Here is a 53783-nt window from a genome sequence, read left to right on the forward strand (position 1 = left end):
TGGGCCTGTTCTACGTCGGCGCGCTCGTGATCCTCATGGCCGTCACCCCGTGGACGGAGTTCAAGGCCGGCCACTCGCCGTTCATCGGCATGTTCTCCCTCGCCGGGCTCGGTGCCGCGGCGACCCTGGTCAACCTCGTGGTCCTCACCTCGGCCATGTCGAGCGCCAACTCCGGCATCTACTCGACCTCGCGCATGGTGTTCGGCCTCGCGGTCGAGGGCGACGCCCCGAAGGCCTTCGGCAAGCTCTCCTCGCGCAAGGTCCCGCAGAACGCGCTGTTCCTCTCGTGCGTGCTGCTGCTCTCCGGCGTGGTGCTGCTCTACTCGGGCAAAAGCATCGGCGCAGCCTTCGACATGGTCACGACCGTCTCCGCCGTGTGCTTCATGTTCGTGTGGTCGATCATCCTGGCCAGCTACCTCGTCTTCCTCAAGCGCCGCCCCGAGCTCCACGCGGCCTCGACGTACAAGATGCCCGGTGGCCGCGCGATGATCTGGGTCGTCTACGCCTTCTTCGCCTTCCTCGTCTGGGCGCTGACCACCCAGCTGGACACGCTCATGGCCCTGCTCGTGACGCCCATCTGGTTCGTGGTCCTGTTCGCCGCCTGGCAGTTCGTGAAGAAGTCCCCGGTCCACCAGGCCCGGATCGCGAACCACCAGGAGACCCTGCGCGAAGAGGCCAGGGTCACGGCCTAACCCCCACCCCGTTTCGGGTACACATCTCGTCGCGTTATCACGCTTCCGGGTACGCATCTCGTCGCGGTTTCCCGGTTGCGGGTACGCACGACGGCGGGTGGCCGGCTCACGCGAGCCGGCCACCCGCCGTCGTGGTTAAGGCCGCCCGACCCCCGCTACGCTGGGCGCATGAGCCGCTATGCCCCACACACCACGCCCGCACTCGAGCCGGCCGAAGCGGAGGCGCTCGGCAGGGCGCTCGCGGCGAAGGACGTCTCGCTGTTCGTCGACGGGACCGCGCACCGGCTCACCGGCCCCGTGGACGAGGCGGTGCGCGACCTGCTCGCGCGGATGGCCCGCGGCGAGGCCGTCACGGTCAGCAGCGCGGAGGAGGTGCTGACCGTCGCCCAGGCCGCCGAGCTCGCGGGCATCAGCCACTCGTACGTGCGCAAGCTGACCGATGCGGGGACCTGGCCCGTGCAGTACCGAGGAACGCACCGGCGCATCCGCCGTGAGGACGTGCTCGCCTGGGTCTCGGCGCAGAAGAAGGGCGCAGGGATCTGACCCCGCATCCCCCAAGACCTGACCCCGCATCCCCCAAGACCTGACCCCGCATCCCCCAAGACCTGGCCCCGCGTCGGGAGGGGGCCGCCTCAGATGCGCGGGCGCCCCGCCCACCGCCTGGCCTTGATCGCCAGGTGCAGCTCCTGGCGCACCCGGCCCGACAGCGGCTCGGCCCGGATCACCTTCCGCACCCGGGCGAGCCGGTGGTACACGGTGGAGCGGTGCACATGGAGCCGGTCGGCCACGGCCTGGACCGCGCCGTCGGAGTCGTAGAGCATCTCGAGCACGGGCAGGAGCTCTCCGTTGCGGTCCTCTGCCTCGAGTGCGGCGAAGAACACACTCGTCGGCTCCGCCGCGAGGGCCCCCATGAGCTGGTATGCGCCGACGGAGCGCACGTCGACGAGCTCGCCCAGCTCGGGGTCCACCGCGGCGGCCTGCGCCGCCACCTTCGCCTGCGTGTACGCGGCGCCGAGGTCCCGCAGCGCGGTGAAGGGCTCGGAGATGCCCACGAGCACGCGGCCGGCGGGGCGCCCCGAGCGCTTGGCGAGCTCGCGCTCGTAGTGGGTGAGGACGGCGGCGTGGCTCGCCCGCGCAGTGGTGCCCGCGAAGAGCGCCACGGCGTGCGTCTCGGTCCCGGCGGTGAAGAGGGCCGGGTCGATGCCGGCCGTGGCCTGCATCGCGGCGGTGCTGGTGGCGACGACGGCGGCCTGCGGGTCCCGCGGGGTGACGCCGTCGGGATCCAGCAGCACCACGACCTGCCAAGGGGCGTGCCCGTGCACCTCGCGCCACCCGGCGATCGCGGCGAGCGCGGACTTGTCCCCGGCGGCCGCGGCGAGGAACTCGGCCTCGCGGCGGCGGCGGTGCTCGGACTCGGCGGTGTTGGACTCGAGGAGGAGCTGGCCGATGAGGTCGAGCTCGAGCCGGATGCCGGGCAGGGCGGCGAGGACGTCGGCGGAGCTCTCCTCGTCCGCCCCCTGCTGCACCCACAGGTACCCGACCCGGAACCCGCGCACGAGCAGGGGGACGCACACGCGCCCGTACATGCCGAGCTCGGCGTTGGCGGGGACGGTGACGGGGCGGACGGCGGTGGCGATCCCGTGCGAGAGCTGCCAGGCCTGCACGTCGGGCGGGAGCCGCTTGGAGAGCAGGAAGTTCACCCGCACAGGGTCCGCCTGTGCCTGGTTGGACGAGTATGCGATCAGCAGCCCGTCGAGGTCCTCCACGCTGAGCCCCCGGCCCAGCTTGGCCGCCGCCGCTTCCACCAGATCTTCGACGCCGTGCCGCATACGCCACAGCTTACGTCCATCCGCTAGCCACGCGGAGACAAGTGACGCCCCATCGTACGACAGCTGTCGCATCCCGAGCGGCGAGATCCGCGGAATGACGCGGATCTCCGAGGAGGCGGCCTTCCGGCCCATGTAACGCGGTTCACAACCGGACCTACGCTGGAGACACCACCGAAAGCTCCCCGCCACCGGGGAACCCCCAGGGCCCACCGGCCCCGCCGAACACAATGGAGACGAAAGTGATCATCGGAGTCCCCAAGGAGATCAAGAACAACGAGTTCCGCGTGGCCATCACGGCAGCGGGCGTGCACGAGTTCGCGTCGCACGGCCACACGGTACTCATCGAGCGCGGCGCCGGCGTGGCCTCCGGCATCACCGACGACGAGTACCACGTGGCCGGCGCCGAGCTCGTCACGGACGCCGCGGACGTCTGGGCCCGCGCCGACATGGTCATGAAGGTCAAGGAGCCGATCGCCTCGGAGTACCGGCACTTCCGCAAGGGCCTGATCCTGTTCACGTACCTCCACCTCGCCGCCGAGCCGGAGCTCACCCGCGCCCTGCTCGACGCCGGCGTCACCGCGATCGCCTACGAGACGGTGCAGGACGGCCGCAGCCTGCCGCTGCTGGCCCCGATGTCCGAGGTGGCCGGGCGCCTCTCCGTCCAGGTGGGCGCGCAGGCCCTCACGGCTCCGACCGGCGGGAAGGGCATCCTGCTCGGCGGCGTCCCGGGGGTGCGCCCGGCGAAGGTCGTGGTGCTGGGCGCCGGCGTGGCCGGCACCAACGCCGCGGTCGTCGCGATGGGCCTCGGCGCGGACGTGACCATCCTCGACATCAACATCGCGCGCCTCACCGAGTTGGACGCCCTCTACGGCGGCCGCCTGAAGACGGTCGCGTCGAACAAGTACGAGATCGAGAAGTCCCTCGTCGAGGCGGACCTCGTGGTCGGCTCGGTCCTGATCCCGGGGGCGAAGGCCCCCAAGCTGGTGCCCAACGAGCTGGTGGCCCGGATGAAGCCCGGCAGCGTGCTCGTGGACATCGCGATCGACCAGGGCGGCTGCTTCGAGGACTCGCACCCGACCACGCACCAGGACCCGACGTTCCGTGTGCACAACTCGATCTTCTACTGCGTGGCCAACATGCCGGGCGCCGTGCCGAACACCTCGACCTACGCGCTCACCAACGTGACGCTGCGGTACGGGATCCTGCTCGCCGACCTCGGCGTGAGGGCCGCCCTCGAGAAGGACGCGGTCCTCGCCGGGGGCCTGAATGTGGCCGCGGGCCAGGTCACGCACCGCTCGGTGTCCGAGGCCCTCGGCCTGCCGCTGGTCGCCGACTGGCGCGAGGCCGTCGCCGCCTAGCGGTCCGCTGCGCCGCCCGGAAGCCGGGCGGAACCGACGCACGACGCCGGGCCGGTCACCTGGGGGGACCGGCCCGGCGTCGTGCGTCTGCGCGTCAGCGCCGGGTCAGGGCGTCAGCCCAGCTGGCGCAGCCATGCCCCGCGCTGCGCGGCGAGCGCGTCCCACGGGCGGCCGAAGCCCCAGGTGTCCCCGGCGCGGGTCGTGGCGAACACCCACAGCAGCAGGGCGAAGACCACGTGCTCGTCGACGAAGGGGTTGTTCTGGGTGGGCATCGCCGAGACCCAGAGGAGCGCGAAGAGGAGCGTCCCGGCGGCGGCCGCGGCGCGGAGCCCGATGCCCAGCATGAGCGCCGCGCCGATGAGGAGCATGCCGCCCATGAAGGCCCAGTCCACCCAGGCCTGCCCGGCCAGCGGCGCCAGGATCCCGGCGGGGCCGTGGAGGCTCGCGAGGTAGCCGGCCGTCGGGGAGACACCGGCGAGCCAGGACTTGGCGGCCGGGGTCGAGATGCCCAGGCCGAACACCTTGTCGACCACGTCCCACACGAGCATGAAGCCGAGGAGGATGCGCAGGACGGCGAGGAGGCGGGCCGCCGAGGCGGGTGCGGCCGGGGCCGCGGGGGCCGGGGCCGCCTCGGGGCGGACGGGGGCGATCGGGGAAGTGGTGGTGGTCATGGTTCTTTCCTTGGGGTTGGGGTGGTGCTGGGCTTGCTGGGGTGGCTTCAGGGACCTCAGGCGAGGGAGGCGGAGGCGCCCGCCTCGGCGTAGGTGCTGTGGCGGAGGGCGTCCGCGAGTTCGTCGACGCCGTGCTCGCGCAGGACCTCGTAGTGGTCGCCGGCGAGGGGGACGATCACCGGCTCGCGCAGCGCGAAGTCGGGCGCCGACTCGATGAAGGAGTAGTCGTCTCCGGCGGCCTTGAAGATCGTGATCTCGGCAGCGAGGCGGCGCGAGGCAAGCTCGTCGAACGTGTAGTCGAACTGGTAGGTCTTCACGACGATGTCGACGATCCTGCCGATCGTGGCGGCGTCGAGCGCCCGCAGGCGGCCGCCGATGAACGCCGTGAAGGACTCGCGGGAGTGCGTCGCGGCGAGGCATTCGTCGATGTCGGGGCCGCTGCTGGTGCCCATGAACACCGAGCACAGGACCGTGACGAACGCCGGGTCGTCGAACGCGGCGCTCCGCCCGCTGCCCTCGCCGTGGGCCGCGCGGAGGCCCGGGTTCCCGGGGCAGATGAGCATGAGGCGGTCGACCGTCTCGCCGGCCTGTTCGAGCTGCCACGCGGCCTCGAACGCCACCCGGGCGCCGAAGGAGTATCCCCACAGCGTGTAGGGCCCCTCGGGCTGGAGCGCACGCATCTCGGCGATGTCGGCCGCGGCCATTTCGGCGATGGTGCCGAGCGGGCGTTCGCCGGCGTTGATGCCCTGGCTCTGGATTCCGTAGACGGGGCGCATGGGGACTGCCGTGGCCGCGAGGGCGCGGAGGTTCATGGGGTAGCCGCCGAGGCCGGGCCAGCAGTAGATGGGCCGCTGGGACGTCGCGTTGCCCAGCGAGATGAAGCGCGAGGTCGACCCGACGGGGCCGTGGCCCTCCTCGATCCTCAGCGCGAGGTCGGCGAAGCGCGGTGTGTCGATGAGGGTCCGCAGCGGCAGCTGGACGCCGAAGACCTTCGCGATCCGCGCGATGAGCGTCACCGACATGAGGGAGTTGCCGCCCACGGCGAAGAACTCGTCCTCGGTGGAGACGTCGTCGTACCTGAGCAGCTCGCCCCACTCGCTCGCGAGCCGCTTCTCGGTGGGAGTGGCCGGCGGCACGAAGCGCGCCTGGGAGTGGGCGGCGGCGACCTTCTCGGACGCGGCGAGGGCCTTGGCATCGATCTTGCCGTTCGGGGTGAGCGGCAGCTCGTCGAAGACGACCGTCTTGTGCGGCACCATGTAGTCGGGCAGGATCTGCGAGAGCTCCTCCTTGATCAGCTCCGCGGGGCCCTGCATGTGCACCGAGTCCTCGTACATCCCCTCGGTCTCGATCTGCCATGGGGAGACCTTCCCGCCGAGGAAGAAGTAGGACGGACCCGACTCGAGGCCCGCGCCCGTGAGGATGTCGGTGATGCGGCGGGAGGTCGGCAGCGGGTTGCCGGACTTCGAGCTGTAGCCGGAGGACATGAAGCCGAGGCCTGCCCCCACCCCGTTGCGCTGGGCCCGGTGCAGGGCGCATCCCATGGCGATGTAGTCGAGCCAGGTCTCCCGGGCCCGGCTGAGGATGCTGATGCCGAAGCTGGAACGGCCGAACGTGCGCTGGTTGATGGCGATCACATGCTTGGGCTGGATGACCTCGTCCGCGACCCGCTCGAGGCCGCCGTCGCGCCAGGCGTAGGTTCCGGCGCGCAGGCCGGCGATCTTCGGACCCGGGACATTGACCACGAGCTCTGCGTCCGTGAGGTGGTTCTCGGTCCCCTCGATGATGGCGAAGGTGCCGAGGTAGTGGTCTTCCTCGGCGACCCGGCAGCGGCTGCGATGGGCGCTCTCGAAGGCGTAGGGCGCCACGGTCTGCCCCGATGCGGCCAGGGCGTCCTGGAGCGCGCCGAGGAGGTGGCCGGCCTCGAACTCGAGCACCTCGAGGATGTTGTTCCTGTAGACCGACTCGATGGCACCGTGGCGTCCGATCAGGTGGATCTGCACCGCGGGGCCACCCGCGGGCCGGCCGGGACCGATGAGGCGCAGGGCGTGCTCGAGGGGGTGGTAGTAGTACAGCCCGTCGGGGACGCCGGCCGTGCCCGCGAGGTCGAGGTAGGCCTGGACGGCATAGAGGGCCCCCGGGGAGGCGTACGAGTACTTCGGCAGCAGCCGCTCCTCGCTCGTGAACTGGCCGATCCAGGCGAGGGCCCGGCCCAGCTGCTCGAGCGGGGCGCCGATGCGGGCAGCCTGTTCCCCAGAGTCCGCCTTCGCCGGAATGGCCAGCATGGTGCGGAGGAATTCCTCGAGTTCGGCCCGCGAGGTCTGGCCGCCATCGAAGAAACGGTAGGACTTCCGGGCGAAGACTTCCGCCCGGATCTGGGCCGGCACGTCCTTTCCGGGAAGGGGAAAGAATGCCCCGGAATTCCCCGCGGCGCATTCCCCCTCATGGCCTCCGGGGAATTCAGTGCGGATTCCCGGGTCGGAGAGCTGGGCCTTGACCTGAAGCTTGTTCGTCTTCGACTGGTGGTGGCCCCCATGGTTTCCCTGGTCCATGAGCGTGGCCTCATGCGGGTTCATTTCCACACAGGCCACCAATTCCGGGTTCGATGTGCGCTCATTCTGGGAGACGATGACTCCGGCACGGCGCACCCACGGGTGCTGCTCGATAGTCAGGGCGATTTCCTCGAGCTCCACCCGGTACCCGCGGAGCTTGATCTGGTTGTCGATGCGGCCCATGAACTGGAAGGTCCCGTCGGCATTCCGCCGGGCCAGGTCGCCGGTGCGATAGAGGACGGCGCCGCCGTCGGACGCGGCCCGGAACCGTTCCGCCGTCTGGTCTGGGTTGCCGATGTATCCGCGCGCCACCTGGACACCGCTGAGGTAGAGCTCGCCGACCTCGCCCTCGGCGACGGGCGCCATGGCGCTGTCCAGGAGATGGCAGTCGGCCCCCGCGACCGGCCGGCCGATGGGGATGACGGTCTCGCCGCGCCGCAGGTCCTCGGGCCCCACGGCGTGGCTGAGTGCGTTGATGGTGCATTCGCTGGGGCCGTAGAGGTTGGTCAGCCGGCACCAGGGCAGCGCCTCGAGGAACTGGCCGGCGAGCTGGGCCGAGAGCGCCTCGCCGCCCGAGTAGACGTGGGTGAGGGAGGAGCACACCTCGAATCCCTCGGCGTCCAGGAGGGCCTGGAGGAGGGTGGGCACGCACTGGAGGGCCGTGACGGAATGCCTGCCGATCAGCTCGACGATGGCATACGGGTTCCGGTGGATCTCGGGCACGCCCATCACCACGGTGGCGCCCACGGCGGGGGCGAGGATCTCCCATTGGGCCGCGTCGAAGCTGGTCGGGGTCTTCTGGAGGATGCGGACGCCGGGGCGCAGGTGGCCCTCGAGTGCGAGCCAGTCCAGCTGGGCCACGATGCTGCGGTGCTCGATCATGACGCCCTTGGGGCGCCCGGTGCTCCCGGAGGTGTAGATCACGTAGGCCAGGGCGGCGGCGTCCCCGCCGTCGTGCGGCGCGGGGGCGTCATGACGGCCAGCCAGATCGGGACCAGGGGTGATGACCCGGACCTCGTGGGGTGCGATGTCCCTGATCCGGGAGGCGAGATGGGCCTCGGCCAGGATGGCCTTCGCCCCACTGTGCTCGAGCATGTAGCGCAGCCGTTCGTCGGGGTAGTCGGCTGCGAGGGGAAGGTAGGCGGCGGACGCGTGCAGGGCCCCCCAGATGAACAGGGGGAGGTCCACGCCCGGTTCGGCGAAGATGCCCACGATGTCCCCGGCTTCGACCCCGGATTCTGCCAGGAGCCCGGCGAGGCGCCGTGAGCGGTTCCCGAGCTGGTCGAAGGTGAGGGACTCATCGCCGGCGATCACGGCCTCGGCCTCGGGATGTGCACGCGTGGCCGCGTGGAGCATCTCGGGGAGGGTGGCGGGGCGGCGGGCCGAGGAGGGGCGGGAAGGAGCTGGGGTGGACGCGGCAGGCATGGGGGGACTCCCGTCGAGAGGGTTCGCAGAGGACTACGGACTTCGGTGGGCGGGGCTCGGAAGTGCCCGGGGCAGTCGGGGTGACCGCGGCTGGACCGAGACGATCGAGCCGACGATCACGAGAGCGCCCAGGGCTTGGATCGGGGTGAAGGCCTCACCCCTGAAGAGGAAACCGAGAACCGCGGCGGTCAGCGGACTGGCAAAAGCGAGAAATGACACCGCAATGGTCGGGAGCGCTTCTATGCTCTTGAACCAGATCCAATATGTGAGGGCGGCACCGACAATTCCCAGGTAGGAGAATCCGAGGAGATTCTCCGCGGTGAAAGTCTGCGGCAGGCCTTCGCCCACCACGAGCATCGGCGCCAAGAAGAGTCCACCGAAGGTAAGTTGCCAGCCGGTGAACGCGAGATTTCCCATGGTGGGCGGTTTTCCCCATTTCTTGGTCAGGACAATTCCCGCAGCCATGCAGGCCGCGGCCCCCAGTCCTGCAACGACACCCACTGCGTCCAGCTGCGCACTGGAGGTGAGGACCAGCAGGGAAATTCCGACCGCCACGGAACCGCACGCCGCCGCATGGCCCGCCCTGATGCCCTGCTTCAGGACCACGCCGTTGAGCAGCAGGACGAGCATCGGCTGCGCGCAGAGCACCAGCGCGGCCACGCCACCCGGGAGACGGTAGGCGGCGACGAAGAGGAGGTAGAAGAACGCGCCGACGTTGAGCACCCCGAGGGCCGCGGTCTTCGCCCGGAACCCTCGCGGCAGCCGTGCCCGCGTCAGGGCGACGAGCATCAGGCCGGCCGGCAGCGCGCGCATCACGGAGGCGAGGAGCGGCCGGTCGGGCGGCAGCAGCTCCGCGGTGACGAGGTAGGTGCTGCCCCATACGGCCGGGGCGAGTGCGGCGGTGGCCGGAGCGAGAGCAGGGGACTTCATGACGGCACCCAGGCGAGACGGCACGGCGCATCCTTAAACTGTTCGATATCGAACTATTTGACACAGAAACCCTATGGTAGACTCGCTGATCCACCAAACTGGGCACCTCCGCACCCGGTGCCAGGACGGTGGCAGCGACAGGGGAGGGACCATGGAGGATGCGGTCGAGGCCTACATGCGCCAGTGGCAGCGCGAACGGCCGGACCTCGACACCGGAGCGATGGGTGTCATCGCGCGGCTGAGCCGGGCCGGCAAGCTCATCACCGCCAGCATCCGCGGCAACTTCGCCGGAAGCGATCTGGAGCCGTGGGAGTTCGATGTCCTGGCCACGCTGCGGCGCGCGGGCGCCCCCTACACGCTCACGCCCAAGAGCCTCGCGGGCACGAGCATGGTGGGGGGCGCGGCGATGACGCACCGGGTCGACAAGCTCCTCCGGCGCGGCCTCGTCAGCCGGGAAGTCGATCCCGCGAACCGCCGCCAGCTCCTGGTGACCCTGACGCCGGAGGGCCTCGCGCTGGTGGATCGGCTGATCGTGGACCACATCGAGGGCGCCGAGCGGTTCCTCCACGGCCTCGACCCGTCGGAGGTCCTCGCGCTGGACACGATCCTGCAGAAGCTCCTGCTCGCACGCGGCGACACCGCACCCCTGGACCAGGACTGACACGATGGGCGGACCGGGGAACCCGCTCGCGCCAGTCGTGCGGGCCGCACTGCCCGCCGGCATCGCCGTCGGCGCCTCCACAGTCCGCCCCGCCTCACCGTCCGAGCCGCCGCAGCGGGGACAGCACCGCGCCGGGCGCGAGGCCGCGGCCGCAGCGCTCTGCGCGGCGGGAGTCCCGACTGAGCAGCCACTCCCCCGCACGGCCACGGGATCGGCGGCATGGCCCGCGGGCACCACGGGGAGCATCTCCCACACCGACAGGATCGCGCTGGCCGTCGCCGCCGCCTCGGAGGGCTTCCGGCGCCTCGGCGTCGACCTCGAGGAGGCCGCCGCCCTGCCGGAGGGAGTGCTCGAACTGGTCAGCTCGGACCGCCAGCTCGCAGGCCTGGCCGGGGTGCGCGCGGCGGGCGGCGGGCTGCCGCTGGACCTCGTGGTCTTCTCGGCGAAGGAGGCGGCCGCCAAGGCCCTCGGCGGCCCGGAAGCCGGTCCCCCCAGCCTGCGGGACATCGACGTGACCCTCGTCGCGGAGCACTGGACCGCGGGACGATTCGTGGCCCGCGGCCCGCACGGGCAGGTGCTCGGGGGCCGGTACCTCGAGGCAGCCGGCCACGTCGTCACCGCCTGCTGGCAGGACGCCAGCGGAGAGGGCCCGGCGTGAGGGAGACCACTCCGGATCCGGAAATGGTCAGCCCCTGAAAGTTGTTGACGCATCACAGAAGCCCCGCGGCCCAGCGGGGACCGTCCTATCCCAAGGAGCCCCCATGGCAGAGATCCTCACCCTCGTCGGCAGCCTCCGCACCGAGTCCGTCAACAGCAAGTTCGCCCATGTCGCCGCCGCCTCCGCCCCGGAGGGCACCGCGGTGACCACCTTCGAGGGCCTCGAGGAAATCCCCTTCTACAACGAGGACCTCGACGTCGAGGGCAAGGTTCCCGCCAAGGCGGCCGAGCTCCGCGCCGCCGTCGCCGCCGCAGACGGCCTCCTCCTCGTCACCCCCGAGTACAACGGGACCATGCCCGCGGTCATCAACAACGCGATCGACTGGATCTCCCGGCCCTTCGGCGCCTCCTCTGCGACCGGCACGAAGGCCGCCGTGATCGGCACCTCCGCCGGCCAGTACGGCGGCGTCTGGGCGCATGACGACGTGCGCAAGTCGCTCAAGGTCGCCGGCGCCGAGGTCGTCGAGGACGCCACGCTCGCGATCGGCGCCTCCTACTCGCGCTTCTCCGAGGTCGAGCCTCAGGACGATGCCGAGGTCGTCGAGGGCATCGCCAAGGTCGTCGCTGCCCTTGCCGGGACCACGGGGGCCACCGCCCCGGCCGAGCTCGCCGAGGCCGCCGCCCGCTGATCCCGCCCCGTCTGGGGGTCAGCTTCTGAGGGTCATGTTCTGGAGGTCACATGAGGTGACTCCCAGAACACGACCCTCAGAAGGCTTAAGGGGGCACAAAGCCCGTAGCCCGCCGCGCCCCGGCCCTCCTACGCTTCCGCCATGGGGCACGACGGCGGGACTCACCTGAGCTTCTTCGGCGCCACCGACTCGGTCACGGGCTCCCGCTACCTCCTCGAGCACGGGGGCCGGCGGATCCTCGTGGACTGCGGGCTGTTCCAGGGCTACAAGAAGCTCCGCGAGCGCAACCGCGCCCCGCTACCGGTGCGGCCGGCGTTGGTCGACGCCGTGGTCCTCACCCACGCCCACCTCGACCATTCCGGCTACATCCCGGCCCTGGTCAAGCGCGGGTTCCGCGGCCCCGTCTACGCGACCCCCGGCACCACGGACCTGTGCACGCTCCTGCTGCCGGACAGCGGCCACCTCCAGGAGGAGGAGGCCGAGACCGCGCGGGCCCGCGGGTCGTCGCGGCACAGCACGCCGCAGCCCCTCTACACGGCGCGGGACGCCGTCGAATCGCTCGGCAGCTTCAGCCCCCAGCCGTTCCGCGAGCCCCTCGACCTCGGCGCGGGAATCGAGGCCCGCTTCGTCCCGGCGGGGCACATCCTCGGCGCCGCCCAGGTCCACTTCCGCCTCGAGGACGGCCGCCCGGCCGGGACCACCCTGCATTTCACGGGCGACCTGGGCCGCGACGACGATCCGCTCATGAACCCGCCCGAGCCCCTCGAACCCACCGACGTGCTCGTCACCGAGTCCACGTACGGCGACCGCGCGCACCCCCGCGACGACCCGACCGAGGCACTGGGCGAGGTGGTGCGCCGGGTGGCGAAGCGCAACGGGGTGGTGGTCATCGCCGCCTTCGCCGTGGGCCGCGCCGAGACCCTCATGCTGCACCTGGCCCGCCTGCGCCGACGGGACCGGATCCCGGATATCCCGGTGTACCTCAACAGTCCCATGGCGGTGGACGCCACCGAGCTCTACCGCAAGTACCCCGAGGAGCACCGCATCAGCGAGCGGGAGTTCCGCGAGATGTACGCCCTGCCCCAGCTGATCCGCGACCCGGACGCGTCGCGGGCGCTGAACCTGCGCGGCGGCCCGATGGTGGTCATCTCCGCGTCCGGGATGCTCACCGGCGGCCGGGTCCTGCACCACGTCGAGGCCTACGGGCCGGATCCGCGCAATGCGATCGTGCTCAGCGGCTACCAGGCCGGCGGCACCCGCGGCGCCCTCCTCCTCGACGGAGCCACGAGCCTGCGCATCTACGGCCGCGACGTCCCGATCCGCGCCGAGGTGGTCAGCCTCGACAACCTCTCGGCGCACGCCGACGCCGACGCGATCCTGCGCTGGATGGGCACCTGCCCGAAGCAGCCGCGGATGGTCTACGTGACCCACGGGGAGATCGGGGCCTCGGACACGCTGCGCCGGCGGATCCAGCATGAGCTCGGCTGGCACGCCCGCGTCCCCGAGCACCTCGAGCGGGTGGACCTCGCCGCCGCCCGCTGATCCGCCGAATCCACGAGGAGGATGCCATGAAGCCCATCCGACCGGTCCTGGGCACCGCCGCCCTGGCGGCGCTGCTCACGCTCACCGCCTGCTTCGGCCCTCCGTCCCCGGCGCCGTCCCCCTCGTCGCCGTCCGCGAGCACGACGGCGAGCAGCCCGCCCGCCTCCTCCTCGCCCACCGCCTCGGCGAGCACGACGGCGAGCGGCAGCCCCGCGCCGTCGTCCTCCGCTCCCTCGTCCCCGGCACAGACGACCCCGCCCGCCGCGCCGAGCCAGCCCACGGTGGCCCCGGCCCCGCCCGCCTCCTCGGCGCCGGCCGCGGGCGGCCAGCTCCCCGAGCAGACCGCTCCCCTGACCATCTACTACATCGCCATCGAGGACGGTGGCGTGTCCGGGCCGAGCGTCGGGTGCGGCGACTCCGCCGTGGCCACCTACACGGAGCCCGTGACGTTCCGCGACCAGGTCGGGCCGAGCCTGACACGGCTGTTCGCCAACCGCAGCCGCGAGGTGGGCCAGTCCGGGCTCGTCAACGTGCTCTATCAGTCCACCCTGAAGTACCTGGGTGGATCGTTCGACGGCACGACGATCACCGTCTACCTCTCGGGCTCGTTCTTCCTGGGCGGGGTGTGCGACATCCCGCGGGCCGAGGCGCAGATCAACCTCACCGCAATCGCGGCCGCAGGGGCCAAGCGGGCCGCGGTGTTCGTCAACGGGCGACCGATGGCGGATGTGCTGAGCCTCAAGTAACGGCGGCACACCTGTGCCCGGACACCGTCGCCATCGGCGCGCTGCGGGCCTACGCTGGAGGTGGGGCCGGAAGCGCACCCGCTGCCCGCGGGGCACGGTCCCGTTTCGCGAACCGAGGCGGAAGACATGGCTGGATTCGAGCCTGACGACGACGAGCGCGTGCACACCGAGGCACCGGCCGAGGGCGACACCGAGGTCGACGGCACGGGGATCCGCGCCCATTCCGAGGACGCGGCGGAGGGGCCTGACGAGGACTGAGGGGCCTGAGCGCGTCCAGTACTGTGGGCGCATGGAGTTCGCGTACGAGGTCGAGGTGCTCCACCTCCTCGTCTCGCCCGCGCACGCCTACTTCGGCCGGGCACGTGACGGCGCCGCCGACGTGCCGTCGGAGGATGCCGAGCACATCGAGGTCGTGGCCGGCAAGGGGATTGTGGGCGACCGGTTCTTCGGCAAGGCAGCCCACATGGACGCCGCCCTGACCATCCTGGCCGTCGAGGGACTCGAGGCGATGGCCGCCGAACTGGGCGTGGCGCCCTTCGATCCGCTCCTCACCCGCCGGAATGTGATCCTGCGCGGCGCGGAGCTGCCGCCCCTCCTGGGCGCCGACTTCGCGCTCCGCCAGGGTGGGGCCGCGGTGCAGCTGCACGCCGGCCGGCAGGCGCACCCGTGCGCCTGGATGGACCGCATGCTCGCCCCCGGGGCGCACGCCGCCATGCGGGGACGCGGCGGCATCCGCTGCCGGCCCATCAGCGGCGGGACCCTGCGCCGCGGTCCGGCGACGCTGCTCAGCCCCGTGGAGCTCGTCCCCGCCGCGGCGGGGACGGCGCGGGTCCTGCGCCCGTCACGACTGCCCTAGCCGGGCTCACCGTCCCGCTGCGACCACGCGGGCCAGGTTGGCCAGGCCCTTCTCGAAGTCCTTGCCCACCATGCTGTCGACCTTCATGAGCTTCGCGACCACGCCCGCGACGCCCCTGTTCTCGCCCTTCATCACCCACGTCACCCGGGTGCCCCCGCGGTCCGGCTCGAAGGTGAAGCCGGTGGGGTTGACCGCCTTGAACGGCTTGACGAAGACCAGCCGGAGCCGGATGCTCCGGGGCTCCTCGGCCTCGAGGATCTGCATGGTGCCGGCACCGGCCCTGCGGTTCCCGCGCCAGGAGTACTGTGCCCCCGTCCCGGCGGCGGGTCCGCTGAAGGTCCGCTCCATCGCAGGATCGAGCGCCTCCCACGGCGACCAGTCCGCCCACTTGTGGAAGTCCACGACATGCGGGTAGACGGCCTCGGGCGGGGCGGGGATGAAGGCGCTGCGGGAGATCGTGTAGGCGGCCATGGAGCCATGCTAGGCGGCGCGCCCGCCGTCGCGGCAGAGGTCGCGGCACAGTGTCCCGGCGCGTCCGCGCCGGGGGAATCCGTCTCCGGGCGCCCGTCCGAGGACGGAGCGGCCCGAGGGCGGGGCTAGCGCCTGCCGCTGCGCGAGCGGCCGAGGATGTACCCGATCAGCGCCAGGATGAGCAGGATGATGCCCACCCAGAGCAGGAAGTTCACGGCCTTCACGAACCCGCCGACGAACAGCAGGATGATGGCGATGATGCCCACGATCACCAGAAGAGTGTTCATGCGGCGGAATTTCCCTGAATCACGCTGGATGAAACACTCCGGACAGCCACGGCACCTGCGGCGGCTGCGGCGCACACCGCATCGGCACGGCGTGCCGTGGTCGGGTGGCTGCCCCGCTGTGTGGGGTCCAGCGCTTCCGGCCCGGGTGGGTGTGGGGTTCCGGCGGTGTGGGTTTCTGGTTGGGGTGGTGTCAGGCGGCCATCTTGCGGCGCATGCGGTCCAGGAGCCGGCGCAGCAGGCGCGAGACCTGCATCTGGGACACCCCCAGCTCCGCGGCGATCTCGGACTGGCTCATCTCGTCCACGAACCGCAGCTTCACCAGCAGCCGATCCTGCTCGCTCGCCCCCTCCAGCGCGCACGCGACCATCTGGCGCAGCTCCACCTGCTCGAACCCCGCCTCGACCACCGGCACCAGGTGCGCCGTGCGCTCCCCCTCGCCCTCGCCCGAGGAATCCAGCGGCTCGATCGCCGCCGCGCTCATCGCCGCATCCACCGAGCGGGCCTCCGCGACCTGCTCCGGGCTGGCCCCCGTCGCCTCCCCCAGCTCCGCCAGGGACGGCTCCCGGCCCAGCTCCTGCACCAGCCGGCCACGGGCCTCCTTGACCCCCAGCCGCAGCTCCTGCAGCGACCGCGGCGGACGCACCACCCAGGACTGGTCCCGCAGATAGCGCTTGATCGTCCCGGAAATCGTGGGCACCGCGAACTGCACGAACCCGTGCCCGGCACCCTCCCGGTACCGCTGCGCCGCCATCACCAGCCCCATCCGCGCCACCTGCCGGATGTCCTCGAAGTCATGCCCGGGCACCCGGTGCCGCCGCGCCAGCGCATCCGCCAAACCCAGATGCTCCACCACCAACGCCCCCGCCGCACCGCCGTGGGCCGCGTCCTCGCGGCCCCCGGCCGCATCCTCGCGGGCAGCCCCCTCAGGCGCACGTCCCGCGGCGGGCTCGCCCGCCAGGCCCCCGGCCAGGACCGCCAGGGGACTCCTCGACTCCATCACAGCTGACTCACTCACAGCGACCTACCCTCCTCTGCACCGCCCAGCGGCCGTGCCCGGCATTGATGCTGGCTACCTCGAAGTCTTCAACGAGACAGACCTGTCTGTTCCGCCGAGAAGAGTTATATAGGTAGACAGACCTGTCTGTCCAGCGTGCTACCATCGATGGCATGGACGGTCGAGAAAACGGCCGGGCCCCCGAGGCCGCGGCACGCAAACCTGCCCGCGAGCGGATCCTTGAGACCGCCTACGGGCTCTTCGCCAAGCGCGGCGTCAGAGACGTCGGAATCGACGAGATCATCGCGAGATCGGGTGTCGCCAAGGCGACGTTCTACCGGCACTTCCCCTCGAAGGAAGCCCTCGTGCTCGCCTACATGGACCGCTGGTACCAGGTGCGGCACGACGCCATCGAGGAGGCCATCGCCCACGCGCACAACCCCGACGACGGCCTGCTCGCCGCGTTCACGGTGCTGGACGACTGGTTCAGCCGCGGCGCCGCCGAGGTCAACACGTTCCTCCACGTGATGATCGAATTCGGGGCCGAGCACGCCCTCGGCCGAGCGGCCATGGCCCACCTCGCGGCCATCCGCGAGCCCCTTGCGGCCCTCGCCGAGGCAGCAGGGCTCGAGGACCCCGCAGGGTTCGCCTGGTCGTTCCACATCCTCACCGAGGGCGCCATGGTCGCCTCCATCGAGGGGGACCAGCGCGCGGCGCTCCGGGCCCGCAGCCTGGCGCGTGTGCTCATCGACCTGCACCGGCCGGACCGGCGGCCCACCGCCGCGCGGCCCGTGGCAACGACGGGCCCCGCGGCCGCGCGAAACAAGGCTGGCGGCAGAGACTCCGCGAAAGCGCGCGAGGTCGGGGAGTCCGCACGCGCGCGGGAACTCGACGACGCCCGCCACTAGGCCCCTCAAGCCCCCGGCAGCTCTCATAGTGCAGGCTGCGCCCAGCCCCTCGGGGTCTGGGCGCAGCCTGCTGCTGCGTGGGCCGCGCGTGGCGTGTGCGGGCTACTGAGCGCGCCGCGAGTCCGGGGGCACGGGTCCGCCCGGAGGGAATGGCTGACCCGGGGCTGGCCGCCCCGGGGACGGGAGATCCGGCTCCGGCGCGCCGTCAGGGTCGAACGGCGGGAACGTGTCGGGCCCGGGGTCCGGCGGAATGCTCGGCCCGGGCGGGACACCGGGCTCCGGCGGGCGGTGCGGAGGCGCGGGCTCGGGGGGCATCGTCTCGAGGACGGGGGCGCTGGAGGAGAGCACCGAGCTGTCCGCGACAGCGCTCACCTCTACGGCACAGACGGTGGAATCGATGGTCTTCATCCACACCTCCTTCCCCGTGCGGCCGCCCTCACACAGTCTGGATTCGGAACGCATGCCTCCGGGCGATGTTTGACCGGCGGGGTGCATGGGAAACGGGAGGGCATGCGGCGCGGGGAGCACTCCCCGCAGCCCGCGGCAAGGACCGGAGGGAGGGGGCATCCCAGCCCCTTCTCGCTTCCCAGAAGGAGAAAGCCATGGGTATCGGAGACAAGTTCGAGAACAAGGCCGAAGAGCTCAAGGGCAAGGCCAAGGAAGGCGCCGGCGAGGCCACGGACAACCCGGACCTCGAGGCCGAGGGCAAGGGCGATCAGGCGAAGGCCGGCGTCAAGCAGGCCGGCGAGCACATCAAGGACGCCGCCAAGGACATCACCGGCCACTGAGGCCGCCCCTCGCCGAACGATTCACCCGCGGACCGGTCTGACCTGATCGGTCCCGAGCACCACGAGTCCACCTGAGAAGGAGCTAATCCATGGGCATCATCGCGTTCCTCATCCTCGGCCTGATCGCCGGGGCGATCGCGAAGGCCATCCTCCCCGGCCGCCAGGGCGGGGGCATCCTCATCACCATGCTCTTGGGAGTTGTGGGTGCCCTCCTCGGAGGCTGGATCGGAAGCGCGATCTTCGGCGTCGGGCTCGCGAACTTCTGGAGCCTGCAGACGTGGATCGTTGCGATTATCGGCTCGCTCATCGTCCTCGGCATCTACGGCGCCGTGGTGCGCCGACGTGCCTGAGGCCCAGTAGCCGACCTTCGACGGCGGCGGCTCGCCCACCCGGGCGGGCCGCCGCCGTCGTGCGTGGCGGGCAGTAGCCACGGCCTAACAACATTGGGTGCATATTGGACAACTTTCGGGCTAGGATGTGGGCGTGACGCCCCAAGAGACTGAGCTGACCGCAGAGACCCAGACCGCCCTCGAGCGCGCCGACGCCGCCCACCGCCACGAGGCGCTCTTCTCCGAACGAGCGCACAACATCAGGCAGTCGGCGGTGCGGGACGTGTTCGACATCTCGATCCGCCCGGGCCTCGTCTCCCTCGCGGGCGGCTCCCCCAGCCTGACTCGGCTTCCGCTCGGCCTCGTCGCCGAGACCGCGCAGCGCGTCATCATGGACCACGGCATGGAGGCGCTGCACTACGGCGGCGGCAAGGGCACGCTCGCACTGCGGGAGCTGATCTGCGAGATCATGGCCGAGGAGGGCATCCTCGGCGCCTCGCCCGAGGACGTCGTGGTGACCACGGGCTCCCAGTCGGCGCAGGACATCGCGGCGAAGGTGTTCTGCAATCCCGGCGACGTGGTCCTCGCCGAGGACCCCACGTACGTGGGAGCGCTCAACACCTTCGAGGCGTACCAGGTCCGCGTCGAGCCCGTCGGGATGGACGAGGACGGGCTCGTCCCCGAGCTCCTCGAGGCGCGCATCGCCGAGCTCGAGGCCGCCGGGGCCACCATCAAGCTCCTGTACACGATCCCCAGCTTCAACAACCCCTCGGGCATCACCCTGGCGGCCGAGCGGCGCCAGCAGATCGTGGACATCTGCCGCGAGCACAACATCCTGGTCCTCGAGGACAACCCGTACGGCATGCTCCGCTTCGACGGGAAGCCGCTGGCCCCGCTGCGCGCCGACAACCCGGACGACGTCATCTACTGCGGCTCGTTCTCCAAGATCTTCTCCCCCGGCGTGCGGCTCGGCTGGGCCCTCGTCCCCAAGCACCTCTACCGGCGCTTCTACCTCGCCGCCGAGGCGGTGGTGCTGTGCCCGTCCATGCTCAACCAGATGCTCGTCACCGAGTTCTTCCACTCCTTCGACTGGCGCGCGTACCTCGCCGAGTCGCGCGCCGTCTATGCCGAGCGGTGCGCCGCCATGCTGCACGCGCTCGGAGAGCACTTCCCGGCCGAGGCGACGTGGACGACGCCGAGCGGCGGCTTCTTCGTCTGGGTCACCCTCCCCGACGGGATCGACACGTATCCCCTGCTCCATGAGGCGATCGAGGCGGGAGTGGTCTTCATTCCGGGCGCCGCCTTCACGCCGTCCGATGCGCCGAGCTCGAAGCTGCGCCTCGCCTTCTCCGGCGTGGCGCCCGAGCAGATCCGCGAGGGCGTGCGGCGCCTGGCCCCGGTGGTGCGGGCGGCGGTCGAGGCGAACGCGCGTTATGCCCCGGCCGCCCCGGCCGCTCCGGGACGGGACTAGCCGCCGATCGCCCGGAGGGCGTTCACCTGGCCCTTGCCGTAGAACCCGTTGGCTCCCGCGCCGCCCTGGCACACCTGCGGGGCGCCGCCGTCGATCGCGGGGAACGGCGCGTAGACCGACATGTCCGCCGGACAGGCGATCGGGTCAGCGGAGTTGGCGATCCTCGCCGCGACGGTTCCGGGGTTCGTCACGCCCGAGCTGACAATGAGCGCTGCGAGCCCTGCCACATGAGGCGAGGCCATCGAGGTCCCCTGGAGGTAGCAGTAGGTCGCACCCGAGGCGTCGACCACCGGGCGGAGGCAGCTGCCCATGAGGTCCTTCGGCCACGTCGACAGCACACGGCCGTTCGGAGCGGCGGCCGTGCGCTGCAGGATGGAGTCGCCGCCCGGCGCCGCGACGCCGACGACTCCGACACCGTAGTTCGAGAAGAACGACTTGAGGCCCAGGTTGCCGGTGGCCGAGACCGTCACGACGCCGGGGACCTCGGCGGGCACCACGGCGCAGGCGTTGGTGATGTCCCGCGTCACGGGCGTGGTGTCGTCCGGGCTGGTGGCGTCCTGGGTCGGATGGGCGAGGTCGTCGGACTGGTTGTCCGCGGCTGCGACCACCGTGACCCCCTGCTGCTGGGCGTAGCGGATGGCGCGCCGCTCGGCCTCCCAGATCGCCCTCTGGCCCGGATCGTTCTTGCAGTTGAAGAGCCAGGGGTCGGCGAAGTAGCTGTTGTTCGTGACCTGGATGCCGTGGTCGGCGGCCCACATGAAGGCACAGACGATCGCTTCCGGGTAGAAGAGGCCGGCCGCGTTGCCGGCCTTGATGCCCGCGAGCTTCACGTTCGGGGCCATGCCCACGATCCCGATGCCGTTCTTGGCCGCCGCGAGGGTCCCGGCTGTGTGCGTCCCGTGGCCGTTGTCATCCATCCACGTGCTCGGCGCCGTATCTGCGACCCCGCCCACGCACGAGCGAGCGCGAGAAATCGACATTCGGCGCGAGGTCCGGATGCGACCAGTCGAGCCCGGTGTCGATGTCCCCGACCACCACCGAGGGGCTGCCGCCGTTGACCTCCCGCGCCTCGGGGGCATTGATCTGGTCCATGTCCCACTGCAGGGCCGAGAGGCTGTCCCCGCCCGGCGCCGGGGCCGGAGGAGCAGCGGGGCCTGGCGCAGCGCCGGCGGCGTCGGCCTGGAGCGCCACGCCGAACGCGGACGTTCCGGCCGCCGCGTCGACGCTCGGGTCTGCCGCCCGGAGCCTCGCGGGGAAGTCCGACGCCGCCGAGCTCACCACCGCGACGCCGATGGCAGCGTAGTCCCCCACGAGGGTGCCGCCGACCGACGCGATCGCGCTGAGGGACGTGCCGGCGGCCTTCCCTCCTGATCTGTAGAGCACGAGGTAGTTCTGGACGGCCTGCGCCTGCTGCGCAGCGGAAGCCGTGGTCGCCGCGCTCGCGGCGGCTGCGGCGGGGGAAGTGCCCGCGGCGAGGGCGGCGGGGACAGCTCCCGCCACCGAGAGCCCCACCGCGAGGCCCGCGCAGGCCAGAGGCCGTGCGAAGGTACGTGATCGCATCGTGTGCCTTTCGTCCCGCTGGAACGCCTGGGTGCGGGGCGCTTCAGCCTGAACCTCCGACCCGAAGACTAGTGATGCGGCTCATGCCAGAAAAGAGTCTGCTGCCACTGGCGCGCGTGCTCCTGTCATGTGCCTGTCATGTGCGCTCATAGACCCAGGGCAGGCGCGAGATCGTGAGCCGGTGCCGCCCGCTCCCAGCCGCTGCCGGGTCCCCGTACTGCGCGTCGCCGGCCCACAGGACGGCCTCGATCCTCCCGTCGGCGTCCAGGAGCTGGTAGCTCGCGAAGCGGGCCGCCGGACGGGGAGCGCTTCCCAGGGCGTCCTCGACCGAGCCGGCGCCGGCCAGGCCATGCAGCGTGAGCCACGTCGGCGGGAACAGCACCATCTCCCCCGCCGCGTGCCGCTCGAGGGCCACGGCCGGGCGGAGCCAGGCGGAGTCCACGTGCTCGTCGGCGCTCAGCAGCATCTCCCCGCCCGGGTCGCGGGCCAGGAAGAACCATGTGGTGAGCCGCTTGGGAGCGCGGGCCGGGGGCACCCAGCGGGAGAGCTCCACGAGGTGCGACTCGGCCAGGAGCAGCCCGGTCTCCTCCCGGGTCTCCCGCACCGCGGCCCGACGCACGGCGGCGGGGGCGGCCGAGAAGGCGTCGTCGTGCGCGGCGTGCTCCTCGGGATCGTCGGGGTGGGAGTCCTCGGGGTCGACGCGGCCGCCGGGGAACGCCCAGGCGCCGCCGAAGGACCCGGCCACGGGCCTCTCGAGGAGCAGGACCTCCAGCCCCGCCTCCGCGTCCCGCACCACGACGACGGTGGCCGCACGGCCCACGATCGGTGATTCCATACCGACACTGTAGGCGCATGATGGGGCAGTACCTCCTCACGTCTGAGCACGACTGAACGGAAGGCAGCATCATGGGCAGAGTCGTCGTCATCGGTGCCACCGGGCACATCGGGTCCTACCTCGTGCCGCGGCTCGTGCGCGCGGGCCACGAGGTCGTCGCCGTGAGCCGGGGAAGCCGGCAGCCGTATTTCGAGGCCGCCGAGTGGGCCTCCGTGGAGCGTGTCGCCGCAGACAGGGACGCCGAGGAGGCGGCCGGCACCTTCGGTTACCGGATCGCCGGGCTCGAGCCCGACGCGGTGGTGGACCTCCTCTGCTTCACCCCCGAATCGGCGCGGCACCTCGTCGACGCGCTGCGGCCCGCGAAGCCACTCCTGCTGCACTGCGGGACCATCTGGGTCCACGGCCGCGCGCTCCGCGTCCCCGTCACGGAGGACGAGCCCCGCACGCCGTTCGGCCCGTACGGGACGGGCAAGGCGCGCATCGAGGAGCTGCTGCACCGCGAGACACGCACGGGCGGGGTCCCCGCCGTCGTGCTCCACCCCGGCCACATCACCGGCCCGGGCTGGCCGGTCATCACGCCCGCGGGCAACCTCGATCCCGAGGTGTGGCGGCGCCTCGCCACCGGCGAGCCGCAGGCGCTGCCGGACCGGGGCCTGGGCGTGCTGCACCACGTCCACGCCGACGATGTGGCGCAGGCCTTCGAGCTGGCGCTCACCAGGCCGGCCGCGGTCGGCTCGAGCTTCCACGTGGTGTCCGCCCAGGCCATGACCCTGCGGGGACTCGCCGCGGGCGCGGCCGCGTGGTTCGGCCGCGAGCCCGTGCTCGAGTTCGTGGATCCCGAGGAGTTCGAGCGCCGGTACGGGCCCGAGCACGCCCGGGCCACGCACGAGCACACCGAGCGGAGCATCACTGCGGGCATCGGGCGTGCCCGCGAGGTCCTTGGCTACTCGCCCCGCTACTCCTCGCTCGAGGCGCTCCGTGAGTCGCTGCGGTGGCTCGTGGACCACGGCCAGGTTGACGTGGGCGGCGAGGCGTTCTGATCACGTCCGCGGGCCACCCCACGGGGCCGCTGCTCCGTGGGGTGGCCCGCGGCGGCGTCAGAGGTTCGGTTGGCCCGCCGGGCGCCCCTCTGCAGGGAGGTCGATGGCCTCGAACTCGAACTCGTCCTCCTCGACGGCGGCGGCGATGTCCTCCGGCTTCATGGCCAGGCCGATCGCGTAGTAGAAGATCAGCAGCGCGAAGGCGACCACGAAGGCGATGTCCACCCATTCGGGCAGGATGCTGAGCGATCCCTTGCCGTAGCGCCCGAGGAGCCCGAGGACCACGAGGCCGATGAGCCAGGGCCAGATCCACGAGGCCGCGCGCCAGTCGAGGTCCCTGCGCGTCTTGAGGGTCTTGGAGCGGTGCAGGGCGATCTCGAAGATGATCCGCCCGAGGAGGACCGCGGTGAGGATCTTCCAGGTCGACTCGAACCCGGACCAGTAGATGATGAGGTTGGCGGCGATGAACCCGAACGGCATGAGCACCTTGGGCCAGGGCAGGCGGTACGGGTGCTCCCGGCCGGCGTGCTGGCGCATGAGCGCTGCGAGGGAGACCGGGGCGAAGGCGTACATGATGGCCGTGGCATCAGTCACGAGGCCCACGAGGGCCTGCCAGCTCGGGAACGGCAGGAGGGCGATGAGGCCCACGCCGAACGCCAGCAGGATCGACCCCCACGGCACTCCGCGCTTGCTGACAGCGGTGAGCCACGGCGGCAGCGCATCGTCCTCGCCGAGGGCGTAGGAGATGCGGGCCGACGTGCCGATGTACACGAGGCCGGTGCCGAACGGGGAGACGACGGCGTCGATCAGCAGGACGATCGCGAGCCAGCCCGCGCCGGCCGCGAGGGCCAGGTCGTAGTACGGCCCGAAGGCGCCGGCGCCGAGCGGCTTGTCCCAGTTCGTGAGGATGTTGGCGGGATCCACGGCGCCGATGAAGGCCACCTCGAGCAGGATGTACACCACGGCCCCGATGGCCATGGCGGTGATGATGGCCTTCGCGACGTCCTTCTTGGGGTCCCGGGCCTCACCGGCCATCTGCGCGGCCTGCTCGAAGCCCTGGAGGGCGAAGACCACCCCGAGCGGAAGGGCTGCGAAGATGCCGTGGAACCCGTTCGGGGCGAAGCCGCCGCCGGCCGAGAAGTTGCCGGGGTGGAACAGGAGGGCCGTGATGACGACAACCGTGAGGATCGGCACCGCCGTCTTCCAGATGACCACGCCGATGTTGCTGTCCGAGAGCCATTTGGCGCCCATGAGGTTGACCATGGTGAACAGCAGCAGCGAGATGGCGGCGATGACGAGCCCGAGCGGCGTCAGCGTCTGGTCGGCGTTGACGAGGTCGATGTTGTTGTCCTTGAGCCACGGTGCGCTCTCGAGGTAGGTGATGGCTCCTTCAACCTCGATGGGGGCGATCGTGACGGCCTGCAGGTAGCCGACCCAGCCCGCGGTGAAGCCCGCGAGGGCGCCGAACGCGTAGTGCGGGTAGCGCGCGGTGCCTCCGGCCACGGGGTACGCGGCGCCGAGGTCGGCGTGGATGAGGGCGAGGACCGCGAGCATGATCGCGGCCAGGACCCACGAGATGATCGAGGCGGGCCCCGCTGACTTCGCGGCGCCGAGGGCACCCAGGAGCCAGCCCGATCCGATGATCGAGCCCAGGGAAACGAACATGAGGCCCCAGAACCCCATGACCCTCTTGAGCGGTCGGCCTTGCCGAACTCCGGACACGGCGTCGTTTGCCATATGTAGTGAGTACTTTCGTTGCACGGTGCGTCCAACGGACCGAAGTCCGCCCCCGATGACCCCACGACAATAGACTGTGACGCAGCTCTCAGCAAACCCAGAGGGCGGCTGATCTGCCGGTGTCTGGGATCCCGGGCACTAGTAGCCGGCGGCGGCGTCCACGAGGCCCTCGAGCTCGCGGCCGGCCGAGTACCGGCGCAGGTTCTCGGCAAAGCGCTCGCCGAGCAGTGGACGGATCATCTCCAGGGTGTCCGCGGCGTGCGGGGTGATGAGCGCATGCGGCTCGTCCCACAGCGGGTGGCCGTCGGGCAGGGGCTCGGGGTCCGTGACGTCGAGCGCGGCGCCGGCGATCGTCCCGGACCGCAGCGCCGAGACCACCGCGTCCGTGTCGACGAGTCCGCCGCGGGCGATGTTCACCAGGACCGCCGTGGGCTTCATGAGCGCCAGCTCGGGCGCTCCGACCAGCTTGGAGGTGTCCGCGGTGAGGGCGGCGGCGACCACCACGACGTCGGCCTCCGGCAGCAGCTCGGCGAGGTGGGCCGGCGTCGTCGTGCTCCTGGCCCCCGGGACCGAGGCGCGGGTGCGGCGCACGACGTCCACCTCCATGTCGAACACCTTCAAGAGGCGCAGGATCTCCAGGCCCACGCCGCCGGCGCCGATCACGAGGGCCCGCATCCCGTGCAGGGACGTCCCGGTGGCCGGGCCCCAGGAGCGGGCGCGGGCGCGCTCGGGCAGGTGGCGCAGGAGCGCGAGCGAGAGGGCGAGGGCGTGCTCGGCGACGGGCTTGGCGTAGGCGCCCTTGGCGCTGGTCCACACCTTCTCGGGGTGCGCGGCGAGCGCGTGTGCGTAGGCCTCGATCCCGGCGGAGGGCAGCTGGACCCAGCGGATCGACGGCGTCGCGTCGAGCGCCGCGAGCAGCTCCCGCTTCGGGTTGCCGTGGTCGAGGACGAGGACCTCGGGCTCCCCGTCGAGCCCGACCAGGGACGCCCCTCCCGCCTCGATCGCCTCGGTCATGAACGGCAGCGGCTCGCCGTGCACGGCAACGCGGACGGGCGCGGACGGGGTCTTCGTGGTCATGGGGCCACCCTATCGGCGCCTACGATCGAGGCGTGCACCGCTTCGCGATCGTCCTGCCCCTGGCGCCCATGGCCATCGGCGAGCGCTACGCGGTGCGGGACTGGCCCCTGCACATCACCGTGATGCCCGTGTTCACGACCTGGGCGAGCGCGGCGCAGCTCGCAGCGGACATGGGCGCCGTGGCCGCCCGGACTGCCCCCATCACGGCCGTCGCGGGGCCCGGGGAGCTCTTCGGGCCGCGGCACGACACTCCGGTGGCCCTCGTGGACTCCCCCGAGGTCCGGGCCCTGCACCGCGACCTCGTCGGGGCACTGGAGATCCACGTGCCCACGTTCCGCCGCCCCGACTTCGCCGGCGACGGCTACCGCGCCCACATCACGGCGACCCGGCGCGGCGCCGCCGAGGAGGGCCAGCCACTGCGCCTGACCCAGCTCGCGCTCGTCGACATGGAGCCCGAGCCCGGCCAGGGGCGGCCGCTGGTGGTCGCCGTCGCCGGGCTCGCCCAGCTGGGGCGCGGCGCCTGAGCGGCGCCCCGCTCCCCTACTCTGCCGCCTGCAGGAGCCCCTGGGCGGCGCGCTCGGCCGTCGAACGGAAGACCTCGGTGGCCTGCTGCGCCGCGGGGCTGAGGCGGCGGCCCGCAAGCTGGGCCAGGAGGATCCTCCGGGCGGGCGAATGCTCGATCGGCACGATCGCGACGTCGGGGCGCAGCGCACTGAGCGCGAGCCGGGGGGCCAAGGCTATGCCGATGCCCGCGGCGACCATGCCCTGGGTCTCGTTGTAGTCGTTCGCGGCCAGGGCGATGCGGGGCTCGAAGCCCGCGCCGCGGCAGACGCGCCTGAGGACATCCGCCACCGGGTGCTCGTCGCGGACCACCCATTCCTGGTCCCGCAGCCGGCCCATGCGCACCGGGCCGCCGCGGGCGAGGGCGTGCTCGCGGGGCACCAGGAGCACGGTGGGGTCGTCGAGCAGCGGCGTGATGGCCAGCTCCTCGTCCTTGATGCGCTCCCAGGGGTAGTCCCACAGGAGGGTCAGCTCGATGTCACGGCGCTTGAGCCGCTCGATGAGCCCGTCCCGCCGGGCGCTGGCCACCGTGACGGCGACCCCGGGGTGGCGCGCGCGGAAGGCCAGGACCACGTCCGGCATGAGCGAGGCGCCGACCGTGGGGAACGTCCCCAGCCGCAGCTGGCCGCGCCGCAGGCCCGCGAACTCCCCCATTTCGGCGTGCGCCGCCTCGATCGTCCTGTCGATCTCGTCCGCATAGCGCAGCAGCGCGGTGCCTGCCTCGGTGAGGACCACGCCCCGCGGGTGCCGCTCCACGAGCGCCACCCCCATCTCGCGCTCGAGCTTGGAGATCTGCTGGGAGACCGCGGAGGTGGTGAAGGACAGGGCCGCCGCGGCGGACGTGAGGGAGCCCAGGCGGCCCACTTCCCGCAGGAGATGGAGGCGCCGCAGGTCGAGATCGGCCATGCGTGGAGTTTAGCAAAAGTAGAGGGACGTCTACTTTTCAGCGATTGTGCTGAAGCATCGCTGCCCTGATCGTAGAAGGAGCAGGCGCTGTGAGGCGCACCACCGAAGGATGAAGGAGAGGACCGTGCAACTCCGCGGTCATTGGTATCGAGGCGGCACGAGCAAGTGCTGGCTCTTCGACGCCCAGGACGTGGCCCGGCATGCCCACACCCCCCAGGAGGCGCTGCGCCTGCTGGCCGACGCGTTCGGGGCGGCGGACGCCCGGCAGCTCGACGGCGTCGGCGGCGGGACCTCGACCACGTCGAAGGCCGCCATCATCACCGCGACCCCCGAGGGACCGTCGGACCTCGACTACCTGTTCGCGCAGATCGGGATCGGCGATCCCACCGTCGAGCTGGGCTCCAACTGCGGCAACTGCGCCACCGCCATCGCGCTCTACGCCGTCCAGTCCGGCATCGTCGCCGCACAGGAGGGCACCACCCGGGTCCGGATGCGCAACGTCAACACCGGTGCGGTGCTGACCGGGACGATCGCGACGCCGGGCCGCCGCGTGCCGACCTCCGGCCGGGCCACGGTGCCCGGCAGCAGCGCGCCCGGGGTGCCCGTGAGTCTGTCCTTCCACTCGCCCTGGGGCGGGACCACCGGCAGCGTGCTGCCGACCGGCAGGCCGGCCGACGCGCTCGCCGTGGGGAGGACCACGCTGAACGTGACCATGGTGGACGCGGGCGCCCCCGCGGCCCTCATCCACGCCGACGACCTGGGGATCGACCTGTCCTCCATGGGCGCCAGCCTCGCCGGGAATCTGCCCCAGCTCATCGCCGCGCGTGCCGCCGCCGGCCTGGCGATGGGCCTGAGGACGCCGGAGGACCCGCCGCAGAACGCGATCCCGAAGATCGGAGTGGTGGCCCCCGCTGCGGACTACACCGCCGCCGACGGCACGCTCGTCTCGGCCGAGAGCCACGACCTGCGCGTGCGCATGCTCTCGATGCTCGCTCCGCACCCGGCCATCGGCCTGACCTCCGCGGTCGCGGTCTCCCTCGCAGCCGCCGTGCCCGGATCGGTGGTGGCCGACGCGCTGCCCCCGGGCCACACCGGGCAGCTGCTGCGCCTCGGCACCCCTGCCGGAGTCATCACCACCGAGGTCGTCACCGACTCCTCAGGCGCCGTCACCGAAGTCGCCCTCCACCGGGCCGCGCGCCAGCTCGCTGTCGCGGACATCGACGTCGCACACTCCAGGGCCAAGACGGCCTGATCCCCACCCCCGGCCCCGCCCTGAGCAGCGGGACCCCCCATCCAGGAAGTTGTTCAATGAAGATCAAGTCCATCCTCGGACACCTCTATGTCCAAGTCCTCGTCGGCGTCGCGCTCGGCATCCTCGTCGGGGCACTCTGGCCCAACCTGGGCTCCTCGCTCCAGCCGCTCGGCGACGGCTTCGTCAAGCTGGTGAAGTTCCTGATCGCCCCGATCGTCTTCTGCACGATCGTCAGCGGAATCACGTCCCTGACGGACGCCAAGAAGGTCGGCCCGACCCTGCTGCGCTCGCTCGGGCTCTTCTACGTCCTCACCGCCCTGGCCCTCGCCCTCGGCCTCGGCGCGGTCCTCCTCTTCCAGCCCGGGGCCGGGATGCACATCGATCCGGCCCACCTCAACGCCTCCGTCGCGTCGAAGTACACCAGCCAGCTGCCCAGCAGCAACCCGGCCGACTTCCTGCTGAACATCATCCCCGCCACGCTCGTGGGGGCCTTCGCCAACGGCGAGGTCCTGCCCGTGCTCCTGGTCGCCCTCCTCTGCGGGTTCGCCTTCACCAAGCTCGGCGCCCCCGGCAAGCTCGCCCTCGACGTCGTCAACAGCTTCAACAAGCTCCTGTTCGTCGTGTTCGGCTACATCATGAAGGTCGCCCCGATCGGCGCCTTCGGTGCCATGGCCTTCACCGTCGGCAAGTACGGCGCGCACTCCATCGGCAACCTGGGGATGCTCATCCTGGCCTTCTACGCGGCCTGCATCGCCCTCGTGGTCATCGGCCTGGGCATCCTCGCCAAGATCACCGGCTTCAGCCTGTGGCGGCTCCTGCGCTACTTCAAGGACGAGTTCCTCATCGTCCTCGCCACGTCCTCGAGCGAGCCCGTGCTGCCGCGCCTGCTCTCCAAGCTCGAGCGGATCGGCTGCGAGCGCGGCGTGGTGGGCCTCGTCGTCCCCACCGGCTACTCCTTCAACCTCACCGGCACCGCCGTCTACCTCACGCTCGCCTCGATGTTCATCGCCCAGGCCTGCGACATCCACCTCAGCTGGGGCCAGATCCTCCTCATGCTCGGCATGATGCTGCTGACCTCCAAGGGCGCGGCCGGGGTCAGCGGCAGCGGCTTCGTGGCCCTCGTTGCCACCCTCACCGTCATGCCCACGCTCCCGGTTGCAGGGGTCGCGCTGATCGTCGGGATCGACCGGTTCATGAGCGAGGCGCGCGCCCTCACCAGCACGGCCTGCAACATCGTCTCCTGCATCGCCGTCGCCCGCTGGGAGAAGGCCCTGGACACGGACGTGCTGCAGGCCGAGCTCAGCTCCGGCTTCGTCCCCACCGAGAACGAGAAGCAGGCGCTCGCCGCCGCCGTCCCCGCCCACTGACCCAGAGAAGGCCTCCCGGCGCCGGCTCGCGCAGCTCGCAACACGCACCCCGAAAGTCGGGGGAGCCGGCGCCGGGACACCACGCACCACAGCACGAAGGACGAAGGACGAACCCATGGCACCCACCGCGCTCGCCGCGATCGAGACCGACGCGATCGGCACGGCCGAGGAAGAGGTCTGCACCGGCGCCCCGCAGGCGGGCGGGTGCATCTACTGCTCGGGCCCCGAAACCGACTGACGACGCGCCTCGGCTGCGCGACCTCCAGCGCTACGCAGCGTCGGGGCCCGAGGCCCGCCGGTGGACCTCGTACTCCTCGAACTCGATGATGCGCCGCTCGCCCGCCGGCGACTCCGCCCAGAAGAGGCCCATGCTCGGGTGGATCTCCAGCACGCGGCCGCCAAAGTGCCACACGCCGCCCACCCTGGCCTCGATGTCCATCCCGGGCCTGAGCTCCCTGCAGGCCCTGATGCGCCCTGGTGCCGCGCCGTGTGCCGCCGCCACTGGTGCCTCCGCTGTCATCCCGGTCTCCGCTCGTCGATGCCTCCGCGGTGCATATACCCCGTCGGGCCGCGGGCTACCCGTCGGCGCGGACGGGGGATTACCCCGGAGCCCGGCCCGCCTAGGGCATGTGGCGCGGCGCGGACCGGTGCAGCAGGTTGAATTTCTCCCAACTGCGTTCCACCGCCATCAGGCTCGTCCGCGTGCGTTCATCGTCGAGCTTCGCGAGGGTCGCCACGATTCCCTGCTGGACGGCCATCGCCCCCGTGAGCGAGGGGAAGAACGAGATGCTCTCAGCCGGCGTGAGGACGACCTCGTCCGCTGACTTCTCGAGCGCCAGGGAGAGGTTGTCCGCCAGCACCACCACCGTGGCGCCGTTGGCCTTTGCTTCCGTCGCGGCAGTCACGGCAACGTCGTACAGGCGCCAGTACGAGCAGACGACGAGGGTGTCCCCCGGTCCCATCCTGGCCACCGCATTGGCAAGGCCTGCGGGATTGTCGAGGAGGGAGCGCGCCGGGTACCCGGCGATCTGCATGTTGTGCACGAACGCGTGGCCCACGGCGGCATAGCTTCCCTGGGCAGTGACGTAGATGTTCTCCGACTGGGCCAGCAGAGCGACGATCCGTGCGATGCGCTCCTCATCCACCCCGCGCAGGAGGCTCGCCAGGGAGTCCGCGTCCTGGCGGAGCGAGGCCCGGAAGGGGGAATCCGCCGTGCGGTGGCTCTCGGAGACCTCAAGCATCGACAGGTGGGCCAGATAGCGCGCCCTCAGGTCGCGCTGCAGGTCGGGCCACCCCGCGTAGCCGAGCCGCTGGGCCATCCTCGTCACACTCGAGATGCTCGTCTGCACCAGCTCGGCCAGTTCCGCTGCCGGGGCGAACGCGGCCTTGGCGGGCTGGCTCGCGATCAGGGCGAACACCTGGTGCGCGCTTCCTCCCAGCGCCTTGTCCGGCAGCAGTGAGCGCAGCCAGTCCTCGACGGAGTCAGCCTCGCCGACCCTCGGCACCGTTTCGTTGCTGGCCACACCGCCCCTTCCCCTTGAAAAAACTATTGCAGAAGGACATTGTCTGCAAAAGACCTTGCGCCTACGATGTCGGATCAAGCGGATCGAACCGTCCGATCACGCTATCCCCCAAGGAGCAAGTTGTGTCCCTTTCCGCAAGGCTAGACCGGCTGCCGCTCTGCAGGCCGCACTACGTCCTCCTCCTCATCGGAGGCCTCGGGTACACCTTCGATGGCATGGACAGCGCGATCGTCGCCTTCCTCATGCCCGACGTCCGCCACGTCTTCGCCCTGTCCTCCGGACAGCTGGGGCTCGTTGCATCGGCCGCCCCCTTCGGCTTCCTGTTCGGCGCCTTCTTCGCCGGCTACCTCGGCGACAGGCTGGGCCGCAAGAAGGTCATGATGTACTCGTTGGCCCTCTACGCGGTGGCCTCCCTCGTGGCCGCGTCCGCCTGGAACTTCGAGGTCTTCCTCATCGCGCGGATCCTCGCCGGTGCTGGCGCCGGTGCCGAGAGCGCCATCATCGCCCCGTTCCTGTCCGAGTTCGTGCCCCGCCACCGGCGCGGCTGGTTCATTGGCGCCCTGTCCGGGTTCTTCTCCTTCGGCTTCGTGGCGGCAGCGCTCATCGGGCGCTTCGTTGTCCCCGAAATCCCCCAGGGCTGGCGCTGGGCGCAGGTCATCACCTTCCTTCCCATCGTGATGCTGCTCTGGTGGCGGCGCTCCCTGCCCGAGTCGCCGCGCTACCTGCAGAACCTCGGCAAGGTCGCCGAGGCCGAGCAGGTCGTCGCCCACTTCGAGCAGAGCGTCCTCGATGCCACAGGCGCCCCGCTCCCCGAACCAGACCCCCACCACGCTGCGGAACCGGCCCCGGTGAAATTCTCGCTGGGCCGAGCCATCGCGTTCCTGTGGGGACCGGCGATGTGGAGGATCACCGCTGTCACCTGGCTAATCTGGTTCGTCATCACCTTCTCCTACTACGGCTTCTTCTCCTGGATTCCCACCCTGCTGATCAGCAAGGGCCTCACCGTCACCAGCAGCTTCACGTTCTCCCTGTACATCTACCTGGCCCAGATCCCTGGGTACTTCAGCGCCGCGTGGCTGAACGAGAAGCTGGACCGCAAGTTCACCATCGCGATCTACCTGGTCGGGTCAGCCGTCAGTGCCTTCTGGCTCAGCGCGATGACGGACACGCTGTGGATCACCGTGGCCGGCATCGCCCTCTCGTTCTTCCTCAACGGCACCTACGCCGGCGTCTACGCCTACACCCCAGAGGTCTTCCCCACCTGGCTGCGCGCCACCGGGGTCGGCCTGAGCTCCTCGTTCGGGCGCGTCGGCTCCATCACCGCTCCCCTGATCATTGGAATCTTCGCGACGCAGTGGGGCTTCGCCGGAGTCTTCGGCATGACGACCGCAGTCCTCGCCGTCGGCGTCGTCTGCACCCTGCTCTTCGCGGTCCGCACGGCCGGACGCTCGCTCGAGGACATCACCGCCAAGGAAATCATCGGCAAGGAGAACCCCGCTGAATACCCAGCAGCCCACTGACATCCCCACCGTCGAAGAGGCCATCGCCTGCGCTGTCGGCTTCCGGCTCTTCACGGTCCTCGCCTTCCGCAAGGACGGCCAGGAGATGGAGAGGATCCACTCCTCCCGTCCCGCCGAATACCCGGTGGGGGGCCGCAAGCAGGTCGGCACTGACGTGGCCGCCGACTGGCTCCGAGCCAGCCTCGAGGAGCAAGTCCCCTTCTTCGGGAAGAGCCGCGCCGACGTGGACCGGATCTTCAAGGATGCCGAGCTCATCGCGAGTCTCGGCTGCGGCTCCATCATCAATGTGCCCGTCATCGCAGCGGGGAAGACTGTCGCGGTCCTGAATGTCCTCGATGCCGAGGGCGCCTATACCGACGACGACGTCGATACCGTCCAGACCATAGCCCGCCACGGCGCACAGGCGATCATCGCCGCCGCGAAGGAGTAAGAGATGCCCTACGACCTGCTCATCACGAACGCGCGCTACCTCGACGCTTCCGCGGGCGAGTACCGAGAGGGGGACATCAGAGTCGTCAACGGCACCATCGCCGAGATCGGGGCGGACCTGGCTGCCGCCGGACAGGCCACGGTCGATGCCAGCGGCAAGTTCGTCCTGCCGGGCCTGATCGACTGCCACGTGCACGTCACGGCCGCAACCGCGGACCTCACCCAGCTCGGCGAGTGGTCGCCGAACTACGCTGCCCTGAACACGGCCAGACTCATGGGCAACATGCTGGACCGGGGCTTCACCACCGTGCGCGACGTTGCCGGGGCCGACTTCGGGCTCCACGACGCCCAGGCCGAGGGCCTCCTGCGCGGACCCCGCCTGTTCTTCGGCGGCAAGGCGCTGTCCCAGACCGGCGGCCACGCCGACCCGAGGCCGCGAGGACGGGCTGCCCACGACGGCGGCTACTGCTGCCCGCACATCGGTCGCCTGGCCGATGGAGTCGACCAAGTGCGCCAGGCGGCCCGGGACGAACTGCGCAAGGGGGCCCACCACATCAAGATCATGGCCGGCGGCGGCGTGGCCTCGCCCACAGACCGCATCGACTCCACCCAGTACTCCGTCTCAGAGATCGAAGCGGCAGTCGAGGAAGCCGAGGCCGCCAACCGTTATGTCACCGCCCACGCCTACACGGGCCGGGCGATCAACAGGGCCCTCCGCGCCGGAGTGCGGGGCATCGAGCACGGAAACCTTCTCGATGACGAGTCCTTGGAGCTCTTCAAGGAGCACAACGCCTTCCTCACCATGAACCTCGTGACCTACTGGGCGCTGGAGCGGGAGGGGCGCAACTTCGGGCTCTCACAGGAGAACTGGGAGAAGGTGGCCGAAGTGCTCGACGGCGGGTACGAGGCGCTCGGCAGAGCCCACGAGGCAGGCATCAACCTCGCCTACGGGTCCGACCTGCTGGGCGGCATGCAGGCCCACCAGGCCAAGGAGTTCGCCATCAGGGGCAAGATCCAGCCGGCCATCGACGTGATCCGCAGTGCCACCACGACCGCCGCTGCCCTGCTCCAGCGCGAAGGCCAGTTGGGAGTCATCGCCCCCGGCGCCCAGGGCGATTTCGTGATTACCGGCGAAGATCCCGTCGCCGACCTCTCGGTCCTCGCCGACACGCGCCTGGACTACGTGATCCAGGGCGGTTCCATCGTCAGGGGTCCCGGGAACGGCCCCAGTGAGGAAGGCCCGGGCCCCCGGTGAGGACGCTCAAGGACTGACGCACCGCCCTGCGGGCCGGCCCTGCCGGAGCCTGCTCAGCGGGTGACTGGGTCGTGCGGGTCCAGCAGGTGCAGTTCGCTCCTGCGGGGCGCGCCCTCCCAGTCGCCCGGCACCAGGCAGGCGAACGCGCCCACTTGGGCGGCCAGCAGGAGCCGCTGGTCGACGTCCGCTCCAAGGAGCAGTTCCGAGAGGTACCCGCCGACGAAGGCGTCCCCCGCCCCGACCGTGTCGGCGGCCTTCACGGGCACGGCCTCCCGGGCGTGCCCGGCCCCGTCCACCAAGGCCAGACAGCCCTGGGCGCCGCGCTTGAGGATCACCTGCGAAGGGCCCAGGGCGGCAATGCGCCGGGCCAGCTCCCACGGGTCGGGAGCGGGGCCGACGGCGATCGCGGCCTCGTCGTCGCCGGCGAAGACGATGTCTGCCTTGGCGATGATCTGCCGATACTGCTCCCCCGCGGCTTCCTGGGACCACAGGGCTGCACGGTAGTTCAGGTCGAAGGACACGAGCACCCCGGCCGCCCGGGCACGGTCGATGGCGTCATGGGCAGCGGCGGCCGCCGAGGGCGAGAGGGCCGGGGTGATGCCGGTGACGTGCAGAAGGCGGGACTGCTCGATCACTCCGGCGGGCAGGTCCTCGGGGGCCAGGCGGGAGCCGGCGCTTCCCGCGCGGTAGTACCAGACCTTCAGAGCGTCGGCGGTGCGTCGTTCCTTGACCATCAGCCCGGTGGGGGCGGCATCGCGCACGGAACGGACGTCGATGCCCTCCGCCACGAGCTCGCGCACCACGAGGTCGCCCAGGCTGTCGGCGCCCACCCGTCCGATCCAGGTCACCGGGGTCCCCAGGCGCTGGAGTGCCACGGCCACGTTGCTCTCGGCTCCGCCGATGCCCAGGCTCCAGCCGTGGACATGGGCGAGCGGGCCGGCCGCACCGGCCTTGAACAGCGCCATCGTCTCGCCGAGGGTCACGACGTCGGTGCGCGCCGCCGTGCCTTCCTGCAGCGGGGCACTCACGGGGTGCCCTCCCCCACTGCGGACCCGGATGCCAGGGCGACAGCCTCGGACGTGAGGCGGGTGATCCCGGCGAAGTCTCCGCCCCGGATGCGGTCCCTGGGCACCATCCATGATCCGCCCACCGCTGCGACGGCGGGGATCGCGAGGTAGTCGTGGAGGTTCTCGGGGCCGACGCCGCCGGTGGGCACGAAGCGCACGCCGGCGAACGGCGCCGCAAGTGCTGCGATCGCCGCAGGGCCGCCGGAGGTGCCGGCGGGGAAGAACTTGAGGGTGCTCAGCCCCAGCTCGAGGGCTGCCTGGATCTCGGTGGCGGTCACGGCGCCGGGCAGCGCCAGCACGCCCTTCTCCTGGCAGCGCTCCACGACCGCCCTGCTCAGGCCCGGCGAGACGACGTAGGAGGCGCCAGCCGCGACCGCGTCGTCGACCTGCTGGACGGTCAGCACGGTGCCTGCGCCCACGGTCATGTCCCCGCGGGCGGCCATGATGCGCACTGCCTCGGCAGCCGCCTCCGTCCGGAACGTCACCTCCGCGACCGGCAGGCCGCCGCCGACGAGGGCTGCGGCGAGCGGCGCGGCGTCGGCGGCGTCGTCGAGCACCACCACGGGCACGAGCCCGGCTGCGCTGAGTGCGTCAAGGGGTCCGCTCATCGTGGCGCCCTTCACTTCAGGATGGTGACAGGGACGGCGTCCATGTCATCGAAGGACTGGTTCTCCCCTGCCATGGCCCAGACGAACGAGTAGGCGGCGGTGCCGACGCCCGAATGCAGCGACCAGGACGGGGAGATGACGGCCTGCCGGTCCGCGACCACGAGATGCCTCGTCTCGTCGGGGCGCCCCATCAGGTGGATGACCCGGGCGTCCTGCGGAACGTCGAAGTACAGGTAGCACTCGGTGCGCCGGTCGTGGGTGTGGGCCGGCATCGTGTTCCACATGGACCCGGGGTGGAGTTCGGTCACGCCCATGACGATCTGGCAGGACTTGATGCCGTTCTCGTGGATGTATTGGTTCAGGGACCGTCGGTTGCTGGTGAGCTGGTCGCCGAGCTCGCGCGCGGTGCCCTGCCCCTTGAGCACCAGCTGGCTGGGATAGGCGGTGTGGGCGGGGGCGCTGAACAGGTAGAACTGGGCGCCGCCCTCGTCCCCGTCCGGCGCGTCGGCGAAGACGACGTCGCGGGTGCCCCGCCCGAGGTACAGGCACGCGCCGTTCGGGAGGGTGTGCACCTCGCCATCGGCGGTGACGGTGCCCGAGCCGCCCACGTTGACGATCCCCATCTCGCGGTGGGCCAGGAAGTACTCCGCGCGGAGCTCCTCGAACACGGGCAGGGGAAGCGGTGCGCCGGCGGGCACCGCTCCGCCGAGGACGATCCGGTCGTGGTGGGTGTAGGCGACGCGGACCTCCCCGGGGATGAACAGGTCCTGCACCAGGAACCGGTCGCGCAGCGCGGCGGTGTCGAAGTGCGGGAGCTGGTCAGGGCTCGTGGCGTAACGCTGGTCCATGGGGTGCTTCTCCAATGCAGGGGTCGGTGGGTTCTTGAGGCGGGGAGGTCAGCGGACGAGCCAGCCGCCGTCGACGGGGATGACGGCGCCGTTGACGTAGTCCGACGCTGAGGAGGCGAGGAAGACGAAGGCGCCCTGCAGGTCGGCGGGGGTGCCCCAGCGTCCGGCAGGGATGCGGTCCAGGATGGACTTCTCGCGCGCCTCGTCCGAACGGATCGCCGTGGTGTTGTCGGTGGCCATGTAGCCCGGGGCGATCGCGTTGACATTCACCCCGCGGGCGGCGAGCTCGTTGGCGAACGACTTGGTCAGCCCGGCGACGGCGTGCTTGCTCGCGGCGTACCCGGGCACGAGGATGCCCCCCTGGAAGGAGAGCATCGAGGCGACGTTGATGATCTTCCCCCCGCCGTTGGCCACGAACCGCCTCGCCGCGGCCTGCGAGAGATGGAACACGGCGTCCAGGTTGACGGACATCACCGCGTCCCAGTCCGCGGCCGGGTGCTCCAGGAGCGGGGCGCGGCGGATGATCCCGGCGTTGTTCACGAGGATGTCGATGCGCCCGAGCTCTGCCTCGACGGACTGGATCGACTCGTCCAGCTCCTCCGGGGTCGCCGTCACGAGGTCCTGCTCGATCAGGTGGGCGGTGCGGCCGAGGGCCCGGACCTTCTCGGCCGTCTCGCGTGACGCGCTCTGGCTGAGCAGGGCGACGTCGGCGCCTGCCTCGGCGAGCGCGACCGCCGCGCCCTGCCCGAGACCCCGTGACGCGCCCGTCACGAGAGCGACCTTCCCGTCCAGTCGGAACGAGTCGAGAACCATCAGATTTCCTCCATCACGGTCAACGTCAGTAGTAGGTGCGCAGGTACTCGGCCAGGCAGAGGATCGCCATGGCCTGCCCGTACGGCATCGAGGTGCGCGGGATGCTGCGGTAGAAGTCCAGGTCCGGGCCCATGCCGGTGCCGAAGGACACCTGCTGCAGCTCGCCGTCGGCGGAGATGTTCCGGATGACGGCCTGCACAGCACGCTCGGCCGTCGCCGTGTACTCCGCCTTGAGGTAGCCCTTGCGGACGGCCTTGAGGATCCCGTAGGCGAATCCGGCGGTGGCCGACGCCTCGAGGTACGAGGACGGGTCGTCGAGGAGCGTGTGCCAGAGTCCCGAGCTGTCCTGCACCGCGGCGAGGGCCGCAACCTGGGCGTCGAGGACCTCGATGAGGAACCGACGCACGGGGTCCGACTCCGGCAGGCCGGTCAGCTCGAGGAAGTCTGGGATGACCATCGTCAGCCACGAGTTGCCCCGCGCCCAGCGCGCCCTGGCGAAGTTGTGGTTCCCCTCGAAGGACCAGCCGTGGAACCACAGCCCCGTCTCGCGGTCCATGAGGTAGGCCACGTGGGTGAGGAACTGGAAGGTTGCCTCTTTGACGTACTCCGGGCGGTCGAGCAGCAGGCCGATCTTCGTCAGGGGCAGGACGGTCATCATGAGCGTGTCGTCCCACAGCTGGTGGTGGTTCTCCTCTGCCAGGGTCATGTGCTGCATGCCGCCGTGGGGCGTGCGCGGCATGGACCGCATGGCCCATTCGGCCCACGCATCGAGCCACGGAAGCAGGGTGCGGTCCTTCGTCTCCTCGTAGCGGCAGGCGAGCGTCAGGAAGGGTGCCATGGTGTTGACGTTCTTCGTGGTGCCCTCCGCGAGCCGCTCGGCGAACCACGAGTCGATGATCTCGCGCATGCCGTCCTCGCCGGTCTGGTCGTAGTACTGCCAGATCCCGTAGAGGCCGATCCCGTGGGTCCACTCCCAGCCTGCCCAGCCCTTCGTGTCGATGACCCGGCCGTCGTCCAGCCGGAGGAGGAACTCACCGGTTTCATCCGTGATGGCGACCAGGTTCTCGGTGAGCCGGCGGATCAGCTCCTGAAGGCCGCTGCGCGTGATGGACCGCTGCGGTGCCCGCAGCAGCGGACTGTGCTTCACCGGCCACACCGCTGCGCTCGGGGCCTTGGTCTTCTCGGTCATCTGCTTCTCCGCTTGATGTGGTGTAGGTGCTGATGGGGTGGCTCTCGGCGAGGGGACCGCGGGGATCCCCCCGCCGAGGAGCGGGCCTAGACGCCGCTGGTGCTTCTCGGGTGAAGCGAGGCCTTCTCGTCCTCGAGGTCCGCGAGGGACTTGCCCTTCGTGTCCGGGGAGAGGAGCGCCGCCAGGCCGGCGACGACGCAGATGCCGAAGGTGGCACCTCCGATGACGAGGGGGACGTTCGCGGTCCCAGGGGGAGCGATCGCGGTGAAGATGCTGGGGAAGAACGAGGCGATCATGAGGCCGATGTTCTGCGCCACCGCGAAGCCGGTCACGCGGATCCGCAGGGGGAACTGCTCCTGGAAGAAGGTCGCGAAGGTGGCGTTCCACATCTGGAAGAGCGCCCCCTGGACGATGACCACGAACACGAAGACGAGGACCAGGCTCCTCTGGTCGATGGCCCAGAGGTATGCCGTGGCCAGCAGGCCGCCGCCCACGCCGCCGACCACCATGAGGGCCCTGCGCCCGATCCGGTCGGACAGGGCACCGAAGACGGGGATCAGGATCACGGCGACGATGTTGGCCACGAGGGTGACCCAGAGGAACTCTCCGGCCGAGAAGCCGATGCCGTAGCCCTTCTGCGTCGCATAGGACACCCCGAAGACCAGGGTCGCCATGCCGATGACGTTGGTGAAGGTCATCAGGATGCACCGGACCAGGACCCACGGGTAGCTGCGCAGGAGCTCGAGGAGGGGGAACCGCCGCTTCACTGCGGCCTGGGCGGACTGGGCGACGTAGGCCGGGGGCTCCTGGACGCGACGACGGATGAGGTACCCCGCGAGGATCACGAAGGCACTCAGCAGGAACGGGACGCGCCAGCCCCACGACTGGAACTGGTCTGCGGGCAGCATCGCGGACAGGGGCAGGAGCGCGGCCGTGGCGAGGATCGAGCCGACCTGGGTGCCCTGGAGGCTGAAGCTGGCGAAGAACCCGCGCTTCGCGTCGGGCGAGTGCTCGACGATCATCGCGCTGGCTCCGCCGAGTTCACCGGCGACCGCGAAGCCCTGGATCAGGCGGAGGGCCACCAGGAGGGCCGGCGCGAGCAGGCCCACCTGGCGGTACGTGGGGAGGAGTCCCACCGCGAAGGTCGCGGTGCCCATCAGCAGCATGGCGAAGACGAGGACCTTCTTGCGGCCGTGGCGGTCCCCGTAGGCACCCAGGACGACCGCCCCGAGCGGACGGGAGACGTAGCCGACCGCGTACGTGGCGAGGGAGGCGATGATGGCGACCGTCGGGTTCCCTGACGGGAAGAAGATGCCCGGGAAGACGAGCGCTGCGACTGTCGAGTACAGCGCGAAGTCGTAGTACTCGAGGGCGCTCCCGATCCACCCGCTGATCGCGGCCCTCCTCGGGTTGCGCCGCCCCATGGTGGCGTCGGGACTGATGGTGTCCCCGGCTGACGTGTTCATGTGCTGACTTCCTTCATCGACGTTGGTGACAAGCCGGCGCTGGCCCCGCAGGGCGCTGGTCGTGGTGGGCTGCTGATGGCTCCAGTCCGCGCATCCGCCGCGCGGTGGGGACGGGGCCACGGCCTCCTCCTCTCTGCGGCGCAGAGTCCGGAGGACCCAGAAGACGTTTTCTTGAATCGTTTCATGAATCGTAGGAGCGTGAGGCAGGCCACGTCAAGGGCCGGGTGCAATCCGGGGGTCAGCGACCGGCGTGCGTCACGCCGGGCCGAGTGCGTCCGGCCGGACGCGGGTCAGCGGTGCGGCCGGATTCGGGGGCGCGACGGCTAGTCTGCGCGCCCCGTCGTGGACGCCCGCACGACCAGTTCGGGCTCGAAGACGACATGCCGCGGCCCGAGCCCCGGATCCTCGGCCTCCTCGCGCAGGATGCGCACCGCGGTCTGGCCGATGAGCTCGCGCGGCTGGCGCACCGAGGAGAGCGGCACCACGGCGGCCGAGGCGAAGTCGATGTCGTCGTAGCCCACGATCGCCACGTCCTCGGGGATCCTGAGCCGGCCCTCGCCCATGAGCACCTGCAGCGCTCCGATGGCCACGAGGTCATTCCCCGCCAGGATCGCGTCCGGCCGCTGGGCCGGCGGGCGTCCGAGGAGGGCCTTCGCTGCGAGCCGCCCATCCTCGAAGGTGAGGGCCTTGGTGGCGATGGCCTCGACGCTCGCCTCGGGCACGGCGCCGACGGCGGACTCCACCCCCGCGAGGCGGTCCTGCATCTGCTCGAGGTCGGGCGGCCCTCCCACGAAGGCGAGCCGGCGCCGCCCGAGGTCGAGCACGTGCTGGGCCGCCATCCGGCCGCCCTCGACGTCGTCCACGGCCACCGAGCTCAGGTTCCTCGTTCCGGCGGTGCGGTCCACGAGGACCACCGGGGTTCCCGCGGCCCGGAGCCGCTCGAGCCGGTCGCCGGGGTCCTTGATCGGGGAGATGAGCATTCCGAGGACCCGCTGCGTCTCGAAGTAGTCGAGGTGCGCGGCCTCACGCTCCGGGGACTCATCGCTGTTCGCCATGACGACCGAGAGCCCGTGCGAGTCCGCCTCGTCCTCGGCCCCGCGGGCCACATCGGTGAAGAACGGATTGCGCACGTCCAGCACGAGGAGCCCGATGGTGGTGGAGCGGCCCGCCCTCAGCTGCCTGGCAGCGTCATTGCGGACGAATCCGAGTTCGGCGATGGCCGCGCGCACGCGCTCGACCGTGGCCGCACGGACGATGTCCGGGCGGTTGAGCACGTTGGAGACCGTGCCCACCGACACGCCGGCGCGCTCCGCCACATCGCGGACGCTGGCCGTTCCGGCAGCGGCCGCACCGGCTGGACCGGAGGGCGTCGATCGGGAACGGCTCATGCTCCGGAGACTATCGCCTTCTGGGCGCCACGGCGGCACAGCATGGCCCAGCAGTCCCCCGGGGGGCATGGCCAGCAGCGCGGCAGGGTGTTGACCTCTGCGCCACGACGTCCGTACTCTGGTGGCAGCAGCCATTTGAAACGATTCAGGATCGAGGGACGGCATGGCCCCCACCGCAGCGCCGCGGCGGCGCATCTGCTTCCAGCAGCGGATCCAGCCCGAGCGCATCGACGAGTACAGGCGCCGCCACGCCGCCGTCTGGCCCGAGATGCTCGAGGCGCTCGAGGCTGCCGGCTGGCACAACTACTCGCTCTTCCTCGGCCCGGACGGGCTGCTGATCGGCTACGTCGAGACGGACAGCCTCGAAGCCGCGGCGTCCCGGATGGCCGCCTACGAGGTCAACGCCCGCTGGCAGGCCGAGATGGCGGACCTCTTCGACGGCATCGACACGCCCCCGGACGAGGCCTTCGTCCCCCTCGAGGAGGTCTTCAACCTCGAGTCCCAGCTCGCCGCAGCCCGCACCGACGGCGCCCGGGCCGGCCACACGGCGTCGTCCGCCGGCACCGCACCCACCACGGCAGGAGAATGACCATGACCGCACCCACCACCGTCCCCGGGGCCCTCGACGGCCTCGCGATCGAGGTCCCCTCCTGGGCCTACGGCAATTCCGGGACCCGCTTCAAGGTCTTCGGCACCCCGGGCACGCCCCGCACGGTTCAGGAGAAGATCCAGGACGCGGCGAAGGTCCACGAGCTCACGGGCCTGGCCCCGTCCGTCGCGCTGCACATCCCGTGGGACAGGGTCGAGGACTACGCCGCGCTGGGGGACTATGCCGAGGGTCTGGGCGTGAGGCTCGGCACCATCAACTCCAACACGTTCCAGGACGACGTCTACAAGTTCGGCTCGCTCACCTCCTCCGACGAGTCCGTCCGGCGCCGGGCGGTCGAGCACCACCTCGAGTGCATCGAGGTCATGGACGCGACCGGCTCCCGCGACCTGAAGGTCTGGCTCGCGGACGGGACGAACTACCCCGGCCAGGACGACATCCGCGGCCGCCAGGACCGCCTCGCCGAGTCCCTCGCCGAGATCTACGCCCGCCTGGGCGAGGGCCAGCGGCTCGTGCTCGAGTACAAGTTCTTCGAGCCGGCGTTCTACCACACGGACGTGCCGGACTGGGGCACCTCCTACGCCCAGACCCTGGCCCTGGGCGAGAAGGCGTTCGTGTGCCTGGACACCGGCCACCACGCCCCGGGCACCAACATCGAGTTCATCGTGGCCCAGCTGCTGCGGCTGGGGAAGCTGGGCTCGTTCGACTTCAACTCGCGCTTCTACGCCGACGACGACCTGATCGTCGGCGCGGCGGACCCGTTCCAGCTCTTCCGGATCATGGTCGAGGTGGTCCGCGGCGGCGGCCTCGAGACCGGTTCCGGCGTGGCGCTCATGCTCGACCAGTGCCACAACCTCGAGGAGAAGATCCCCGGCCAGATCCGCTCGGTGCTCAACGTCCAGGAGATGACCCTGCGCGCCCTCCTCCTCGACCGCGCCGCCCTCGAGGACGCCCAGCGCAGCCGCGACGTGCTCGCCGCGAACGCGGTCTTCATGGACGCCTTCTACACCGACGTCCGCCCGGCCTTGGCCACCTGGCGCGAGGAGCGCGGCCTGCCCGCGGACCCGATGGCCGCCTACGCCGCCTCCGGCTACCAGAAGCTCATCAACGACACCCGCACCGGCGGCACCCAGGCCGGCTGGGGCGCCTGAGAGGAATGCACCACACCATGGACCCGAACCAGCAGCAGAACCCGCCGCAGAACCAGACCGTCGCGGAGCTGATCGCCCGCTCCAACCGCCTGGGTGCGGACAGGCGGACCACCAACTACGCCGGCGGGAACACCTCCGCCAAGGGCACCGAGACCGATCCCGTGACCGGCGAGCCGGTCGAGCTGCTGTGGGTGAAGGGCTCCGGCGGGGACCTCGGGACCCTGAGGGAGGAGAACCTCGCCGTGCTGCGCCTGGACCGCCTCCGCGCGCTGGCGGGGGTGTACCCGGGAGTGGAGCGCGAGGACGAGATGGTCGCCGCGTTCGACTACTGCCTCCACGGCAAGGGCGGCGCCGCGCCGTCGATCGACACCGCGATGCACGGCCTCGTCGACGCCGCCCACGTGGACCACCTCCACCCGGACGCGGGCATCGCCATCGCGACCGCGGCCGACGGCGAGGCGCTCACCGGCAAGATCTTCGGCGGGAAGGTCGTCTGGGTGCCATGGCGGCGCCCCGGCTTCCAGCTCGGCCTGGACATCGCCGCGGTCAAGGCCGCCCATCCCGAGGCGGTCGGCACGATCCTCGGCGGCCACGGCATCACCGCGTGGGGCGCAACGAGCGAGGAAGCCGAGGCCAACTCGCTGTGGATCATCGCCGAGGCCGAGAAGTACCTCGCCGCCAACGGCCGCCCCGACCCGTTCGGCCCCACCCTGGAGGGCTACGGCGCCCTGCCCGAGGCCGAGCGCCGCGCCAAGGCCGCCGCCCTCGCCCCCGTGATCCGCGGCCTGGCCTCGACCGACCGGCCTCAGGTGGGCCACTACACCGACGACCCCCGGGTCCTTCAGTTCCTCGCCTCCGCGGAACACCCCCGCCTGGCGGCCCTGGGCACCTCCTGCCCGGACCACTTCCTGCGCACCAAGGTCGCCCCCCTCGTCCTCGACCTGCCCGCCGAGGCCTCGATCGAGGACAGCGTCGCCCGGCTCAGGGAGCTCTACGCCGGGTACCGCGAGGCGTACGCGGCCTACTACCGCCGCCACGCGGACGCCGATTCGCCGGTCATGCGGGGGGCGGACCCGGCCATCGTGCTCATCCCGGGCGTGGGCATGTTCTCCTACGGCAAGGACAAGCAGACCGCCCGGGTCGCCGGCGAGTTCTACCTCAACGCGATCAACGTCATGCGCGGCGCCGAGGCCGTCTCCTCCTACGCCCCCATCGAGGAGTCGGAGAAGTTCCGCATCGAGTACTGGGCGCTCGAGGAGGCCAAGCTCGCCCGCCTCCCCCAGCCCAAGTCCCACGCGACCCGGATCGCCCTGGTGACCGGGGCGGCCTCAGGCATCGGCAAGGCCGTCGCGACCCGCCTCGCCGCCGAGGGCGCGTGCGTTGTCATCGCCGACCTCGACCTCGAGAAGGCGCAGGCCGCGGCCGCGGAGCTCGGCACCGCCGACGTCGCCATCGGGGTGCGCGCGGACGTGACCGACGCCGACCAGGTCGCCGCCGCGGTCGACGCTACGGTGCTGGCCTTCGGCGGGATCGACCTCGTGGTGAACAACGCCGGCCTGTCCATCTCCAAGCCCCTGCTGGAGACCTCCGAGAAGGACTGGGACCTCCAGCACGACGTCATGGCCAAGGGCTCCTTCCTGGTCTCGCAGGCCGCCGCGAAGGCCATGATCGCCCAGGGCATGGGCGGGGACATCGTGTACATCTCCTCGAAGAACTCCGTCTTCGCCGGCCCGAACAATATCGCCTACTCCGCCGTCAAGGCCGACCAGGCCCACCAGGTGCGCCTCCTCGCGGCCGAGCTGGGCGAGCACGGCATCCGCGTCAACGGCATCAACCCCGACGGGGTGGTCCGCGGCTCCGGCATCTTCGCCGGCGGCTGGGGCGCAAAGCGCGCCGCGGTCTACGGGGTCGAGGAGGACAAGCTCGGCCAGTTCTACGCCCAGCGCACCCTGCTCAAGCGCGAGGTCCTGCCCGAGCACGTCGCCAACGCCGCCGCGGTCCTGACCGGCAGCGAGCTCTCCCACACCACGGGCCTGCACGTCCCCGTCGACGCCGGCGTCGCCGCCGCCTTCCTCCGATGAGCACCCGATCGTTCGTCGCGGTCGACGTCGGCGCCTCCTCCGGGCGCGTCATCCTCGCCACGGTTTCTCCAGACCGGGGGGCGGACGACGGCGCGCCCCGCGTCGCGCTCGACGTCGTCCACCGCTTCCCGAACGGCGTGATCGACGACGGCGTGGACAGCGCGGGCAAGCGAGTCCTGCGCTGGGACCTGCCCGGGATCTTCGCCGAGGTCCAGGATGGCCTCGCGAAGGCAGGCGAGCTCGCGGCGGAGCGGGGGCTGCGGGTCGAGAGCATCGGCATCGACACGTGGGCCGTGGACTACGGGCTCGTCGACGCGGCCGGCAGGCTCAAGGAGCCCGTCCACGCGTACCGCGACGCCCGGACCGAGGCCACAGTCCCCGTGGTCCACGAGAAGGTCCCACCAGAGAAGCTCTACAAGGTGACGGGCCTGCAGTTCCTGCCGTTCACCACGCTCTACCAGCTCGCCGCGGAGCCGCGGCTCCACGGGTACCAGGCCCTGCTCATCCCGGACCTGCTCGCGTTCTGGCTCACCGGCTCCCGCCGCACCGAGGAGACCAACGCCTCCACCACCGGGCTCCTCGACGCCCGCACCGGCATCTGGTCGGCGCAGCTGTTCGAGGAGCTCGGCCTGCCCGAGGGCCTCTTCCCCGAGCTCATCGTCGCCGGCGAGACCTACGGGACGCTTCTCCCCGCGGTAGCCGAGCGCACGGGGCTGCCACCGGACACGCCGGTCGTCGCGGTGGGCTCCCACGACACCGCCTCCGCCGTCGCCGCGGTCCCCGCATCCGAGGGCGAGGACGTCGCCTACATCTCCTCGGGCACCTGGTCCCTCGTGGGCGTCGAACTCGACAAGCCCGTGCTTACCGAGGCCAGCCGCGCGGCGAACTTCACCAACGAGCGCGGGGTACACGACACCATCCGCTACCTGCGCAACGTCGGCGGCCTCTGGCTCCTCTCCGAATCCCAGCGGCAGTGGGCCGCCGAGGGGCGCGGGCTGGAGCTCGAGGCCCTGCTCGCCGCCGCGGCAGCCCTGCCCGCCGGCGGCCCGCAGATCGATGTCGACGCCGAGGAATTCCTCGCGCCGGGCGGCATGCCCGAGCGGATCCGCGCCGCCGCCGCGCGGGCCGGCACCCCCGGCGGCGAGGTGCTCGCGGACGAGCCGGCCGCCGTCGTGCGCTGCATCCTCGACAGCCTCGCCGCCGCCTACGCCCGCACCCTCACCCAGGCCGCGCAGCTCTCCGGGCGGCGCCCGGGCGCCGTCCACGTGGTCGGCGGAGGTTCGCAGAACGAGCTCCTCTGCCGTCTCACCGCCGCCGCGACCGGGCTCCCCGTGCTCGCCGGCCCCGTCGAGGCCACCGCCCTCGGCAACATTCTCGTCCAGGCCCGCGCCGCCGGCGCGCTCGACGGCGGCCTCCCCGCCCTCCGCGCCGCTGTCCGGGCCAGCGTCCAGCTGCGGGAGCACACGGCCGCGGCGGCCTGATCGGCCTCGAGGGCGAAGGAGGAGGCGCCTCCTCGCGAGCAGGACGCCCCGAGGGCGTCTCGGGTGCGACGAGGCGTCTGGCGGCGCCGCGCCTACGCCGCCGCGGCGCTCCCGGCGGCCGACGCCGCGTGGCGCCCGAGCGCCCCGGCCAGCCCCGCGGCGTCGTGCGCCCCGGCGAAGGCCTCGGTGCCCGGCTCGAGGGCTCGCCCGGCGGCGAGGGACCCGGCATCGACGGCGTCGTAGCCGAGGGCGTCGATGAAGGCGAGCACGCGCCCGCGGGCGTCGGGGTCGTCCCCCGCGACGGCGAGGGCGCGGCGGCCCGGGGAGCCCGCGGGGCGGCCGTCCGCCTCGAGCTCGTGGTAGCCGATGTGGTTGAGGGTCTTGACCACGTGCGAGGCGGCGAGGAAGTCCTGGACCACCTCGGAGGAACCGCGGCCTGCCAGCTCGGGCATGGTCCCGTCCGTCGGCTCCCAGTAGTTCATGGCGTCGACGACCACCCGGCCGGCGAGAGCGGCGGAGTCGAGCGTGCGGTACTTGTGCAGCGGCAGGGCCAGGACCACGAGGTCCGCCTGGGCAGCCTCGGCCGCCGTCACCGCGAGCGCGCCGGGGGTGATGATCTCCACGATGAGCGCGATGTCCTCGACCGGCTTCGCGGTGGCGATCCGCACCTCGAACCCGGCCTTGAGGGCCTCCCGGGCCACGGCGGTGCCGACGCGGCCCGCCCCGAGGATGCCGATGCTCCTGATGCCCTGCTCCATGCTGCTGCGCTCCGTCGATGTTGTGGACTCGTCAACTACCTGTCTGGGTCAACGCCGCCGCGCTCCCCCGCATTCCGCACGCGGCGGGGGCCGTTCGGTCCTATCCGGGCCGAGGCCTGCGTGGAATGCTGGCCGCATGCCGCGCACCCCGCGCACACCCGCGAGACAGTTCCCGCCGAATCCGAGGAGGCCGCCGTGCCCGAGTGGCAGGAAGTCATCACCCCGGGCCGTTTCGACGGCCAGACGGTCATCGTCACCGGAGCCGGCTCCGGAATTGGACGGGCGACGGCGCTCCGGGTCGCCAAGGAAGGCGGTCGGGTCATCGCCGGTGATGTGAGCCAGGAGAGGCTCGACGACCTTGTCGCCGAAGTCCCGGACCTGGGGATCGTCCCGGTCGCCGGGGACGTCAGCGCCGAGGACTCCGTGCAGCGGCTCGTGGCGGCCGCTGGGGGGCGGGTGGACGCCCTGGCCAACGTGGCCGGGATCATGGACCACTTCCACGGCCTGCACGAGCTTCCCGACGAGATCTGGGAGCGGGTCATGGCGGTCAACGTCACCTCGGTGGTGCGGCTTTCGCGCGCCGTGCTGCCCCTGATGCTCGGGGCCGGCCGCGGGTCGATCGTGAACGTCTCCTCCGAGGCCGGCCTGCGCGGCTCCGCGGCGGGGGCGGCCTACACCGCGTCGAAGCACGCGGTGAATGGGCTGACTAGGAGCGCCGCGGTCATGTACGGGCGCAAGGGCATCCGGGTCAACGCCGTGGCCCCCGGCGCCACGGTCACCCACATCGAGGCGCCCATGGACTCCGACCTGGCCAAGGAGGTCATCGCGCCGCTGTTCGGCGCGGTCCTCCCGCCCGCGGCCCAGGCCTCCGAGCTGGCCGCCTCCATCACCTTCCTGCTCAGCAGGGATGCGACCAACATCAACGGCGTGGTCCTCGCCTCGGACAACGGCTGGAACGCGATCTAGCCGGAGCCGCCGGGGCCCGCGGGCCCCTTGGACGGTTTGCCGCCGCGCGGACGGGTAGTGGTTACGGATACGCAGGACGCAGAGCCGAAGGAAGGACAGGACAGTGAAGCGGCGAGCGACCGTGCATGAGCACCGGCAGGAATGGATCCGCAGGCAGAGGGACGAGAGCGACTCCGCGCGGGGCGGCCAGCCCCCGCAGGACCGCTCCTCCCGCCAGGACCGCGACGACGCGGATCCGGGACGCGACCGACGGGCCGCCTAGGCCCCCTTCCCGGCTAGGATCCGGGCATGGAATTCGTGGTGTTCTACACCCTGCGCGACGGCGCCGACCGGGCTCGCGTGCTCGAGGTCTATCCGCGCCACAAAGCTTATTACGAGGCCTTCCGGGCCGACGGCGGCGGCCTCCTCGCGCTCGGCCCGTTCCAGACACCGGACCCCGCGGCCAGCTCCATGGGGCTCTTCAGCTCGCGCGAGGACGCCGAGCGGTTCATCGCCGACGACCCGTTCGTGCTCGAGGGCCTGGCCGAGCCGCGCGTGCTCGAATGGAACGCCGTGCGCTTCACCTAGGCCGCGGGCCCCTGCGGGGCGCCACCGCAGCGGCGCGCCGGACCCGGAAAGGTGCGGCGCGCCGTCGTGCGTCCGAGCGGACGCGCAGAGAGGCGCAGCCCGCTCGGGACGCGGCCGTCAGAACGTCGCGGCGTCGATGACGAAGCGGTAGCGGACGTCCGAGGCGAGCACGCGCTCGTAGGCCTCGTTGATCTGCTCCGCGGGGATCAGCTCGATGTCCGCGCCGAAGCCGTGCTCGGCACAGAAGTCCAGCATCTCCTGGGTCTCGCGGATGCCGCCGATCATCGACCCGGCGAGGGTCTTGCCGCCGCCGATCAGGCTGAAGGCGTTGACGGCGAGGGACTCCGGCGGGGCCCCCACGCTGACCATGGCGCCGCCCGCGGCGAGCAGGCCGAGGTAGGCGTTGAGGTCGATCGGGGCGCTGACGGTGTTGAGGATGACGTCGAACGTGCCCGCGAGCTTCTCGAACGTCTCGGGATCGGACGTGGCGTAGTAGTGGTCCGCGCCGAGCCGCAGCCCGTCCTCCTTCTTCTTCAGCGACTGCGAGAGCACGGTGACCTCGGCGCCCATGGCGTGGGCGATCTTGACGCCCATGTGGCCCAGGCCGCCCAGGCCCACCACGGCCACCTTCTTGCCCGGGCCCGCGCCCCAGCGGTTCAGCGGCGAGTACGTGGTGATGCCCGCGCACAGGAGCGGGGTCGCGACGTCGAGGTCGAGGCCGTCCGGGATCCGCAGGACGAAGTCCTCGGTCACCACCACGTGGGTCGAGTAGCCGCCCTGGGTGATGGTGCCGTCGCGGTCCACGGCACCGTAGGTGCCGACGTTGCCCTCGAGGCAGTACTGCTCGTTGCCCTTCTCGCAGTTCACGCAGTGGCCGCACGAGTTGACCATGCAGCCCACGCCGACGCGGTCGCCGACGGTGTGCTTGGTCACCTCGTTGCCGACCTCGGTGACGACGCCCGCGATCTCGTGCCCGGGCGTGAGCGGGTACTGCTGGGGGCCCCAGTCCCCGCGGACCGTGTGGATGTCAGAGTGGCAGATGCCGGCGTACTTGATCTCGATGAGGACATCATGCGGGCCAAGCTCGCGGCGCTCGATGGTGGTCTTGACGAGCGGCTCAGCGGCGCCCGGTGCTGCGTAGGCATTGACGGTGGGCATGGTGACTCCAATCCGTAGGGTGTTGAGTTTGCTTGATGCGGCAAACATCGCCCAGCATCCTACGCTACTCAGGGGTACAGTCGCATCATCCAGCGCGCTGCGAGGAGGCGGGCATGGCTGTTCCGGACCGCTTCGGGCTGCTTCCTGCGGGGCCGCTGCTGCTCACCACGGAGGAGACGCGCCTCCTGTGGGCGTTCGTCCACGGCGACATCATGGACGCCGCGGTGCGGTCCTGGCTGCGCGCCTCGCTGGGCTTCTGCCCCCGGCACACGTGGGCGTACGCGGTGGTGGAGATCGAGCTGTGGGAGGCCGGGGTCGGCGGCCGCGGCGGCCACCAGCCCTTCGACGTGTGCGTCCTCTACGAGGACCTCTGCCGCACCCTGTCCGCCCGGCTGGCCCGGCCGCGCGGCTGGGGCCGCCGCGCCGAGGCCGCCCTCATCCCCTCGCGCCCGTGCTACCTGTGCGCGCAGCTCGCGGGGGCGCCGCGGGAGGGGTTCGCGCTCGGGTATGCGAATTCGGACAGCGCGGCGCTGGCCGCCGAGGCGAACCTCCTGCGCCACACCCGCCGCTGGTGCGAGGCCACGGCGGACGAGTGGGCGCCGGCCGCCTGCCCGGCCTGCCTCGGCGCCGCCGCCGGCGCCGCCGCCGGGACGCACGACGACGGCGCGCGCCTCTGCCGCCTCCACCTCGCCGAGGCGGTGCGGAGGGTGGCGGGCGACGACGCGCGGGCCGGCGCGCTGCTGTCCGCGGCTTCCGCCCGGCTCGCCTCGAGCGCCCAGGGCCTGACCGTCCTGGCGCGCTCGATGACCGCCGCGGGGGCGCCCGCCGACGCCCGGACGGAGGCGAGCTGGATCGAGGCCCTGGGCTTCTTCGGCGGCTGGCAGTTCCCGGCGTTCCTCGCCGGGATCCGGGCGGACGGCGCCCCCTGAAGGCGCTTCAGCCGCCCAGCGACGCGGCCCACGCCTCGATGCGGGCCTTCACCTCGTCGTCGGAGAGGTCCTCCACGCGGGTCATGATGGACCAGCGGATGCCGAACGGGTCGCGGATGCTCGCGAAGCGGTCCCCCGAGACGAAGTCCGTGGCGGGCTCCCGGACCGTGGCACCGCCGGCGACGGCCCGGTCCACGGCGGCGTCCACATCCGGGACGTAGACGGCCAGGGAATAGCAGTCGTCGTCCCCCGCCGGCGGGAGCACGAGGTGGTACTGCGGATTCGCGTCGCCGAGCTCGAGCCGGCCGGACGGGAAGTCCAGGACGGCGTGCGCCACGAGGGGCCGTCCGTCGGGGCCGGGCATGTCGGTCCGGGAGAGGAGGCGCGCGCCGAACACGGCCCCGTAGAAGCCGATCGCGGCCTCGGCGCCGTCCACCACGATGAACGGCGTCAGCGAGGTCGAGCCGCGCGGCATGCCGTTGACGGTGTGCTCGCCGTTGGCGGCGCGGCTGCCCGGAGCGGTGCTGGTCTCTTCTGTCTGTTCGCTCATGCGGCCACGCTAGCCGCGCCCGCGGGCAGCGCTCTTGAAGAATCCCGCCACCGCCTAGGCTGTGGCCTGTGCAGCCGACATCCCGTGGTGAGCTGACCCCCGATCCCCGGGCCCCGATCGCGAGGATCGCCCCGCCGGCCTGGGCCGCGCACGCCGTCCGGCACCTATGGATCGTCGAATGGGACCTCCCGGAGGGCCAGGCCGTGCGCCAGCTGGTCCTCGGCTACCCTGCGCTCAACGTGGTCGCCGAGCCGGAGAGGTTCGCCGTCTACGGGCCCGCGACGTCGGCTTCCACCCGCACGCTCGCCGGCCGCGGCTGGGGCGTGGGGATGCTGCTGCGGCCCGCGGCCACGCCGCTGTTCGCCCCGCGGCCCGCGGAGTTCGCCGACGCCGAACGCGACCTCGACGCGCCCGAGGTGCACCGCGCCGTCGTGCACTCCATGGCCTCGGAGCAGCCGGCGGAGACCCGCTACGCCGAGGCCGCGGACGCGGTGCTGCGCTGGATCGTGGGGCTCGTGCCGGCCGCGGATCCGCGGGGGCTCGAGGCCAACCGCATGGCCGAGCTCGCCGACTCGCACCCGGGCCTGCTGAAGGTGGCGGACCTCGCGGCCGCGATGGGGGCCTCCGAGCGCTCCCTCGACCGCCTTGCGGCCGACTTCATGGGCCCGACACCGGCTGCGCTCATGCGGCGGCGGCGGATCCAGGTCGCGGCCGAACGGCTGCGGGCCGATCCCCGCACGCCGCTTGCGGACCTCGCCCACAGCCTCGGCTACGCCGACCAGCCCCACCTCACCCGGGACTTCCGCGCGGTGCTCGGCATGACGCCCCGGGAGTACGCCGGCCGCTGAGGGGCCTACCGGGCCACGCGGAAGCGCGCGGGCACCTCCCCTGCGCCCGAGGCCGAGTCCGCCGCGAGCTCGCCGATCACAGGCGCGAACTTGGCCCCGTGCCCCGAGCACGGGGACACCACCGTGATGCCGCCGGCGGAGTCGATGACGAAGTCCTCGGTCGGCGTGTTGGTGAACAGGCACGTGGTCTCCGCGTAGGGCTCGGGGACCAGGCCCGGGAGGCACTCGCGCACGTACTCGACGACGCGGCGCCGGTTCTCCGGGTCGATCACCCCGTCCTGGTCCGCCGCCGAGGGAAGGATCTTGCCTCCGTTGAACTCGGCGATCTTCTGCCCACGGAACCCTGCGTCGCGCCCGCCCGGGAGCCCGTACGCCGTCCAGCCCCGGCGCATG

57 protein-coding genes (2 of these 57 only partly in view) are annotated in these 53783 nt (G+C 71.4%); 31 read left to right on the forward strand and 26 right to left on the reverse strand.

Annotated elements, in window-relative coordinates; genetic code table 11:
• A protein-coding gene (locus tag ACVWWH_RS03165; RefSeq protein ID WP_066500834.1) for an amino acid permease crosses the window boundary here: on the forward strand, positions 1-692 show its 3' portion. The gene continues 775 nt to the left of window position 1, outside the view; 692 of the gene's 1467 nt are visible here — the last part of the coding sequence; the start codon falls outside the window, past its left edge; it ends in the stop codon at positions 690-692.
• Between the two features lie 168 nt (positions 693-860).
• Positions 861-1235 (forward strand): helix-turn-helix domain-containing protein, encoded by a 375-nt coding sequence (locus tag ACVWWH_RS03170; protein WP_066500836.1) that lies wholly within the window; start codon positions 861-863, stop codon positions 1233-1235.
• An 89-nt stretch (positions 1236-1324) separates the two neighbouring features.
• Here ACVWWH_RS03170 and ACVWWH_RS03175 read toward each other — a convergent pair whose 3' ends face one another.
• A complete protein-coding gene (locus ACVWWH_RS03175; RefSeq protein ID WP_141305744.1) occupies positions 1325-2521 on the reverse strand; it encodes a PucR family transcriptional regulator in 1197 nt (398 codons plus the stop codon).
• Between the two features lie 239 nt (positions 2522-2760).
• On the opposite strand from ACVWWH_RS03175, the gene ald reads away from it, so the two are divergent.
• Positions 2761-3879: an alanine dehydrogenase gene (gene ald, locus ACVWWH_RS03180; RefSeq protein ID WP_066500839.1), complete on the forward strand. Its 1119-nt coding sequence runs from the start codon at positions 2761-2763 to the stop codon at positions 3877-3879.
• 113 nt (positions 3880-3992) lie between these two features.
• Here ald and ACVWWH_RS03185 read toward each other — a convergent pair whose 3' ends face one another.
• Genes ACVWWH_RS03185 through ACVWWH_RS03195 form a run of 3 tightly spaced genes read right to left on the reverse strand, consistent with a single transcriptional unit; the run spans position 3993 to position 9454 of the window.
• Entirely contained in the window at positions 3993-4550 is a 558-nt protein-coding gene (locus tag ACVWWH_RS03185; RefSeq protein ID WP_457315596.1) for a hypothetical protein, read from the reverse strand.
• 56 nt (positions 4551-4606) lie between these two features.
• Complete coding sequence (locus tag ACVWWH_RS03190; RefSeq protein ID WP_457315597.1) at positions 4607-8524, reverse strand: non-ribosomal peptide synthetase family protein; 3918 nt, start codon at positions 8522-8524, stop codon at positions 4607-4609.
• 33 nt (positions 8525-8557) lie between these two features.
• A complete protein-coding gene (locus ACVWWH_RS03195; RefSeq protein ID WP_457315832.1) occupies positions 8558-9454 on the reverse strand; it encodes an EamA family transporter in 897 nt (298 codons plus the stop codon).
• Positions 9455-9605: 151 nt separating this feature from the next.
• On the opposite strand from ACVWWH_RS03195, the gene ACVWWH_RS03200 reads away from it, so the two are divergent.
• The 7 genes from ACVWWH_RS03200 to ACVWWH_RS03230 all read left to right on the forward strand — a co-directional run bounded on the left by ACVWWH_RS03200 (position 9606) and on the right by ACVWWH_RS03230 (position 14605).
• Positions 9606-10115 carry a MarR family winged helix-turn-helix transcriptional regulator gene (locus ACVWWH_RS03200; protein ID WP_457315598.1) on the forward strand — a complete coding sequence of 170 codons (510 nt, stop codon included), beginning with the start codon at positions 9606-9608 and terminating at the stop codon, positions 10113-10115.
• Positions 10116-10119: 4 nt separating this feature from the next.
• On the forward strand, positions 10120-10773 hold the full coding sequence (locus ACVWWH_RS03205; RefSeq protein WP_457315599.1) for a 4'-phosphopantetheinyl transferase family protein: 654 nt from the start codon (positions 10120-10122) through the stop codon (positions 10771-10773).
• A 103-nt stretch (positions 10774-10876) separates the two neighbouring features.
• A complete protein-coding gene (locus ACVWWH_RS03210) occupies positions 10877-11461 on the forward strand; it encodes an NADPH-dependent FMN reductase (protein WP_457315600.1) in 585 nt (194 codons plus the stop codon).
• 141 nt (positions 11462-11602) lie between these two features.
• On the forward strand, positions 11603-13003 hold the full coding sequence (locus ACVWWH_RS03215; protein WP_457315601.1) for an MBL fold metallo-hydrolase RNA specificity domain-containing protein: 1401 nt from the start codon (positions 11603-11605) through the stop codon (positions 13001-13003).
• A gap of 26 nt (positions 13004-13029) precedes the next feature.
• A complete protein-coding gene (locus tag ACVWWH_RS03220; protein WP_457315602.1) occupies positions 13030-13749 on the forward strand; it encodes a hypothetical protein in 720 nt (239 codons plus the stop codon).
• Between the two features lie 126 nt (positions 13750-13875).
• Positions 13876-14007, forward strand: a complete 132-nt coding sequence (locus tag ACVWWH_RS03225) for a hypothetical protein (protein ID WP_257125791.1) — start codon at positions 13876-13878, stop codon at positions 14005-14007.
• Between the two features lie 31 nt (positions 14008-14038).
• Entirely contained in the window at positions 14039-14605 is a 567-nt protein-coding gene (locus tag ACVWWH_RS03230; RefSeq protein WP_066500855.1) for an MOSC domain-containing protein, read from the forward strand.
• A gap of 6 nt (positions 14606-14611) precedes the next feature.
• On the opposite strand, the gene ACVWWH_RS03235 is transcribed toward ACVWWH_RS03230, so the two are convergent.
• The 3 genes from ACVWWH_RS03235 to ACVWWH_RS03245 form a co-directional block, all read right to left on the reverse strand.
• Positions 14612-15076, reverse strand: coding sequence for an SRPBCC family protein (locus ACVWWH_RS03235; protein WP_066500858.1), 465 nt, complete (start codon positions 15074-15076; stop codon positions 14612-14614).
• A 125-nt stretch (positions 15077-15201) separates the two neighbouring features.
• Entirely contained in the window at positions 15202-15363 is a 162-nt protein-coding gene (locus ACVWWH_RS03240) for a hypothetical protein (RefSeq protein WP_169803085.1), read from the reverse strand.
• 190 nt (positions 15364-15553) lie between these two features.
• Positions 15554-16378: a sigma-70 family RNA polymerase sigma factor gene (locus ACVWWH_RS03245; RefSeq protein WP_457315603.1), complete on the reverse strand. Its 825-nt coding sequence runs from the start codon at positions 16376-16378 to the stop codon at positions 15554-15556.
• Positions 16379-16530: 152 nt separating this feature from the next.
• Between ACVWWH_RS03245 and ACVWWH_RS03250 the strand changes: the two genes are divergently transcribed.
• From ACVWWH_RS03250 to ACVWWH_RS03265, 4 genes are all read left to right on the forward strand, one after another.
• On the forward strand, positions 16531-17265 hold the full coding sequence (locus tag ACVWWH_RS03250; RefSeq protein WP_084249628.1) for a TetR/AcrR family transcriptional regulator: 735 nt from the start codon (positions 16531-16533) through the stop codon (positions 17263-17265).
• A 602-nt stretch (positions 17266-17867) separates the two neighbouring features.
• On the forward strand, positions 17868-18053 hold the full coding sequence (locus tag ACVWWH_RS03255) for a CsbD family protein (RefSeq protein WP_066500864.1): 186 nt from the start codon (positions 17868-17870) through the stop codon (positions 18051-18053).
• Between the two features lie 89 nt (positions 18054-18142).
• Complete coding sequence (locus ACVWWH_RS03260; RefSeq protein WP_457315604.1) at positions 18143-18403, forward strand: GlsB/YeaQ/YmgE family stress response membrane protein; 261 nt, start codon at positions 18143-18145, stop codon at positions 18401-18403.
• A gap of 133 nt (positions 18404-18536) precedes the next feature.
• On the forward strand, positions 18537-19853 hold the full coding sequence (locus tag ACVWWH_RS03265) for an aminotransferase-like domain-containing protein (RefSeq protein WP_457315605.1): 1317 nt from the start codon (positions 18537-18539) through the stop codon (positions 19851-19853).
• Here ACVWWH_RS03265 and ACVWWH_RS03270 read toward each other — a convergent pair.
• The 3 genes from ACVWWH_RS03270 to ACVWWH_RS03280 all read right to left on the reverse strand — a co-directional run bounded on the left by ACVWWH_RS03270 (position 19850) and on the right by ACVWWH_RS03280 (position 22248).
• Positions 19850-20770, reverse strand: coding sequence for a S8 family serine peptidase (locus tag ACVWWH_RS03270; protein WP_457315606.1), 921 nt, complete (start codon positions 20768-20770; stop codon positions 19850-19852). The genes ACVWWH_RS03265 and ACVWWH_RS03270 overlap by 4 nt on opposite strands.
• Positions 20763-21413, reverse strand: coding sequence for a hypothetical protein (locus tag ACVWWH_RS03275; protein ID WP_457315607.1), 651 nt, complete (start codon positions 21411-21413; stop codon positions 20763-20765). The genes ACVWWH_RS03270 and ACVWWH_RS03275 overlap by 8 nt, the downstream gene beginning before the upstream one ends.
• 136 nt (positions 21414-21549) lie before the next feature.
• A complete protein-coding gene (locus ACVWWH_RS03280; RefSeq protein WP_457315608.1) occupies positions 21550-22248 on the reverse strand; it encodes an NUDIX hydrolase in 699 nt (232 codons plus the stop codon).
• Between the two features lie 71 nt (positions 22249-22319).
• Here ACVWWH_RS03280 and ACVWWH_RS03285 point away from each other — a divergent pair, with 71 nt between their 5' ends.
• Positions 22320-23288, forward strand: a complete 969-nt coding sequence (locus tag ACVWWH_RS03285) for an NAD-dependent epimerase/dehydratase family protein (RefSeq protein WP_457315609.1) — start codon at positions 22320-22322, stop codon at positions 23286-23288.
• A gap of 57 nt (positions 23289-23345) precedes the next feature.
• On the opposite strand, the gene ACVWWH_RS03290 is transcribed toward ACVWWH_RS03285, so the two are convergent.
• A complete protein-coding gene (locus ACVWWH_RS03290; RefSeq protein WP_066500880.1) occupies positions 23346-25025 on the reverse strand; it encodes an APC family permease in 1680 nt (559 codons plus the stop codon).
• Positions 25026-25163: 138 nt separating this feature from the next.
• Entirely contained in the window at positions 25164-26102 is a 939-nt protein-coding gene (locus tag ACVWWH_RS03295; RefSeq protein ID WP_457315610.1) for an NAD(P)-dependent oxidoreductase, read from the reverse strand.
• Between the two features lie 32 nt (positions 26103-26134).
• Here ACVWWH_RS03295 and ACVWWH_RS03300 point away from each other — a divergent pair, with 32 nt between their 5' ends.
• On the forward strand, positions 26135-26626 hold the full coding sequence (locus tag ACVWWH_RS03300) for a 2'-5' RNA ligase family protein (RefSeq protein ID WP_066500884.1): 492 nt from the start codon (positions 26135-26137) through the stop codon (positions 26624-26626).
• A gap of 16 nt (positions 26627-26642) precedes the next feature.
• Here ACVWWH_RS03300 and ACVWWH_RS03305 read toward each other — a convergent pair whose 3' ends face one another.
• A complete protein-coding gene (locus ACVWWH_RS03305) occupies positions 26643-27569 on the reverse strand; it encodes a LysR family transcriptional regulator (RefSeq protein WP_141305544.1) in 927 nt (308 codons plus the stop codon).
• 124 nt (positions 27570-27693) lie between these two features.
• Between ACVWWH_RS03305 and ACVWWH_RS03310 the strand changes: the two genes are divergently transcribed.
• From ACVWWH_RS03310 to ACVWWH_RS03320, 3 genes are all read left to right on the forward strand, one after another.
• The gene (locus ACVWWH_RS03310; RefSeq protein ID WP_457315611.1) at positions 27694-28821 is read left to right on the forward strand and encodes a PrpF domain-containing protein; all 1128 of its coding nucleotides are present in this window, start codon (positions 27694-27696) and stop codon (positions 28819-28821) included.
• Positions 28822-28877: 56 nt separating this feature from the next.
• Complete coding sequence (gene dctA, locus ACVWWH_RS03315; RefSeq protein ID WP_066500887.1) at positions 28878-30188, forward strand: C4-dicarboxylate transporter DctA; 1311 nt, start codon at positions 28878-28880, stop codon at positions 30186-30188.
• Positions 30189-30303: 115 nt separating this feature from the next.
• Positions 30304-30426: a hypothetical protein gene (locus ACVWWH_RS03320; protein ID WP_257125794.1), complete on the forward strand. Its 123-nt coding sequence runs from the start codon at positions 30304-30306 to the stop codon at positions 30424-30426.
• Positions 30427-30456: 30 nt separating this feature from the next.
• Here ACVWWH_RS03320 and ACVWWH_RS03325 read toward each other — a convergent pair whose 3' ends face one another.
• Positions 30457-30627 carry a hypothetical protein gene (locus tag ACVWWH_RS03325; RefSeq protein ID WP_157089149.1) on the reverse strand — a complete coding sequence of 57 codons (171 nt, stop codon included), beginning with the start codon at positions 30625-30627 and terminating at the stop codon, positions 30457-30459.
• Between the two features lie 181 nt (positions 30628-30808).
• Positions 30809-31711, reverse strand: coding sequence for a MurR/RpiR family transcriptional regulator (locus ACVWWH_RS03330; protein ID WP_066500890.1), 903 nt, complete (start codon positions 31709-31711; stop codon positions 30809-30811).
• 122 nt (positions 31712-31833) lie between these two features.
• Here ACVWWH_RS03330 and ACVWWH_RS03335 point away from each other — a divergent pair, with 122 nt between their 5' ends.
• From ACVWWH_RS03335 to ACVWWH_RS03345, 3 genes are read left to right on the forward strand one after another with little or no spacing between them, the layout of a single operon-like run.
• Positions 31834-33231 (forward strand): MFS transporter, encoded by a 1398-nt coding sequence (locus ACVWWH_RS03335; RefSeq protein ID WP_457315612.1) that lies wholly within the window; start codon positions 31834-31836, stop codon positions 33229-33231.
• Between the two features lie 22 nt (positions 33232-33253).
• Entirely contained in the window at positions 33254-33661 is a 408-nt protein-coding gene (locus ACVWWH_RS03340) for a GAF domain-containing protein (protein ID WP_457315833.1), read from the forward strand.
• Positions 33662-33664: 3 nt separating this feature from the next.
• Positions 33665-34915: an amidohydrolase family protein gene (locus ACVWWH_RS03345; protein WP_457315613.1), complete on the forward strand. Its 1251-nt coding sequence runs from the start codon at positions 33665-33667 to the stop codon at positions 34913-34915.
• Positions 34916-34968: 53 nt separating this feature from the next.
• Here the strand turns inward: ACVWWH_RS03345 and ACVWWH_RS03350 are convergent, their stop codons facing one another.
• From ACVWWH_RS03350 to ACVWWH_RS03380, 7 genes are all read right to left on the reverse strand, one after another.
• On the reverse strand, positions 34969-35943 hold the full coding sequence (locus tag ACVWWH_RS03350; protein WP_457315614.1) for a sugar kinase: 975 nt from the start codon (positions 35941-35943) through the stop codon (positions 34969-34971).
• Positions 35940-36590, reverse strand: a complete 651-nt coding sequence (gene eda, locus ACVWWH_RS03355; RefSeq protein WP_457315615.1) for a bifunctional 4-hydroxy-2-oxoglutarate aldolase/2-dehydro-3-deoxy-phosphogluconate aldolase — start codon at positions 36588-36590, stop codon at positions 35940-35942. The genes ACVWWH_RS03350 and eda overlap by 4 nt, the downstream gene beginning before the upstream one ends.
• An 11-nt stretch (positions 36591-36601) precedes the next feature.
• Positions 36602-37438, reverse strand: coding sequence for a 5-dehydro-4-deoxy-D-glucuronate isomerase (gene kduI, locus ACVWWH_RS03360; protein WP_066500906.1), 837 nt, complete (start codon positions 37436-37438; stop codon positions 36602-36604).
• A gap of 48 nt (positions 37439-37486) precedes the next feature.
• A complete protein-coding gene (kduD, locus tag ACVWWH_RS03365) occupies positions 37487-38251 on the reverse strand; it encodes a 2-dehydro-3-deoxy-D-gluconate 5-dehydrogenase KduD (RefSeq protein ID WP_457315616.1) in 765 nt (254 codons plus the stop codon).
• Positions 38252-38276: 25 nt separating this feature from the next.
• Positions 38277-39440 carry a beta-galactosidase BglB gene (gene bglB, locus ACVWWH_RS03370; protein WP_066500910.1) on the reverse strand — a complete coding sequence of 388 codons (1164 nt, stop codon included), beginning with the start codon at positions 39438-39440 and terminating at the stop codon, positions 38277-38279.
• Between the two features lie 86 nt (positions 39441-39526).
• Positions 39527-40906, reverse strand: coding sequence for an MFS transporter (locus ACVWWH_RS03375; RefSeq protein WP_457315617.1), 1380 nt, complete (start codon positions 40904-40906; stop codon positions 39527-39529).
• 323 nt (positions 40907-41229) lie between these two features.
• Positions 41230-42294 carry a LacI family DNA-binding transcriptional regulator gene (locus tag ACVWWH_RS03380; protein ID WP_084249632.1) on the reverse strand — a complete coding sequence of 355 codons (1065 nt, stop codon included), beginning with the start codon at positions 42292-42294 and terminating at the stop codon, positions 41230-41232.
• A gap of 163 nt (positions 42295-42457) precedes the next feature.
• Here ACVWWH_RS03380 and ACVWWH_RS03385 point away from each other — a divergent pair, with 163 nt between their 5' ends.
• The 4 genes from ACVWWH_RS03385 to ACVWWH_RS03400 are packed head-to-tail and all read left to right on the forward strand — an operon-like array spanning position 42458 to position 47614.
• Complete coding sequence (locus tag ACVWWH_RS03385; RefSeq protein WP_457315618.1) at positions 42458-42883, forward strand: L-rhamnose mutarotase; 426 nt, start codon at positions 42458-42460, stop codon at positions 42881-42883.
• A gap of 2 nt (positions 42884-42885) precedes the next feature.
• A complete protein-coding gene (gene rhaI, locus ACVWWH_RS03390) occupies positions 42886-44052 on the forward strand; it encodes an L-rhamnose isomerase (protein ID WP_457315619.1) in 1167 nt (388 codons plus the stop codon).
• Between the two features lie 17 nt (positions 44053-44069).
• The gene (locus ACVWWH_RS03395) at positions 44070-46133 is read left to right on the forward strand and encodes a bifunctional aldolase/short-chain dehydrogenase (RefSeq protein ID WP_457315620.1); all 2064 of its coding nucleotides are present in this window, start codon (positions 44070-44072) and stop codon (positions 46131-46133) included.
• Positions 46130-47614: a rhamnulokinase gene (locus ACVWWH_RS03400; RefSeq protein ID WP_457315621.1), complete on the forward strand. Its 1485-nt coding sequence runs from the start codon at positions 46130-46132 to the stop codon at positions 47612-47614. Before ACVWWH_RS03395 ends, ACVWWH_RS03400 begins: the two co-directional genes overlap by 4 nt.
• A gap of 92 nt (positions 47615-47706) precedes the next feature.
• On the opposite strand, the gene ACVWWH_RS03405 is transcribed toward ACVWWH_RS03400, so the two are convergent.
• Positions 47707-48372 (reverse strand): NADPH-dependent F420 reductase, encoded by a 666-nt coding sequence (locus ACVWWH_RS03405; RefSeq protein ID WP_457315622.1) that lies wholly within the window; start codon positions 48370-48372, stop codon positions 47707-47709.
• Positions 48373-48567: 195 nt separating this feature from the next.
• Between ACVWWH_RS03405 and ACVWWH_RS03410 the strand changes: the two genes are divergently transcribed.
• The 3 genes from ACVWWH_RS03410 to ACVWWH_RS03420 all read left to right on the forward strand — a co-directional run bounded on the left by ACVWWH_RS03410 (position 48568) and on the right by ACVWWH_RS03420 (position 49905).
• The gene (locus ACVWWH_RS03410) at positions 48568-49338 is read left to right on the forward strand and encodes an SDR family NAD(P)-dependent oxidoreductase (RefSeq protein ID WP_457315623.1); all 771 of its coding nucleotides are present in this window, start codon (positions 48568-48570) and stop codon (positions 49336-49338) included.
• 103 nt (positions 49339-49441) lie between these two features.
• Positions 49442-49600 (forward strand): hypothetical protein, encoded by a 159-nt coding sequence (locus ACVWWH_RS03415; RefSeq protein ID WP_157089150.1) that lies wholly within the window; start codon positions 49442-49444, stop codon positions 49598-49600.
• A gap of 26 nt (positions 49601-49626) precedes the next feature.
• Positions 49627-49905 (forward strand): YciI family protein, encoded by a 279-nt coding sequence (locus ACVWWH_RS03420; RefSeq protein WP_457315624.1) that lies wholly within the window; start codon positions 49627-49629, stop codon positions 49903-49905.
• Positions 49906-50022: 117 nt separating this feature from the next.
• On the opposite strand, the gene ACVWWH_RS03425 is transcribed toward ACVWWH_RS03420, so the two are convergent.
• Positions 50023-51063 carry an NAD(P)-dependent alcohol dehydrogenase gene (locus ACVWWH_RS03425; protein WP_066500932.1) on the reverse strand — a complete coding sequence of 347 codons (1041 nt, stop codon included), beginning with the start codon at positions 51061-51063 and terminating at the stop codon, positions 50023-50025.
• Between the two features lie 113 nt (positions 51064-51176).
• On the opposite strand from ACVWWH_RS03425, the gene ACVWWH_RS03430 reads away from it, so the two are divergent.
• Positions 51177-51992 (forward strand): hypothetical protein, encoded by an 816-nt coding sequence (locus tag ACVWWH_RS03430; protein WP_457315625.1) that lies wholly within the window; start codon positions 51177-51179, stop codon positions 51990-51992.
• Between the two features lie 7 nt (positions 51993-51999).
• Here ACVWWH_RS03430 and ACVWWH_RS03435 read toward each other — a convergent pair whose 3' ends face one another.
• A complete protein-coding gene (locus tag ACVWWH_RS03435; RefSeq protein ID WP_447420135.1) occupies positions 52000-52542 on the reverse strand; it encodes a VOC family protein in 543 nt (180 codons plus the stop codon).
• A gap of 68 nt (positions 52543-52610) precedes the next feature.
• Here ACVWWH_RS03435 and ACVWWH_RS03440 point away from each other — a divergent pair, with 68 nt between their 5' ends.
• Positions 52611-53390, forward strand: coding sequence for a helix-turn-helix transcriptional regulator (locus ACVWWH_RS03440; protein ID WP_084249634.1), 780 nt, complete (start codon positions 52611-52613; stop codon positions 53388-53390).
• 5 nt (positions 53391-53395) lie between these two features.
• Here ACVWWH_RS03440 and ACVWWH_RS03445 read toward each other — a convergent pair whose 3' ends face one another.
• A protein-coding gene (locus ACVWWH_RS03445; protein ID WP_457315626.1) for an FAD-dependent oxidoreductase crosses the window boundary here: on the reverse strand, positions 53396-53783 show its 3' end. It continues 743 nt past the right edge of the window; only the last 388 of its 1131 coding nucleotides appear in the window; its start codon lies beyond the right edge, outside the window — the gene reads right to left on this strand; it ends in the stop codon at positions 53396-53398.

The organism is Sinomonas sp. RB5 (assembly GCF_054063535.1).

Excerpts from the sequence above, each read along its gene's own strand:
- ACVWWH_RS03240 (WP_169803085.1), bottom strand. The coding sequence starts at position 15,363 with ATGAACACTCTTCTGGTGATCGTGGGCATCATCGCCATCATCCTGCTG.
- ACVWWH_RS03275 (WP_457315607.1), bottom strand. The coding sequence starts at position 21,413 with ATGCGATCACGTACCTTCGCACGGCCTCTGGCCTGCGCGGGCCTCGCG.
- ACVWWH_RS03285 (WP_457315609.1), top strand. The coding sequence starts at position 22,320 with ATGGGCAGAGTCGTCGTCATCGGTGCCACCGGGCACATCGGGTCCTAC.
- ACVWWH_RS03295 (WP_457315610.1), bottom strand. The coding sequence starts at position 26,102 with ATGACCACGAAGACCCCGTCCGCGCCCGTCCGCGTTGCCGTGCACGGC.
- dctA (WP_066500887.1), top strand. The coding sequence starts at position 28,878 with ATGAAGATCAAGTCCATCCTCGGACACCTCTATGTCCAAGTCCTCGTC.
- ACVWWH_RS03225 (WP_257125791.1), top strand. The coding sequence starts at position 13,876 with ATGGCTGGATTCGAGCCTGACGACGACGAGCGCGTGCACACCGAGGCA.
- ACVWWH_RS03190 (WP_457315597.1), bottom strand. The coding sequence starts at position 8,524 with ATGCCTGCCGCGTCCACCCCAGCTCCTTCCCGCCCCTCCTCGGCCCGC.
- ACVWWH_RS03425 (WP_066500932.1), bottom strand. The coding sequence starts at position 51,063 with ATGCCCACCGTCAATGCCTACGCAGCACCGGGCGCCGCTGAGCCGCTC.
- ACVWWH_RS03205 (WP_457315599.1), top strand. The coding sequence starts at position 10,120 with ATGGGCGGACCGGGGAACCCGCTCGCGCCAGTCGTGCGGGCCGCACTG.
- ACVWWH_RS03195 (WP_457315832.1), bottom strand. The coding sequence starts at position 9,454 with ATGAAGTCCCCTGCTCTCGCTCCGGCCACCGCCGCACTCGCCCCGGCC.
- ACVWWH_RS03325 (WP_157089149.1), bottom strand. The coding sequence starts at position 30,627 with ATGGACATCGAGGCCAGGGTGGGCGGCGTGTGGCACTTTGGCGGCCGC.
- kduD (WP_457315616.1), bottom strand. The coding sequence starts at position 38,251 with ATGGTTCTCGACTCGTTCCGACTGGACGGGAAGGTCGCTCTCGTGACG.
- ACVWWH_RS03430 (WP_457315625.1), top strand. The coding sequence starts at position 51,177 with ATGGCTGTTCCGGACCGCTTCGGGCTGCTTCCTGCGGGGCCGCTGCTG.
- ACVWWH_RS03385 (WP_457315618.1), top strand. The coding sequence starts at position 42,458 with ATGGCCCCCACCGCAGCGCCGCGGCGGCGCATCTGCTTCCAGCAGCGG.
- ACVWWH_RS03380 (WP_084249632.1), bottom strand. The coding sequence starts at position 42,294 with ATGAGCCGTTCCCGATCGACGCCCTCCGGTCCAGCCGGTGCGGCCGCT.
- ACVWWH_RS03290 (WP_066500880.1), bottom strand. The coding sequence starts at position 25,025 with ATGGCAAACGACGCCGTGTCCGGAGTTCGGCAAGGCCGACCGCTCAAG.
- ACVWWH_RS03280 (WP_457315608.1), bottom strand. The coding sequence starts at position 22,248 with ATGGAATCACCGATCGTGGGCCGTGCGGCCACCGTCGTCGTGGTGCGG.
- ACVWWH_RS03250 (WP_084249628.1), top strand. The coding sequence starts at position 16,531 with ATGGACGGTCGAGAAAACGGCCGGGCCCCCGAGGCCGCGGCACGCAAA.
- ACVWWH_RS03235 (WP_066500858.1), bottom strand. The coding sequence starts at position 15,076 with ATGGCCGCCTACACGATCTCCCGCAGCGCCTTCATCCCCGCCCCGCCC.
- ACVWWH_RS03215 (WP_457315601.1), top strand. The coding sequence starts at position 11,603 with ATGGGGCACGACGGCGGGACTCACCTGAGCTTCTTCGGCGCCACCGAC.
- ACVWWH_RS03230 (WP_066500855.1), top strand. The coding sequence starts at position 14,039 with ATGGAGTTCGCGTACGAGGTCGAGGTGCTCCACCTCCTCGTCTCGCCC.
- ACVWWH_RS03375 (WP_457315617.1), bottom strand. The coding sequence starts at position 40,906 with ATGAACACGTCAGCCGGGGACACCATCAGTCCCGACGCCACCATGGGG.
- ACVWWH_RS03200 (WP_457315598.1), top strand. The coding sequence starts at position 9,606 with ATGGAGGATGCGGTCGAGGCCTACATGCGCCAGTGGCAGCGCGAACGG.
- ACVWWH_RS03260 (WP_457315604.1), top strand. The coding sequence starts at position 18,143 with ATGGGCATCATCGCGTTCCTCATCCTCGGCCTGATCGCCGGGGCGATC.
- ACVWWH_RS03320 (WP_257125794.1), top strand. The coding sequence starts at position 30,304 with ATGGCACCCACCGCGCTCGCCGCGATCGAGACCGACGCGATCGGCACG.
- ACVWWH_RS03395 (WP_457315620.1), top strand. The coding sequence starts at position 44,070 with ATGGACCCGAACCAGCAGCAGAACCCGCCGCAGAACCAGACCGTCGCG.
- eda (WP_457315615.1), bottom strand. The coding sequence starts at position 36,590 with ATGAGCGGACCCCTTGACGCACTCAGCGCAGCCGGGCTCGTGCCCGTG.
- rhaI (WP_457315619.1), top strand. The coding sequence starts at position 42,886 with ATGACCGCACCCACCACCGTCCCCGGGGCCCTCGACGGCCTCGCGATC.
- ACVWWH_RS03210 (WP_457315600.1), top strand. The coding sequence starts at position 10,877 with ATGGCAGAGATCCTCACCCTCGTCGGCAGCCTCCGCACCGAGTCCGTC.
- ACVWWH_RS03400 (WP_457315621.1), top strand. The coding sequence starts at position 46,130 with ATGAGCACCCGATCGTTCGTCGCGGTCGACGTCGGCGCCTCCTCCGGG.
- ACVWWH_RS03255 (WP_066500864.1), top strand. The coding sequence starts at position 17,868 with ATGGGTATCGGAGACAAGTTCGAGAACAAGGCCGAAGAGCTCAAGGGC.
- kduI (WP_066500906.1), bottom strand. The coding sequence starts at position 37,438 with ATGGACCAGCGTTACGCCACGAGCCCTGACCAGCTCCCGCACTTCGAC.
- ACVWWH_RS03185 (WP_457315596.1), bottom strand. The coding sequence starts at position 4,550 with ATGACCACCACCACTTCCCCGATCGCCCCCGTCCGCCCCGAGGCGGCC.
- ACVWWH_RS03435 (WP_447420135.1), bottom strand. The coding sequence starts at position 52,542 with ATGAGCGAACAGACAGAAGAGACCAGCACCGCTCCGGGCAGCCGCGCC.
- ACVWWH_RS03305 (WP_141305544.1), bottom strand. The coding sequence starts at position 27,569 with ATGGCCGATCTCGACCTGCGGCGCCTCCATCTCCTGCGGGAAGTGGGC.
- ACVWWH_RS03420 (WP_457315624.1), top strand. The coding sequence starts at position 49,627 with ATGGAATTCGTGGTGTTCTACACCCTGCGCGACGGCGCCGACCGGGCT.
- ACVWWH_RS03270 (WP_457315606.1), bottom strand. The coding sequence starts at position 20,770 with ATGGATGACAACGGCCACGGGACGCACACAGCCGGGACCCTCGCGGCG.
- ACVWWH_RS03220 (WP_457315602.1), top strand. The coding sequence starts at position 13,030 with ATGAAGCCCATCCGACCGGTCCTGGGCACCGCCGCCCTGGCGGCGCTG.
- bglB (WP_066500910.1), bottom strand. The coding sequence starts at position 39,440 with ATGACCGAGAAGACCAAGGCCCCGAGCGCAGCGGTGTGGCCGGTGAAG.
- ACVWWH_RS03405 (WP_457315622.1), bottom strand. The coding sequence starts at position 48,372 with ATGGAGCAGGGCATCAGGAGCATCGGCATCCTCGGGGCGGGCCGCGTC.
- ACVWWH_RS03175 (WP_141305744.1), bottom strand. The coding sequence starts at position 2,521 with ATGCGGCACGGCGTCGAAGATCTGGTGGAAGCGGCGGCGGCCAAGCTG.
- ACVWWH_RS03170 (WP_066500836.1), top strand. The coding sequence starts at position 861 with ATGAGCCGCTATGCCCCACACACCACGCCCGCACTCGAGCCGGCCGAA.
- ACVWWH_RS03345 (WP_457315613.1), top strand. The coding sequence starts at position 33,665 with ATGCCCTACGACCTGCTCATCACGAACGCGCGCTACCTCGACGCTTCC.